This window comes from Micromonospora sp. BL4 (genome assembly GCF_003667505.1).
GTDB lineage: Bacteria > Actinomycetota > Actinomycetes > Mycobacteriales > Micromonosporaceae > Micromonospora.
In genome coordinates this window covers 1-48,583 of sequence record NZ_RCVJ01000115.1, presented here as the reverse complement: position 1 = coordinate 48,583, position 48,583 = coordinate 1, and the positions used below count along the sequence as shown (strand labels likewise).

Genomic DNA, 48,583 nt, shown 5'->3' with positions numbered 1-48,583 from the left:
GGCGAGTGGCGTCGGGGCGGGCATCGTCGGGTGCGCTGGAGAGGACATCCCGAGGCGGTGCGGATCGGCAATGATCACGACCACCGCGGCGGCGCCGAGGATCAGCACGACGGCCGTGGCGGCCAGCAACATCCGAGTGCCGATGGACCAGCTCCGACGTGGGGTGGCATCACCCGTCGGTACTGACTCCGGCTCCGGCTCCGGCTCCGGCTGGTGATCCGTGCCCTGCCCCACTGCGGCCATGCCCTTGTCCCTCCGCCGGTCCCCTCCCGTGGGTACGTACCCGCCCACCATTCGGATCACTCAGCGCTGACGCTCCGCTGCCGTGCGTCGCCAATCGTGGACATGCCGTTGGCCGGCACCCCGGGTTCGGGTGCCGGCCAGCGGTCGATCGGTGTTCTGCTGTCGTGCTCCTGCTGTCGTGCGGTGGGTCAGCTGTTCCAGTACTGGGCGACCAGGTCAGCAGCCTGCTGCTCCCACTGGGCGTAGGCATCCGGGTACGCCGAGACCTGCACGGTCTGCGCGGCGTCGGTCAACGCCATGTCCTGCCAACCGTCAACCTGCTTGAGGCCCTTGAGGAACGCGGTCGTCGAGTACTCCGGATCGGTGATCTGCTCCGGCGTACCCCAACCCGAGCTCGGGCGCTGCTGGAACAGGCCCAGCGAGTCATGGTCGTTCATGTCGCCGAGGTGGCCCAGGTTCTCCAGCTTCGACTCCTGCAGACTCGTGGCGATCGAGATCACCGCGGCCCGCTCCGGCAGACCGGCCTTCTTCGTCGCGGCGATGATCGCCTTGACGTTCGCGGTCTGCTCGTCGTTGAGGTCGATGTGCGACTGCGCGCCCTGCACACCATGCGGGATCAGCTTGCCCATATCCGGCTTGTCCGCCTGCACCGCCACCGCAACCGGCTTCGCATCCACCGCCGGAGCACCAGCGTGAGCGATCGGACCGGCGAACACACCACCGGCGAACGCCAGACCAGCAACGGACAGCACGCTCTTACGAATAATCGTGTTCATCGGGGGCTCCTTCGGGGGTAGACACCTCACACGCGCCCTTGTTCGGAACGGCACGCAGGGTGCAAGCACCTCGTCCGGCGCTCTCATACATGGGGGGAAAGTCTTAGGTCGGCGGCCGACAAGCCGGGGGGCTCGTGGCGCCGGGGTCCAGCGGCCTGCGGGCGGAGGGCCTCGTGGCGCCGGGTCCATGTGTAACGACCGCCGGGCCGGGGTCATTCCGGGGTCGGCCCATCCATCGGCACCCCGTGCAAGCGGCTGCTGGTGCGGTCGGTCGGTCGGGGGTCTGCAATGACCGCGCACCCGCGGGCATTCCAACCCGGCCTCGCTGTCATCCCAGCCCCGAGGGGTGGAGGTGACCTGGCGGTGTTGCTGCGATCGTCAGGGTGTGTAACGACCCCGGGCCCGCCACGATTCCAGCCCACGGGCGCACCCGGCCACCGTCAAACCATCCCATACCGGACAGGCTGGATCGGACTCGCCGGACGGTGCAGCGCCGAAGAGCCCGGCATGCGGGTTGATCGACTCGGTATCGCCGATATCGGGGCATCCGCAAGCCCCGGACACCGCAACATCCCCGATATCGAGTCGATCACCCCGAAGAGGCAATCCTCGGACGATCCCGGGCGAGGTGGTCAACGAGCGCGATACCTCAGAGGCATATTTATGACTCACAGGTATACCGCTCACCACAGCCACCGCCCCGAGGCCGGCCGAGGCCGCATTTCCCCAAGACCGGAACAGGCCGCCACTTGCCGGACCGCGCGGCACCGGGGATCGGGCAAGCCGACAATCAGGCGGACCGGCAATCGGGCGGACCGGCGATCGGGCGGACCGGCGATCGGGCGGACCGGCGATCGGGCGGACCGGCGATCGGGCGGACCGGCAATCGGCTGGCCGGGATCGCGCACGCCGCCAACCGTGGGGCCGGTGATCGGGGCGCCGGTGATCGGGGCGCCGGTGATCGGGGCGCCGGTGATCGGGGGGCGGCAAGCGAGGGCCGATGATCGCGCGGACCCGGCGAGCCGGCTTGCTGACCCCTGGCAGGGATCGGCGGACGGCAACCACCGACGGGGTGGGACCCGCCGTGCCCGGCGCAGGGATCAGCCTGACCGCCCGGAACCGGGCGCGGCGGGCCCCACCCCGTCCCACGCAACGCGGCAGCGCAGGTCAAGGGGGCAAACCAGGCAGAACCCCGTTCAGCCAACGAGACGGGAGCGAACCTTCGCGGCGCAGGAGTCCAACACTGACCGGGCATCCAGCCCCAGGCTCTCGATCGCCACCAGCGCCGTGAAGGCGACGTCAGCCAACTCCGCTGCCACGTCCTCGCGGGTGTGCGTGACGCCCTTGCGCGGGTTCTGCCCGAGCAGACCGATCCAGGCCGCCGACGCCTCCCCCGCCTCCTCGGTCAGCTTGAGGATGCGACAGGTCAGTTCCGTCTGCCCGGTGCCGTTCGCCGCGTCCAACCAGCCGCGCGACGCCCGGGCCGCCTCCCAGATCGACTCGTCCACGGCCACCAGTCAACCCGACCCGCCCACCGCGCCGCGCAACCGGGGGCGGGCGTGGGGTGGAGGCGTCGGCGCGAGGACTGGCCGATGAGCGGTGAACCGGACGAGGGCGGTGGGCCGTACTCCGGGGCGGCCGGTGGGTCGCGCCGGCACGGTGGCGGCAACGATGCCGCCGATACGGAAGGGACGTGCCGGTCATGCCGGAGACCGTCGAGACGGTGTTCGCCAGTGTGGTTGCCCGCAATCCGGGCGAGCCGGAGTTCCACCAGGCCGTGCGGGAGGTGCTGGAGAGCATTGGTCCGGCGCTGGCCCGGCACCCCGAGTACGCCGAGGCGCGGATCATCGAGCGGATCTGCGAACCGGAACGACAGGTTATCTTCCGGGTGCCGTGGGAGGACGACCGTGGGCGGGTACGGGTCAACCGCGGCTTCCGGGTGGAGTTCAACAGCGCGCTCGGCCCGTTCAAGGGCGGGCTGCGCTTTCATCCGTCGGTCTACCTGGGCATCGTGAAGTTCCTCGGCTTCGAGCAGATCTTCAAGAACGCGTTGACCGGCCTGCCGATCGGCGGCGGAAAGGGCGGCGCGGACTTCGACCCGAAAGGACGCTCGGACCGTGAGGTGATGCGCTTCTGTCAGAGCTTCATGACCGAGCTGCACCGGCACATCGGCGCGCAGACCGACGTGCCGGCCGGGGACATCGGGGTGGGCAGCCGGGAGATCGGCTACCTGTTCGGCCAGTACAAGCGGATCACCAACCGCTACGAGTCCGGTGTGCTCACCGGCAAGGGACTGGCCTACGGGGGTGCGCAGACGCGCCGGGAGGCGACCGGCTACGGGGCGGTGTTCTTCGCCGAGGAGATGTTGCGGCAGAGCGGCGACAGCCTGGAGGGCAAGCGGGTCGTCGTCTCCGGCTCGGGCAACGTGGCGATCTACGCGATCGAGAAGGCGCACCAGCTCGGCGGGACCGTGGTGGCGTGCTCGGATTCCGACGGGTACCTACTCGACGAGAAGGGCATCGACCTGGAGTTGCTGCGGGAGCTGAAGGAGGAGCGGCGGGGCCGGCTCGACGACTACCTACGGCACGTGCCGCACGCGGTGGCCGTGCCCGACCGTACCGTCTGGGAGGTGCCCTGCGACCTGGCCCTGCCGTGCGCGACGCAGAACGAGATCGGCGGCGCGGAGGCCGCGGCGCTGGTGGCCGGCGGCTGCGTGGCGGTGGTCGAGGGGGCGAACATGCCGACGACGCCGGAGGCGGTGCGGATCCTGGGCCGGGCCGGCGTGCGATTCGCCCCGGGCAAGGCGGCCAACGCCGGCGGGGTGGCGGTGAGCGCGCTGGAGATGCAGCAGAACGCGAGCCGGGACTCGTGGACGTTCGCCCAGTCGGAGCAGCGGCTGCGGGAGACCATGCGGGACATCCATGCTCGCTGCTGGAGCACCGCCGAGGAGTACGGGCTGCCCGGCGACTACGTGGCCGGGGCGAACATCAACGGGTTCCGCCGGGTGGCCGAGGCGATGCTGGCGCACGGTCTGGTCTGACCGGCCGGACAGTCGGGCCTGACCGACCGGTCAGCGCAGCCATTGACTCTGGTCGACGGCGGTCCTAGGTTCAGGACGCTACCGGCCGGTAGGCAACCGTCCCGCCTGGTCGCCCACGGGCGACATCCGTCCGATGGGGAGCATCGATGCTGTCCTCACCCGTTCGCACCCTCCGCCGCCTGCTCGCCGCCACCGCGACCCTGACCCTGGCGGTCGGGCTGGCTGGCGCAGCGCCAGCCAGCGCCACCGCCGACCGCGACCCGGGTGGCGGCCAGCCGCTGCCCGGGTACACCATCGAGAATCCGCCGCTGGCGCCGCTGGTCGTGGCCGGCAAGCCGACGACGGTACGTCAGGGCGTGCACCGCCACGCCGGGTACATCATCGAGGTCCCCGCCCGGTGGAACGGTGACCTGGTGCTGTGGGCGCACGGCTACCGCGGCCAGGGCACGGTGCTCTCCCCGGAGCAGCCCGGCTTCGGGCTGCGCCAGCGGCTGCTGGAGCAGGGGTACGCCTGGGCGTCGTCCTCGTACGACCGCAACGGCTTCCACATCCGCTCCGGAGTGCTGGGCACCAAGGAACTGGCCGACCACTTCGGACGGACGGTCCGCCGGCCGCACCACACCTACCTGGCGGGGGTGTCGATGGGCGGGTACGTCATCGGCCGCTCGCTGGAGCAGTACCCCGGCTACTACGACGGCGCGCTGCCCATGTGCGGGGTGCTCGGCGACCAGACGCTGCTCGACTTCTACCTCGACTACAACCTGGTCGCGCAGGCGCTCTCCGGGGTGCCGGCCTACCCCACGCCCGCCGACTACCTGACCAACGCCGTACCCCGGATCCAGGTGGCGCTCGGCCTCGCCGGGCTCACCCCCACCGGGCCGGACACCACCACCGACCGGGGTAAGCAGCTGCGGACGATCACGGTGAACCGTTCGGGCGGGCCGAGGCCCGGCGCGGACGCCGCGTTCGCCGTGTGGAAGGACTTCCTCTTCTCGATCAGCGTGACCAGCGGCGGCGACTCCCCCGCCGAGCGGCCCGGTCAACTCTCCACCAACCTGCTCACCCGCTACACCCCGAACAGCCCGGTCAACGTCAACGCCGCCGTGCGGCGGGTCGCCCCGGAGAACGTCTGGCAGCGGATCCTGCCGACGCTGACCGAGGTGCCGCGGATCGCCGGCCGTCCGACCGCGCCGGTGCTCAGCCTGCACGGCCTCGGTGACCTGTTCGTGCCGTTCAGCATGGAGCAGGCGTACGCCACCGAGGTGGCGCGCAACGGTCGCGGCCGGCTGGTGGTGCAGCGGGCCATCCGGGCCACGCAGCACTGCGAGTTCACCCCGGCCGAGGCCGGCGCCGCCTGGGACGACCTGGTGTCCTGGGTACGCACCGGCGCCCGCCCCGCCGGCGACACGGTGACCGACCCGGCGGTGGTCGCGCGTCCCGACTACGGCTGCCGGTTCAGTGACCGGGCCGCGTACGCCGCCGGGGTCGGCACCCGGCGCCTCTACCCGGCCTGCTGAGGTACCCGGAACACGACGACGCCGGCCGGCCCCCTGTTCGGGAGCCGGCCGGCGTCGTGTGTGCGGGTGTCACCAGAGCTGCTGGACGATGTCCGCCGCCTGCTCCTCCCACTGCGCGTACGCGTACGGGAAGGCGGAGACCTGGACGGTCTGCGCCGCGGTGGTCAGCGGCAGGTCCTGCCAACCGCCCACGTTCTTCAGCGCGCTGAAGAACGCCGTGGCGGAGTACTCCGGGTCGGTGATCTGGTCGGGCGTACCCCAACCGGACGACGGGCGCTGCTGGAACAGGCCCTGCGAGTCGTGGTCGTTGTACGCGCCGAGGTGGCCGAGGTTGTACAGCTTCGACTCCTGCAACGAGGTGGCGACGCCGATCACCGCGCCACGGTCGCCGACGCCGGTCTTCTTGGCCGCGTCGACGATGGCCCGGGCGTTGGCCAGCTGCGCGTCGTCGAGCGGGATGCGCGACTGGGCGCCCTCGATGCCGTGCGGAATGAGCTTCTCGCGGCTCGGCTTGCCGGCCGGGGGCTTGCCGGTGGCGGAGCCGGTGGTCAGCCCGGATTCGACGGGCTGGTCCTCCTGGCGTGCAGTGGTGGCAGCCTTGCCGGTGGCGAGGTCGATGGCGGCAACGGCGCCCTGGTGCGGCCCGGAGGTGACCGGGGCGGCGGCCGCTGTCGGCGCGAGTGCCAGGCCACCGAGGGCGGCCACACCCACAACGCTCAGCGCGGTCTTGCGGTACGAGTCCTTAGCGATGGCGGGGAGCCATCGAGTGAAGTCGACCTTCACGATGGTTGCCCTTTCGATCGTGCGGAGCGCTCCGGGGTGAACACTCCTCGGGAGATGACCGCGGAAAGGGTTTGGGCTCCGGCGGTACGGGGGACACAACCAGGTTCACCTGTCGGGCATTCCGGAAATGCCGGAGGGCTGGCTCGTTGCGGTCCCGGTCACGGCGCAGGTCGGACATGGGGGCACTGCCGACATCAGGCCGGACAGCCGTGACGGATGGTGTTTTCGGGAACCCGGCGGCAACGTCCGAACGCCAGCCTTTGCTCTGCTTACTTATACGCACCGGCCACGTTCCGTGACCAGGGTGAGAGACCTCCGTGGCTGGCGGAAACGGCGCATTCGCAGCTCACGGGACGTGGCGCGTAGAGGTAAGCAGAGCAAAGGGGCCATGCACGGTGATGGGGAGGCAGGCAGCTAGCGGTTTGTCGCTACCGTTAGTGAGCGTCTAAGCCAGCACGGTTGGTGAGGTTGCCGTCCGGCTCGCCCTGGCGGACGAGAACGCGCCAGGGCTGTGTGAGGCGCTGGAGTGTCTCGGCGGCCGGCCCCCCGTTCCGCCCGCTGCCCGACTCAGTTGTCGCCGTCACCTTCGGACTCCGCATCCCCCGTCCCGACACCCTCGTCCGGAGTGAGCAGTTCCTGGAAGATGGTGATCTGGAGGTCGGCGGGGGCGTCAAGGCGGGAGTTGAGCGACTGCCACGGCGTACGCGTCGGCGGCGCGATCTCGCTCGCACCGGCAGCCACCAGTCGGGCGGTGGTCGCCTCCGTGTCGTCCACCTCGAAGGCCACCCGGATGCGCGGCGCGACCTGCCGGCCCACCTCGACCTCGTCGATCATGCGCTTCTGGGCCGGGTTGGCGATCTCCAGGGTGGCGCGGCCGGCGTCCAGGATCACCACCCGGGCGTCCCCGTCGCCGCTGAACGCGGCCTCCTCGCGGAGGCCGAGCGCGTCGCGGAAGAACGCGACGGCGGCCTCGTGGTCGGCGGCCTCCACCACCAGGCGCAGCTGACGGACGACGGGTACGGGGTGTTCGGCGGCCATGAGCAGGATTTTAGTGCCGACGTGATCCGGTTAGATTGGACCGTCCGGAAGGGAGCCACCATGGCCGGTGCCCAACGCGAAGATGCGTACCTGTTGCGGCCGGTCGGGCGGGTCGTCTCGCCACTGACCGACGCGGCGAGTGCGCCGAAGCAGGGCGACGAGGGCGCGCCGGATGCCTGGCTGGTGTTCGACGCGCAGGTCGAGCGGGCCGTGCGCGACGTACCGGTCGGCGCGGAACTGCTGGTGCTGACCTGGTTGGACCGGGCCCGGCGGGACGTGCTGGCGGTGCACCCGCGCGGCGACGAGACGCGACGGGAGACCGGCGTGTTCAGCACCCGCTCCCCGCACCGGCCCAACCCGATCGGGCTGCACCGGGTGCGGGTGCTGGCGGTGGACGGGCTGCGCGTGCGGGTCGCCGACCTGGAGGCGCTGGACGGCACCCCGGTGCTCGACGTCAAGCCGGTGCTGGGCGCGGCCGACGAGCGCTGACGCGCCAGCCGGCCCCGGCGGGGCCAGAGCCGCGCCAGCGGGCCGACGAGCCGGCGGCCACGCAGCCGCAGACCCCAGCGCACACCGCGGTCATGCCGACAGGCCGCGGTCATGCCGACAGGCCGCGGTCGCGTTGACAGGCCGCGGTCGCGCCGACAGGCCGCGGTCGCGCCGACAGGCCGTCGCGCCGGCGGGCCGCGGCCGGATCAGTGGCCCCGGGCCAGCCACTCCTGAACGTGGGGCGCCTCCGCGGCGATCGTGGTGTCGTCGCCGTGTCCGGTGTGCACGACCGTCTCCGGCGGCAGGGTGAGCAGCCGGGTGCGGATCGACCGGACGATGGTGTCGAAATCGCTGTACGAGCGGCCGGTGGCGCCCGGGCCCCCGGCGAAGAGCGTGTCGCCGGTGAACACCACGCCCAGCTCCGGCGCGTGGAAGCTGCACGCGCCGGGGCTGTGGCCGGGGGTGTGCAGGACCCGCAGCGTGGTGCCGGCCACGTCGATGCTCTGCCCGTCGTGCAACTCGCCGTTGGGCGGCAGCTTGGGGTGGACCATGTCCCAGAGCACCCGGTCGGCGGTGTGCAGCAGCACCGGCGCGCCGGTGGCCTGGGCCAGCTCGGGCGCCACGCGGACGTGGTCGTCGTGCGCGTGGGTGGCCAGGATCGCCCGGACCCGCCGGTCACCCACCACGGCGAGGATCGCGGCCACGTCGTGCGGCGCGTCGAAGACGACGCACTCGGTGTCGTCGCCCAGCACCCAGACGTTGTTGTCCACGTCGAAGGTCTGCCCGTCGAGCGAAAACGTGCCGGCGGTGACCGCGTGCTCGACCCGGGCGCTCACGGGAACACCACCACCGACCGGAGCACGTCGCCGTTGTGCATCCGGTCGAACGCGTTCTCGACCTGGTCCAGCGCGATCTCCTCGGTGACGAACGCGTCCAGGTCGAGCCGGCCCTGGAGATACAGCTCGGTGAGCATCGGGAAGTCCCGACTGGGCAGGCAGTCCCCGTACCAGCTGGACTTGAGGGCGCCACCGCGGCCGAAGACGTCCAGCAGCGGCAGCTCGATCGTCATCTGCGGGGTCGGCACGCCCACCAGCACCACGGTGCCGGCCAGGTCCCGAGCGTAGAACGCCTGCTTCCACGTCTCGGGTCGACCCACGGCGTCGATCACCACGTCGGCGCCGAAGCCTCCGGTGGCGGCGCGGATCGCCTCGACCGGGTCGGTCTCGGAGGCGTTCACGGTGTGCGTGGCGCCGAACTTGCGCGCCCAGTCCAGCTTCCGGGAGTCGGTGTCCACGGCGACGATCGTCGTGGCGCCGGCGAGGGCCGCCCCGGCGACCGCCGCGTCGCCGACGCCGCCGCAGCCGATCACCGCGACCGAGTCGCCGCGGGTGACGTTGCCGGTGTTCATGGCCGCGCCCAGACCCGCCATCACCCCGCAGCCGAGCAGTCCCACGGCGGCCGGTCGGGCGGCCGGGTCCACCTTGGTGCACTGTCCGGCGTGCACGAGGGTCTTCTCGGCGAACGCGCCGATGCCCAGGGCCGGTGCGAGTTCGGTGCCGTCGGTGAGGGTCATCCGCTGACGGGCGTTGTGGGTGTTGAAGCAGTACCAGGGGCGGCCACGACGACAGGCCCGGCACACCCCGCAGACCGCCCGCCAGTTGAGCACCACGAAGTCACCCGGGGCGACGTCGGTGACGCCCTCCCCCACCTGCTCGACGATGCCCGCCGCCTCGTGGCCGAGCAGGAACGGGTAGTCGTCGTTGATGCCACCCTCGCGGTAGTGCAGGTCGGTGTGGCAGACCCCGCAGGACTGGATCCGGACGATCGCCTCACCGGGACCGGGATCGGGCACCACGATGGTGGTGACCTCGACCGGCGCGCCCTTGCTGCGGGAGATGACTCCCCGGACTTCCTGGCTCACTTCGCCTCCTGCTGGTGATCTGCGGCGGGGCCGGGTGCCGGGCCGGCGGGGTGACCGGGGCCCGGCGGTGAGCCCCTCGCGAACCTACCGCGATCACCACGGCCGGCCCAGTCGGCCCAACGGGTTATCGCCGGCTGCGGCGGGTACGCGGGCCGCATTCGGACCACCGGCCACCAGGAGTGATCATGAAACTGGCGCATCTGCCACTGCGGGTCAGCATCGGCGCGTTCATCCTCAACTCTGGTCTGAGCAAGCGCAATCTGGAAGGCGGCGCAGCGGAGGGCATGCACGGGATGGCGGTCGCGGCCATGCCGCAACTCGGCCAGCTGGAGCCGGCGCGCTTCGCCAAGCTGCTGTCGTACTCCGAGATCGCCCTGGGGGCCGCGCTGCTCGCGCCGTTCGTCCCGGCCTCCCTGGCCGGGCTCGGTCTGACCGCCTTCGGCGCGGGCCTGATGCAGCTCTACCTGAAGACGCCGGGGATGCGGGAGCCGGGCAGCGTGCGTCCGACCCAGCAGGGCACGGGGTTCGCCAAGGACATCTGGCTGCTCGGCGCCGGCTTGACCCTGGTGCTGGAGGGGCTGACCCACGGCCGCCGGCACCACTGACCCGACCCGCGGGACGCCGCGCGCCGGGTGGTGCAGGCCGGTTGACCGCCCGCGCCGCAGATCACGCCTGGAACGGGTGCCCGGCTCGCTATCGTGTGGGCGACCCGAGGAGCTGCGTTGACCCGTTCCCCTTCCGTGCGGCCGTTCTACCGGCCGATGCGGCCCCGTCTCCGGGACGAGCCGCACCGCTCGGCCACCCCGCTGGAGCTGTTCTTCGACCTGTGTTTCGTGGTGGCCGTGGCGCAGGCCGCCGGCAATCTGCACCACGACGTCTCCGAGGGTCACCTCGGCCACGCGGTGATCAGTTACCTGATGGTGTTCTTCGCGATCTGGTGGTCGTGGATGAACTTCACCTGGTTCGCTTCGGCCTACGACACGGACGACGACGTCTACCGGATCACCACTCTGGTGCAGATCGCCGGGGCGCTGATCATCGCGGCCGGCGTGCCACGCGCGTTCACCGACGGCGACTTCACCGTCATCACCTACGGGTACGTGGTGATGCGGCTGGCCGCCGTCGTGCACTGGACCCGGGCGGCCGCCGGCGACCCCGAGCACCGTTCCGCGGCCCGCCGCTACGCCATCGGCGTGACCGTCGTGCAGATCGGCTGGTTGCTGCGGCTGACCCTGCCCGACGAGTGGGGCATCGCGTCGTTCGTGCTGCTGGCGCTGGCCGACCTGCTGGTGCCGGCGGTGGCCGAGCGGCCCGGGATGACACCGTGGCACCCCCGGCACATCACCGAGCGGTACGGACTGTTCACCCTGATCGTGCTCGGCGAGGCAGTGCTGTCCATCTCGCTGGCGATCCAGACCGGGCTGGACGCCGGCGCCCACGGCCTCTGGTCTCTCGCGGCGGCCGGTGCGGTCATCGTGTTCGCGATCTGGTGGCTCTACTTCGACCGGCCGGTGGAGGCGCCCGACCGGCTGCCCTACTCGCTGGTCTGGGGCTACGGCCACTATCTGATCTTCGCCGCGGTCGCCGCGGTCGGCGCCGGCCTGGTCGTGGTGGCGGACCACGAGCGGCACATCGCCCACATCTCCGAGGTCACCGCCGGGTACGCGGTGGCCGTCCCGGTCGCCGTCTACCTGCTCACCGTCTGGGTGTTGCACGTGCGCCTGCAGCAGCGCGGCGCGGTGGTCGTGGCGTTCCCGGTCGTCGCACTGCTGGCGCTGCTCGCGCCGCTGGGCCCGGCCCCGGTGGCCCTGCTCGCGCTGCTGCTCTTCGCCCTGGTGACACTGACGGTGCTGCTGCGCCGGCGTGACGTCCTGCCGACCTCGGCCCCGGAGGCCGACCCGGCCTGAGTCCCGAGCCGCGACGTCCGGCCGGTGCCGGTGCCGCCCCGCCCGGGAGCGGACGCGACCTGCCGGCCCGCTGTTGGGCGCGACGGCCCGGGAGTGGGCAGAATTGAGGCATGCTTCGCCGCCGATGGTTGCTGGCCGACCAGCTCGGGCCACACTTCCTCGACGACCCCGACCAGCCGGTGCTGCTGGTGGAGATCCGGGAGTTGTTCCGCCGCCGGCCGATGCACCGGCAGAAGGCGCATCTGATCCTCTCCGCGCTGCGGCACCGGGCGGCGGAGTTGGGCGACCGGGCGCTGCTGTTGCGCGCCGACACGTTCCGCGAGGCGCTGGCGCAGGTCGCCGAGCCGCTGGAGGTGTGCCATCCGCACTCCCGGGCAGCACTGGACTTCGCCCGGTCCGTGCCGGGGTTGGCGGTGCTGCCGCCGCGTGGCTTCATCACCAGCCAGGCCGACTTCGCCGACTGGGCGGACCGTTCCCGGCGCGGCCCGCTGCGGATGACCGACTTCTACCGGCACGCCCGCCGGTGGCACGCCGTGCTGACCGGCCCGGCCGGCGGCGCCGGAACGACGCGGCGACCACGCGCCGAGGGCGGCGCCACGCCGGCGACCCCGCCACCACCGCCGCCGATCGTCGAGGACGACATCGACGCGGAGGTCCGTCGCGAGCTGGACCGGTGGGCGGCCGACGGGGTGCGGTTCGTCGGCCGGGACGGCCCCCGGCGGTTCCCGGCCACCCACGGCGAGGCGCGGGCCCGGCTGGAGCACTTCGTGACCCACCGGCTGGTCGGGTACGGCCGGTACGCCGACGTGATGAGCGCCGACGACCCGCTGTTCGCGCACTCGGCGCTCTCGTCCTCGTTCAACCTCGGGTTGCTCGACCCGGAGTCGGCCGTGCGCGCCGCCGAGCAGGCGTGGCGGGCCGGCATCGCCCCGCGTACGGCGGTGGAGCCGTTCATCCGGGGGCTGCTCGGCTGGCGGGAGTTCCTCTGGCAGCTGTACTGGTACTTCGAACCGCGGTTCCGGGGAGCGGACTGGCTGGCCGCGACCGAGCCGGTGCCGGACTGGTTCGTCGAGTTGGACGCCGACGCGGTGGAGGCCCGCTGCCTGGCCGACGTGCTCGCCTCCGTACGGGACGGGGCGTGGACGCACCACGCCCCCCGGCTGCTGGTGCTCGGCAACTACGCGCTGCAGCGCGGTTGGCGCCCGACCGAGGTGGTGGACTGGTTCCAGCGCTGCTTCGTCGACGGCGCCGACTGGGTGATGAACGCGACGGTGATCGGCATGAGCCAGTACGCCGATCTGGCCCGGGTGGACACCCGCCCGTACGCGGTGGACGGCACCGACATCGACGAGATCAGCGACTACTGCGCGGGCTGTCGTTACGTGCCCGAGCGGGCGCTCGGCGACCTGGCCTGCCCGTACACCGGGGGTTTCGAAAGCTTTCTGCACCGCAACCGGGAGCGGCTGGTGGCCGACCCGCGACTCGCCGCCGAACTGGCCCGGCGTGCCGAGCCGGAGCACCGTGAGGCGGTGCTGGCCCAGGAGGAGAAGCGGGGCAGCACACCGCCCTGACCGTCAGCCGCGGCCGGTGTCGGCGGCCGGCACCGCACCGGCGGACGGCGTCGGGCGGACGACGCCCCGGTTCAAACCGGTGACCAGCAGCCGGTTGTACGAGGCCGGCAGCAGTCGGGCCAGCAGGTCCGGCACCTTCGCCGACCAGCCGATCAGCACCCGGCCCCGGCGTCGCTCGACGCCCCGCAGGATCACCTCGGCGGCCCGTTCCGGCGCGATGGTGAGCAGTTTCTCGAACTGCGCCCGGCCGGCCGTGTACTCCTCGACGGAGACGCCGCTGCCGACGCGGGCGTTCTCGGTGATCCGGGTGCGGATCCCGCCGGGGTGCACCGAGGTCACTCCGATGCCGTCGTCGACCAGTTCGTGGCGCAGCGCCTCGGTGAGGCCGCGCACCGCGAACTTGCTCGCCGAGTAGGCGGCCTGCCCGGCGGGGGCGATCAGCCCGAACAGGCTGGAGACGTTGACCAGGTGCGCGCCGGGCTCCGCCTTGAGGGTGGGCAGCAGCGCGTGGGTCAGCTGCGCCACGGCCCGGAAGTTGATGTCGATCACCCAGCTGAACTCGTCGAACGTCACCTGGTCGAACCGGCCGCCGAGGCCGACTCCGGCGTTGTTCACCAGCAGCCGTACCCGTGGGTGCCGTTGACCGATCTCGACGGCCACCCGCGCGGTGGCGGCCGCGTCCGCGAGGTCCACCAGGTAGGTGTGCAGCTGGCGGTCCGGGTGGTCGGCGCGGATGGCGGCGGCGACCGCGTCGAGCCGCCCTGCGTCGCGGTCCAGCAGGACCAGGTCGCTGCCCCGTCGGGCGAGCGCGTGTGCCAGCGCGGCACCGATGCCGCTGGCCGCGCCGGTGACCACGGCCGTCGCGCCGGCGAAGTCGAACCTCTGCACGATCGGTGCTCCTTTCCTGGCGGGCCCCGGGCGACCTGGCCTGGGGTGGATCGGTACGCGTCCGGACCGTCCGGTCAGCGGACCGGGCTGCCGGTCGGTGGCGCGGCCGGCGCGGCGGGCTCGTCGGGCGCGGTCACGCCGCGGGCGCGGGAGAACCGCACGCCCTCGTCGGTGAGCCGGCCGTGCCGCATCAGCAGCACGTCGCGGGCGTAGTTCTGGTACAGCCGCCACGGCGCGGCGGCGCCCTGCTTGGGCAGCGCGTCGACGCTGCGCAGCACGTACCCGGAGCGCAGGTCGATGAGCGGCACCCGCTCGCCGTCGGGCGGCGGGAGCGGGGTGACGACGTGCTGGCCGGTGCGGTCCAGGTGGCGCAGCAGCCGGCAGACGTAGCCGGCGACCAGGTCGGCCTTGAGCGTCCACGAGGCGTTGGTGTAGCCGATGGTGAGTGCGAAGTTGGGTACGCCGGAGAGCATCATGCCCTTGTAGGCGACGGTGCCGGCCAGGTCGACCTCGACGCCGTCCACGCGGAGCGTCAGGCCGCCGAGGGCGAGCACGTTGAGGCCGGTGGCGGTGACCACGATGTCGGCGGGCAACTCGTCGCCGGAGGCCAACCGGACGCCGTGCGTGGTGAAGGTGTCGATGGTGTCGGTGACCACCGACGCCGTGCCCTGCTGCAGGGCGGTGAACAGGTCGCCGTCCGGCACCACGCAGAGCCGCTGGTCCCACGGGTCGTAGCGGGGCGAGAAGTGCCGGTCGATGTCGTAGCCGACCGGCAGCCGGCCCTTCGCGGCCCGGCGCAGCAGCCGCTTCACCAGCCCGGGGGCTCGCCGGCTGAGCTGGAAGTTGACGGTGGACAGCAGCACGTTCTTCCAGCGCACCACCGGATACGCGGCCTTCGCCGGCAGCCAGCGGCGCAGCGCGTCGGCCAGGACGTCGCGCGAGGGCAGCGCCATGACGTACGTGGGTGAGCGCTGGAGCATGGTCACGTGGGCGGCGCGCTCGGCCAGCGCGGGCACCAGGGTGACCGCCGTGGCGCCGCTGCCGATGACCACCACCCGCCTGCCGGTGTGGTCGAGGTCGTCCGGCCAGTGCTGCGGATGCACCAGGCGCCCGGCGTACGCGTCGACGCCGGGCAGCGGCGGGGTGTATCCCTCGTCGTAGCGGTAGTAGCCGGTGCAGGCGAAGAGGAACGAGCAGGTCAGGACGATGGTCTCGGCGGTGTCGGCGCGCTGGGCGTGCACCGTCCAGCGGGCGGTGCCGCTGTCCCACTCGGCGCGTACGACCCGGTGCCCGAAGCGGATGTGCCGCTGCACGTCGTACTCCCGGGCGGTTTCGCGGACGTACTCGCGGATGGCCTCGCCGTCGGCGATGGCCTTCGGGTCGGTCCATGGCTTGAAGGAGTAGCCGAGGGTGAACATGTCCGAGTCAGACCGGACGCCCGGGTAGCGGAACAGGTCCCAGGTGCCGCCGATGGCGTCGCGCGCCTCGAACACCGCGTACGTCTTGTCGGGGCAGTCGCGGCGCAGGTGGCACGCGGCGCCGATGCCGGACAGGCCGGCTCCGACGATGAGCACGTCGACATGGTCGGAGGTCATGGCATTCCTCCATCCGGGGCAGTGGACGGACACTATCCACCGCCGTCGACAGCAGTCAACACCCTGTCGAGTGTCATCGACAGGGTGTTGATTTCGGGTAGCATCACCGGACATGACGACCGCCCGCACCGGCGCCGGGCGAGCGAGCCCGCGCGGTCGCCGCGCCGCCCGTTCCACCGGCGACGACCGGGAGACGGCGATCCTGGCCACCGCCGAGCGGCTGCTGGAGCAGAGGGCCTTCGGCGACATCTCGATCGACGACCTGGCCCGGGGCGCGGGCATCTCCCGGCCGACGTTCTACTTCTACTTCCCGTCCAAGGACGCCGTGCTGCTGACCCTGCTGGACCGGGTCACCGAGGAGGCCGACGCGGCCGCCGGAGACGTGCTCGTCCGGCTCGCGGAGGACCCGCGGGCGCGGTGGCGCGAGCTGATCCAGCGGTTCCACGAGACGTTCGGCGCGCACCGCGCGCTGGTGCTCGCCTGCGCGCAGGTCCGCGGCACCAACGCCGAGGTACGCCGGCTCTGGGCGGCGGTGCTGGAACGCTGGGTGCAGGCCATCGAGGCCGCCATCGAGGCGGAACGGCGACGCGGCGCGGCCCCGGACGGGCTGCCCGCCCGGGACCTCGCCATCGCGCTCAACTCGATGAACGAGCGCGTCTGGTACGCCACGTTCGCCGGCGACGGCCCGGCGGTCGACGAGCGGGACGTGGTGGACGTGCTGCTCGACCTCTGGATGGCCGGCATCTACCGCGACACCGCCACCCCGCCGTCGACCTGAGCTACTACGCCGCCTTGGTGAAGGTCATGATCCAGTTGGTTTCCCAGGTGCGCTCGCCGTCGGTGGAGAACGCCTGTTCCCAGCGGGCGGTGGTCGCGGTGATCTCCGACCAGATGAACCGGCACCGCACCGGGCGCCCCTCATGCTGGTCGTCGGCGTAGAAGCGGCCGACGCCGTCGACGAAGCGGCCCACCATCGGCGGCTGCTCCAGCTCGCCGCGGTCGCTGCTCATCCAGTAGATCGACCATTCCTGGTGGGCGGGGTCGAAGATCCGCACCGTGGCGCCGGCCGAGCCCCTGGTCGGGAAGGTGATCTCGTCGAAGTGGCCGCCGCCGCCGAAGAAGCCGTGGGCGACCGACAGCCCCGGGAACTCCTCCCACTCGTCGGAGCCCACCAGCCGCTTGCGCAGCCGCTGGTTGACCACGTTCCAGGTGCCCACAAAGAAGTCGAAGTCGCCCATCAGCGGCCCACCGGCCCTTCCGCTCGTGTGTCGTTCAGGTAACCGGTCAGGTCAGGACTCTCCGGCGCCAGCATGTGCCGGACCCAGGCGGCGCGCTCGTGCTCCAGCACCGCCAACTCCCAGACGCAGCCCACCGCAGGGCGGCGAAGCTCGACGAAGTGTGCCGGATCATCGTCCGGGCAGTCCAGCGCCGGCTGCCCGGCCGCCGCGGTGCGCACCTCCACCGCGTTGTCCCACACCCAGGTGTACGCCAGGAGGTAGGCGCCGGTGTCCGCGCCCCGGTGCAGCACCACCCACCCGGCGGCCGGGGTGCCGTCGTCGGCGACGTCCGCCAGCAGGGCCGGCAGCAGGTCGTACGCGGCCTTCTCCACCTCCGGCTCGATGGGCCGTTCCGGCTGGTCGATGTGGTAGCGCTTGAGCTGCCGGCCGTCCACCATGACCGGTCCCGGCGTTCGTAGATCCTTGTCGCGAAAAGCCATGCCGGGACGGTAGAACGACTCCCCTGACAACTAGTGTCAGTGAAGTGCGGGCCAGTCGACTTCTCTCCCTCCTGCTGCTGCTCCAGTCGCACGGCCGGCTCACCGCCGCGCAGCTCGCCGAGCGGTTGGCCGTCTCACCGCGGACGATCTACCGGGACGTGGAGTCGCTGCACGCCGCCGGCATCCCGCTCTACGGCGAGGCCGGGCACGCCGGCGGCTACCAACTCGTCGACGGCTGGCGGACCCGGCTGACCGGGCTGACCGCCGAGGAGGCCGACCGGCTCTTCCTCGCCGGGCTGCCCGGGCCCGCCGACGAGCTGGGCTACGGCGACGTGGTGGCCGCGCTGCAACTCAAGCTGCACGCCGCGCTGCCCACCCCGCTGCGCGACCGGGCCACCCAGCTCCAGCAACGCTTCCACCTGGACACGCCCGGCTGGTACGCCGACGGCGACGCCTCCCCCGAGCTGGCCCGCACGGCCGAGGCGGTCTGGCGGCAGCACCGCATCGAGGTGCGCTACCGCAGCTGGGACGGCGAGGTGACCCGGGTGCTGGAGCCGTACGGCCTGGTGCTCAAGGGCGGCCGGTGGTACGTGGTGGCCGACCGGCCCGGCCGTGGCGCCCCGGCGACCTACCGGGTCAACCAGATCCTCGCGCTGACCCCCCTCGGCCAGGAGTTCGACCGGCCGGACGACTTCGACCTGCCGGCCTGGTGGCGCGCGCACGTCGTGCAGTTCCGGGCCCGGCTGCACCAGGACGAGGCCACCGTGCGGCTCTCCCCGGGCGGCCGGGAACGGCTGCGGGAGATCGGCAGCGATCCGGTGGTGGCCGCGGTGGACGCCAGCGCCGGGCCACCGGACGCCCGGGGCTGGGTGACCGCGACGCTGCCGATCGAATCGCTCACCCACGCGCACGGCGACCTGCTGCGCCTCGGAGCCGACGTGGAGGTGCTGACGCCGGTCGCGCTGCGCGAGCGGCTCGCCGCCACGGCTGCCGGACTGGCCGCCCTCTACGCCCCCAGCGGACAGCCGGCACGGTAGCGGCCCGCGGCATCTTCTCCACAATGGAAGATCTGCGGGGCATCGACTGTCGGCACGGTGTGCCACCCTGGGACGGTCACCAGCGGTCACCGGAGGTGAGGGTCACGCTACGGCTACACGCACTGGTCGCCGTCCCCGGCACCGGGCCGGTGACCCTCGACGTACCGGCCGGCACGACGGCCGCCCTGGTGGCCCCGCCCCGGATCGGCACGGCCGTGGCCCGGGTCCTGGCCGGCCTCGCCGCCCCGGTCACCGGCCGGGTCGTGGTCGGCGACCGGGACGTCACCGCCCAACCGCCGCCACGCCGGCAGATCGGCTACGTGCCCGCCGGCGGCGCGCTGCTGCCCCAGCTCACCGTGCGCCGCAACATCGAGTACGGCCAGCGCAAACGCGAACGGGTGCACGAGGTGGCCGACGACTGGACGGCCACCGTGGTCGACCGGCTGGAGCTGGCCCCGACGCTCGCGCTGCTGCCGCACCTGCTCTCCGACGCCCAACGGTTCCGGGTGGCCCTCGCCCGGGCCGCCGTCTGCCTGCCCGAGGTGCTCGTCGTCGACCTGCCCACCGAGCCGGCCGGCGGCAGCCGCCTCGGCGATCTGCTGCCCCGACTGTCCCCACCGGACGCGCCCGGAGTCGCCGTGCTCGTGTGCACCGCCGATCCGGCCACCCTGGCCGAGATCCCGCGGCGGCACGACCTGGTCACCGAGGCCGAGGGGGTGGCCGGATGACGCCGGCCGGCCGGGTGACCCGGCGTACCCTGCTGCGGGCCGCCGCGGCCGGCGCCACGGCCGCCACGGCCGGCTGCGCGGGCGGCACCCGCTCGGTGCAGGTGGCGGTGGTGTGGAGCAGCGACGAGCTGGACCGGTTCCGCGAGGTGGTCGCCGGCTACCCGGGCACCGTGCACGTGGTCAGCGCCGGCAACGACATCGACGCGTTCCTGCGCGCCCGGCACCTCGCCGGCACCAGCCCCGACGTCGCCATCCTGCCGCGTCCCGGCCTGGTCACCGAGTACGCCGAGCGAGGCTGGTTGAGCCCGGTGCGCCCGTCGAACGAGTACGCGGTCCCCCCCGGGCTGAGCGACCTGCTGATGACCCGCGGGCGGCGCTACGGCGTCTGGGTGAAGGCGGCGCACAAGTCGCTGATCTGGCATCTGCCGTCGGTGCTGCCCGAGACGCCGGGCACCTGGGACGAGCTGGTCACGCTGACGCGCACCCTCGGCGCGCTCGCCCGGCGCGGGTCCGGCCCGGCGCCGCTGGCGATCGGCGCGGCGGACGGCTGGGTGCTCACCGACTGGTTCGAGAACGTCCTGGCCGACCTGACGCCCGACGCGTACGACGCGCTCGCCGGGTCGGACGCCGACTGGCAGGGCCGACCGGTGCGCGACGCCCTGGACCGGCTCGCCGAACTGTGGAGCATCGACGGCGCCTTCCCCGGCGGCGGCCGCCGCGCCCTGCTCACCCAGTACGAGGAGTCGGTGATCCAGGTCGTGCGCTCCCGGCGGGCGGTGATGGTCTTCGAGGCCGACTTCACCGCCGAGGTGATCGGCACGTTCCGACGCGGTCCGGAGGAGCCGGAGACCTTCCCGTTCCCGAGCGCCCGGCCGGGCGCGCGCGGCCCCCTGATCGTCGGCGGTGACGCGGCGGTGGCGTTCGCCGACGCCCGCGGCGGCGTGGAGCTGGTCGAGTGGCTCACCAGAGCCGAGTCGTTCCAGCCCTGGTTGCGCGTCGGCGGTTACCTCTCCCCGAACACCACCATCCCACTGGGCGATTACGTCGACCCGGTCCGCCGCCGGCTCGCGGAGGAGATGCGCGCCCCCGGCACCCTGCGCTTCGACCTCTCCGACCAGCTGCCCGGCCCGTTCACCGGCTCCGACGGGCTGGGGATCTGGCGGATCATGCAGGACTTCTTCGCCGACGTCACCGACGGCGTACCGGCCGCCGAGGCGGTCCGTCGCGCCACCGGGCAGCTCGCCGCGGCGGCCCGCAGCGCGGACGGCGGCCGATGAGCCAGGTGAAGGTGCTCGGCGAGCTGGCCGTCCTCGACGACGTCGGGCCGGCCCGGCGTGGCCGGGCCTACCCGGCGGCCGGGGCCACCTCCGCGCTGCTGCTGCCCGCCATGGTGCTGCTCGGCGGGCTGGTGGTGTGGCCGGTGCTGCGGACCTTGCACGCCAGTGTCACCACCGGCGGGCACTGGGTCGGCGCCGCCCACTTCCGCACCGCGCTCGCCGCGCCGGACACCGGAGCGGTGGTCGGCCGCACGGTCCTCTGGGCGGTGCTGGTGCCGGCGGTGGTGACGGCGCTGGGCTACCTGCTCGCCGCCGCGTCCCGCCGATCGCAGGAGGGTGGCCTGGTCCGCCTCATCCTGCTGGTGCCGGTGGCGTTGCCGCTGGTCGTCACCGGGGTGACGTTCCGGCTGATGTACGACCCCGACCCCACCCGGGGTCTGGCCACGCTGGTCGCCGCGCGGTTGACCGGCCGGTCCGCCGAGGACGCCCCGCAGCTGCTCGGGCCGGGCCTGGTCACGGTGGCGCTGATGTCCGCGTTCGTCTGGGCCTGGGTGGGCCTGGCGGTGCTGGTCTTCCGGGCGGCGCTGGACGCGGTGCCGCCGAGCCTGGCGGACGCGGTCCGCGCCTACGGCGGTGGTCGCCGGCACGTGCTGTGGGACGCGCAGTGGCGGCCGCTGCTGCTGCGGACGGTCGCGGTGGTCTTCGCGCTGGTGGCGGTGGGCACCAGCCGCACCTTCGACCTGATCCTGGTGATGACTCCCGGCTCGGTCCGCGACGAGGCCGCCGTGCTCGCGCTGCGGGTCTGGCAGACCTCCGGCGGCACCACCACCGGTGAGGGGGCCGCGCTCGGCGTGGTGTGGCTGGCGGCGGTCGTCGGCGGGATCCTGGTGGCGGCGTTGTTCGTCCGGCAGGCGTGGCCCCCGCCGCGGGCCGAGACGCCGCCGGGCCCGGACCGGGTGGCGCCGCCCCGGCGGGTGTTCCGGCTGCTCGCGGCGGGCGCCGCGGTGGCCTGGCTGGTGCCGCTGGTGGTGCTGGTCGCCACCTCCTTGCACGGGCGGGTGGATTCCGCCGCGCGCGGCTGGTGGTCGGCGCCGCCGGGGCTCGGCTCGTATCGCCAGATGGTCACCGGCACCGAGCTGTGGCGGACGCTGGCCTTCACGCTGCTGCTGGCCACCGTGGTGACCGCCACGGTGCTGGTGGTGGCGCTGCTGGCCGCGTACCCGCTGGCCTGGTTGACCGGGCCGGCCGCGCAGGCCACCGGGCTGCTGCTGCTGGCGGCCAGCGTCGTGCCCGTCCAGGTCATCGCCGGGCCGGTCAACGAGGTGCTGGGCCTGGTGCTCTCCTCCGGCACGGCTCGGGGTCTGGCCCTGGTGCACGTGGCGCTGGGCGTCCCGTTCGCGGTGCTGGTGCTGCGCAACGCGTTCGCCGACCTGCCGGCCGAGCAGGTCCGCGGCGCCCGGCTGGGCGGGCGGCGCTGGTGGGGCACCCTGCGCCGGCTGGCCCGGCACAACCTGCCGGCGGTGGTGGCGGTCTCCGTGCTGGAGTTCGTCCAGGTCTGGAACGACCTGGTGGTGGGCCTGCTGTTCAGCGGCCCGGAGGCGGCACCGCTGGGGCACTTCCTGGCCGGGCAGACCCGGGGCTTCGTCAGCAACAGCGGTCTGCTGGCCGCCAGCTCGGTGCTCGCCTCGGTGCTGCCGGTGGTGCTGGTGGTGCTCGCCCGGCGGCAGCTCGTGGCCGGCCTGGTCTCCGGCGGCGTCCGGTGACCAGCCCCACCGGCACCGGCCGGGGGCCACGCTGGCCGGTGCTGATCGCCGTCGGCACGCTGGTCAGCGGGGTGCTCGGCAACCTGGCCAGCAACCTGCTCTCCGAGCTGGCGGCCAGCGTGCTCGGGCCCGCCAGCATCGTGCTGGTGGTCACCGGCGGGATCGGCTTCGTGGTGTTCGAGATGCGCCGACGCCGGGCCGGTCGGGAGGTGAGCCCCGAGCCCACCGAGGTCGTCGCCGCACCCGCCGCCGGTGCGCCGACGCTGCCCTACCCGGCCGGCTTCACCGGCCGCGACGAGCACGTCGAGGCGGTGCTCGCGCTACTCGCCCGGGAGCATGCGGTGGCCGTGCTGGGCCGGCGCGCCGTGGGCACCTCCGCCTGCGCGGTGCAGGCGGCGAACCTGTGCCGGGAGGACTTCCCGGACGGGCAGTACTACCTCGACCTGCGCCGCGGCGGTCGCCCCCGGTCCGCCCGGCAGGTCCTCACCGCGCTGGCCGGGGTGCTGGGCACCGCTGGGCCGATCTCCGGCCGGCCGGACGCCCTCGCGGTCGCCGCCGACGCGCTGCGTGGCCAGCTCGACGGCCGCAAGATCCTGCTGGTGCTGGACAACGTCGACCGACCCGAGCAGGTCCGGCCGCTGCTTCCGCCCACCGCGCGGACCTGCCGGCTGCTGCTCGCCGGCGGCCCGGCGCTGAGCGGGCTGGAGGGGGTGGTCACGCACTGGATCGCCGAGCCCGGCCCGGCCGAGGCGGTCGAGTTGTTCGCCGCCGCGGGCGGGGCGGCGCCGGCCGCGCGGGTCCGCCGCGCCGACCCGCGCACCGACCCCGCGGTCGGCGAGATCGTCGAGGTGTGCGGACGGCAGCCGCGCACCGTCCGGGCGCTCGGCTACCGCACCGCCCAGCACGGCTGGCGGCACGCCGACGTCCTGGACGCGCTGCGCCGCGCGGTGCAGACGCCGCCGCACCAGCGGGTCGCCGTCTCCCCGGCGGCCCGGCTGGTCACCGAACGGGACACCGCGTACCGGGCGTTGACCCGCGAGGCCCGCCGGCTGTACCGGCTGATGTCGCTGGCGCCCGCCCCGGTGGACCGGCCCGCCATCGCCGCGCTGGCCGGTCGGCACCGCGAACGGGTCACCGCGCTGCTCGACGAGTTGGCCGCCGCGGCGTTCGTCGTCGGCGCGCCCGGCGACCGGTACGAGATCCGCCCGCTGCTCGCCGGCAACGCGCGGCTGCACCTGCGGGACGCCGACCCGGCCCGGGCAAGGGTCGCCGCGCAGGCCCGCCTGACCCGGCACCTGGCCCGGCGGGCCGAACGGCACGCGGCCAACCTGGCGGTGCTGGGCTCCCCACCGGACCGGGAGTGGTCCCTGCCGCTGGACGACGACCCGTACGGCTGGTTCGACCTGCACCAGGAACTGCTGCTGGCGGTGGTCCGGGTGCCGGCCGGCGCGGCCGAGACGCTGCCCCGCCGGGTGCGCCGGTGGTGGTTCCGGCTGGCGGTGGCCCTGTGCGGGTGGCTGGCGCACGTCGAGCGGCTGGACGAGTGGGAGCAGGTCTGCCGCACCGTGCTGGCCACCCCGACCGCCGACGACCGACCGGAGATCGCCGGCTGGGCGCACAACGAGCTCGGGGTGCTGCGCCGGCGCCGGCACGATCCGCAGGGCGCTGCCGCCGCGCTCACCCTCGCGGTGGCCGAGCGGGGCCGGCGGGGCACCGCCCAGGCCCGGATGAACCTCGGCCTGGCCCTGCTGGACCTGGGGCAGCTCGACGACGCGGTGGAGCATCTGGAGCTGTCCCGCCGGCACCGCTCGGGGGCGGACCGGGCCGGGCTGGCGCTCACCGATCTGGGCCTGGGCGCGGCGCAGCTGGCCCGGGGCGAGCTGGACACCGCGCACCACCACCTGGTGCGGGCGGCGAACACGTTCCGGTCGGTGGGTGACGCCCGCGGCTACGCGGCGGCCCTGACCAACCTGGTGCTGGTGCACGCCGCCCTCGGCGAGCACCTGGACGCCGCGCAGGCGTGGCGGGCCGCGCTGCGGGAGTACGAGTCGGTGAGCGACCCGACGAGCCGGGCGGCGGCGCTGCTCAATGCCGGGGCGACGCTGCTGACCGCCGCGCCGGGGCAGGCGCGGGCGGCGTACGAGCTGCTGGCCGAGGGCCGGCGGCTGCGCGAGGAGAGCCGGCCCACCCCGGGGCTGGCACGCACCCTGCTCTACCTGGGTGACGCCGCCGCGGCTCTGGGCGACCGCGTCGAGGCACGGCGGCACTGGGCGGACGCGGCGGCGGTGGCCGAGGAGGTCGGCGACGCCGACGGGCAGGCCGCCGCGGACAGCCGGCTGGAGGACGACAGCGACCTGCCGGTGACCGGGCCATGATCCGCGCTGAGCCCGGGGCGCCCGCGTGATGTGGGTCGCTCGGGTTGGTCGGTTGCGGGGGTCTGGGAGAGTGTGTGCTCGTGGATGCGCTCTCGGTGCGGGGACTTGGCCGCAACTTCGGCAACCTGGTCGTGCTCGACGACGTGAGCTTCACGCTCCAGGCGGGCCGGATCGCGGTGGTGCTGGGCCCCAACGGCAGCGGCAAGACCACCCTGCTGCGCTGCGTGGTCGGCGCCGACCGGCCGGACGCGGGCGAGGTGCTGGTGCAGGGTCGCCGAGCCGACGAGACCGATCCCCAGGTACGGGCGCTGGTGGCGGCCGCCCTTGACGACATCGACTTCTTCCCCGACCTGTCCGTGGTCGAGCACCTGGAGCTGGTCGCGTACGCGCACGGCGGCAACGCCGAGCCGGTCGAGGAGGTGCTCGCCGAGCTGGGCCTGGAACCGGCCCGCGACCAGCTGCCGGTGACCCTGTCCAGTGGGCAGCGCCGCCGGTTGGCGCTGGCGTCCTGCTTCGTACGCCCGCGCCGGGTGCTGATCCTGGACGAGCCGGAGCAGCGGCTGGACGTACGCGGCCGGCAGTGGTTGGCCGACCGGCTGCGCCGGGAACGGGACGCGGGCACCGCCGTGCTGCTGGCCTCGCACGACCCGGAGCTGATCGACGCGGTGGTCGACGAGCGCATCGAGATCGGCCGGTGACCGCCCCGCCGGCAACCCTCGCCGACGCGCCGGCCGGCGTGCCCACCGCCCGGCAGGTGCGTACGCACCTGCGCCGGGCCCGCCGCCGGCACCACGACCACTCCCTGAGCGACGTGCTGGGCGACGCGTACGTCGTGGTCCTCTTCGTGGGCATGTACGGCTGGTTCGCGGTCAGCGCCAGCCGCGACATGCTGGAGTCGCCCACCGTCGGCCGGGCCGATCCGGGGGTGCGCTGGTGGCTGGCGGTCGCCGCGCTGCTGGCCGGTGCCGGGCTCGCCTGGCGCGGCCTGCGGGCCCTCGGTCCGCTGCTGGTGACCCCGGCGACGCAGAGCTGGGTGACCAGCGCGCCGATCGACCGGCGGGCCTGGCTGGCGCCGCGCCTCGCCGTTCTGCTGACGGCCGCGACGGCCGGCACGGCGCTGGTCGGGGTGGGCGTGGCGGCGCTCGGTGGCGTCACCGACCTGGCCGCCCTGAGCTGGGCCGCGGCGGCCGGCGCGGGCTGGGGTGCGACCGCGCTGGCCTCCAGCGTCGTCGCCCAGGGCAGCCGTGCGGGCCGGCGGTGGCCGACGCTGGCCGGGGTGGTGCCGGTGGTGGCGGCCGCCGTCGTCACGGCGCTGGTGGTGGTCGTCGGCCGCCTCGGTGACGGGCTGCCCCGGCCGGCGGCGTCGCCGGCCGCCGCGCTGGTCGCCGTCGGGGTGCCCCTCGCGGTCGCCGCCACCGTCCTGGCGGTACGCGCGCTGCCCCGGGTGGACCGGGCCACGCTGACGACCGGCGCGCAGTTCGCCAACGCCGCCGCCACGGCCACGATCCTGCTCGACCCGAGCATGCTCGCCGGTCTGGTGGAGAGCCGGCGCTGGCGGCAGATCGGCCGGGTGCGGAGCCGCCGGTTCCTTCCCGGCCCCGGCTGGTGGGCGATGCTCCAGGCCGACGTGCGCCGGTTGCGCCGGCACCCCAGCGCCCTGCTGATCTGGACGGCGCTGATCCTCGTCCAGTACGCCGCCGCGCTCGCCCTGCCCGGCCTGGCCGGCGCCGCGCAGGTGGTGTTCGGTTACCTCGCCACCGACCGGCTGACCGGTGGCCTGCGGTCGATCAGCCGGTCGCCGGGGTTGCGCCGGGCGCTCGGCGGGAGCGACGCGGCGCTACGGGGGATCCACGTGGTGGTGCCGGCGATCGGCGCGGGGCTGTGGTGGCTGCTGACCGTGCCGACGGTCGACGGTGGGCCGTCCTGGCTGGGGCCGGTGCTGGCGCTCGGGGTGGTGGCCGCCGCGTGGCGCAGCGGCACCCGACCACCGATCAACTATGGCGGCGCGACGGTGAACACGCCGTTCGGGATGATCCCGGTCGACCTGCTGCGCCAGGGCGGGCGCGGGCCGGCGCTGCTCGCCGTACTGGTCCTGGTCCGCCTGTTCCTGGGCTGACCGCGCGGGGTTCGCCCGGGGCGGCTCAGCCGTCCAGCCGGCGGACCATGTTCATGATCGTCTCGACCTCTGCGCCGCCTCGGGGGTGCCGACGGAGGCGTCGAGCTGGCGGAGCGCGCCGGCGATCGTCGCGACGCCCTCCTCGATGTCCGATGCGGTGTTCGCCGCGTAGCCGAGCACCAGACCTGACCGGTGCGGCCGCTGGCAGTGCCAGGACAGCGGTTGCACCTTCACGCCGCGGGCCAACGTCGCCGCGGCCAGCTCGGTGTCGGCCAGCTCGGCGTCCAGTGTGATCATCAGGTGCAGCCCGGCGGCCGCGCCGTGCACGGTCGCAGCGGGCAGGTGCCGGGTCAGCGCGGCGATCATCGCGTCGCGGCGACGGATGTGTCGGCGTCGCAGCAGCCGTAGTTGTCGCTCCAGCGCGCCGGAGGTCATCAGCTCCGCCAGCACCAGTTGCGGCAGCACGGCGTTGCCCAGGTCGGCGTTGCGCTTGGCGGCGACCACCGCCTCCCGGAGGCGGGCCGGCACGAGCAGCCAGCCGACCCGCAGCGCCGGGGCGAGCAGTTTGGACACGCTGCCGGCGTAGCAGACCTGCTCGGGCAGCAGGCCGCGCAGCGCCGGCACCGGCGGTCGGTCGTAGCGGTGCTCGGCGTCGTAGTCATCCTCGATGATCAGACCGCCGGTCCGGGCCCAGTCGACGAGTTGGCGGCGGCGGTCGCCGTCGAGCACCACGCCGGTCGGGAACTGGTGCGCGGGAGTGAGCATCACCGCGGGCGCGCCGCTGGCGGCCAGCTCGGTTACGCGCAGGCCGGCGCCGTCCACCGCGACCGGCGGGGTGGGGATCCCCCAGTTGTTCAGGTGCTGCCGTACGCCCAACGAGCCCGGGTCCTCGACCGCGATCCGGTCCACGCCGGCCGGGCCGAGCGCCTGGGCGAGCAGCCCGAGCGCCTGGGACACGCCCGCCACGATGATCACCTCGGCGGGGTCGACGGCGACGCCCCGGCTGCGGGCCAGCCAGGCGGCCACGGCCCGGCGCAGCGCGGGCGTGCCGCACGGGTCGCCGTAGCCCAGGTCGGCCGCGACGAGGTGGCGCAGCACGGTCCGTTCGGCGCGCAGCCAGTCCGCGCGCGGAAAGGCGGCCAGGTCGGGTACGCCGGGCGTCAGGTCGATGGTCGCGCTCGCCGCGCGTACGGCGTCGAAGATGTCGCTGCCCGGAGCGGATGGGAAGAGCGCGGCCGGCACGGGCACGGCCGCCGGGGCGGACGCCGGCGTGGCGGGCGCGGCCGGGGCGGCGACGACCACCGTCCCGGCGCGGCCCCGACCGGTGACATGTCCCTCTTCGGTCAGCCGCTGGTACGCCTCGGTGACCACGCCCCGGGAGACGCCGAGGTCGGCGGCGAGCACCCGGGTGGCGGGCAGCCGCCCACCGACCGGCACCCGCCCGTCGGCGATGGCCTGGCGCAGCCGCCCGGCCAGCCAGTCGGCCCGCCCGCCCGGCGGGGCGTCGGTGATGGTCAGGTGCAGGAAGTCCGAGCCGGCCGTTATGGACCTCTCGGACACCCTCGGTTTGGCCCTGCTCACCGGACCATCTTGGCAGCAGAGTGGAGATCAGGCAGCACCACCGAGGCATCGGAGGACGACCGTGACAATCCCGTTCCTGGTCACCACGCTGATCGTGGTGATCACTCCGGGCACCGGGGTGTTCTTCACCCTCTCCGCCGGGCTGTCCCGGGGCGCCCGAGCCGGCGTGCTGGCCGCGTTCGCCTGCACGCTGGGGGTGGTGCCGCACCTGCTGGCGGCGTTGACCGGGCTGGCCGCGCTGTTGCAGGCCAGCGCGGCGGCGTTCGAGGTGGTGCGGTACCTCGGCGTCGCGTACCTGCTCTACCTGGGCTGGTCGACCGCGCGGGACCGCAGCGCCTTCGCGACGTCCACCGCCGCGCCACCGCGCTCGGCGGCCCGGGTGATCGTCTCCGGGGTGCTGGTCAATCTGCTCAACCCGAAGCCGACGCTGTTCTTCGTCGCGTTCCTGCCGCAGTTCGTGGACACCACCGCACCGGGCTCGACCCGCTCGATGCTCGCCTGCGGCGCGGTGTTCATGCTGCTCACCTTCGTGGTGTTCAGCGGCTACGGCGTCTTCGCGGCCCGGCTCCGCGAGCGGGTGCTGACCCGGCCGCGGGTCACCGACTGGCTGCGCCGGTCCGTCGCCGGCACGTTCGTCGCGCTCGGCGTGACCCTCGCCCTCACCGAACGATAGGAAGAACCGTGCAGTTCGAGCATTCCGCGCAGCTCCGCGCCGCGTACCCCGATCTGGTCGCCGGCGTGGTGCGGGCCACCGGGATCACCGCCACGGCCGACGTGGCGCAGCGGACGGCCAGTCATCTCGCCGTCGCCCGGGAACGGTTGGCCGGCGGCGCCGAGAGCGGGTTCCCGGAGATCCAGGCGTGGCGGCGGGCGTACGCGGCCATGGGGCTGCGCCCCACCCGGTACCGGTGCGCGGCCGAGGCGCTGCTGCGCCGGTTGCGGCTGGACGGCGACCTGCCCCGGCTGCACCCCCTGGTCGACCTCTGCAACGCCGTCTCGGCCGCGTACGCGATCCCGGTGGCGGCGCTCGACCTGGACCGGGTCGACGGCGACCTGGTGGTGCGGCCGGCCCACGGCGACGAGGAGTACCTGAGCTTCGCCGGCGACACCGAGCACCCCGACCCGGGTGAGGTGACCTTCGTAGACGCCACCGGCCGTGCCCACGCCCGGCGCTGGACGAACCGGCAGAGCGGCTGGTCGGCTGTGCGGGAGGGCACCTCGTCGGTGCTGATCGTGGCCGAGGCGCTGCACCCGGGCGCCGAGGCGGACGTGACTCGGCTGGTCGCGACGCTGGTGGCGGAGCTGGCCGGCGGGTGGTCCACGGCGGCCCGGGCCGCCGTGCTCACCGCCGCGACGCCCCGGTTCGACCTGACGGCCATGGACGGCGCGGACGGTCAGGCGGTGTCGCCGGGGACGAGGTGGCGGTAGCCGGGAATCGTCTCGGCGAACCAGCCGGCCACGCTGGCCAGGCCGCGCTCGTTGAGCTGCGCGTCGTGGATCGGGTACGCCCGGTCGGCGCCCACCTCGCGGGCGAACCGGATCGCCTCGTCGAGGCGCAGCCAGGACCCCTGCGCCGGCACCAGAAGGGTGTGCACCGGCTCGTCCGGCACGTGCAGCGCGTCGCCCGGGTGGTAGAGCCCGTCGCCGATCAGGTAGCCCAGGTTGGGACAGTCGGGCTGGCCCTCGTGGATGGCGGCGTGCCGGCCGCCGTGGGCGGTGACGGTGATGCCGGCCGCGGTGAAGTGCTGCCCGGCGTGGACCCGGGTCACCGGCAGCGGGGCGAGGTCGGGCAGCCGGGCGCCCTCCGGGGCGTACACCGGGACGCCCAGGCCGGCCAGGCGCAGCACGTCGACGTGGTCGGTGTGCTCGTGGGTGACCAGGACGGCGTCCGCGCCGGCCAGGGCGCGGGGTTCGCTCCACGTGCCGGGGTCGACGACCAGCACGCCGCCGTCGTGCTCGACGCGAACGCAGGAGTGGGTGAACCGGGTGATCCGCATCCGACGACGGTACGTCGCCGGCCGGACCGCCGTGGTCCCCGAGGATCCGGGCGGCGCGGCACCACCGACGGGCATGATCGGGGCATGCAGCGCTCGACGCAACGGGGGCACCGGAGCGTGCCGCACACCGCCGACGTACGGGTCGAGGCGTGGGCGCCGGACCGGGAGGCGTGCCTGGCCGAGGCGGTCGCCGCGCTGGTCGAGACGTTCGCGGACATCAGCGGCGCCCGGGCGGAGGCGGACACCGAATTCGAGCTGCCGCCCGGCGACGACGAGGACCTGCTGGTCGGCCTGCTGGACGAGGTGATCTTCCGGCTGGACGCCGAGGGCGCCCTGCCGCTGGACTGCGACGTGCGGTCGACCGGGGACGGTGGCCTGCGGGCGCGCTGGCGGTCGACCAGCACCGAAGCGGTGGAGCTGGTCGGCGCGGTGCCGAAGGCGGTGTCGCTGCACGAGCTGCGCGTCGGCCCGGACGCCGCCGGGTGGTCGTGCGCGGTCACCCTGGACGTCTGAGCGCCGCTGCGTGCGCGCCAGGCTGATCGGTCAGCCCTTGGCCACGCCGAGCGGCGTGAGCCGGGCGACCAGTCGGCACAGCCCCGCGCCCCGGGCCGCCTCCACCACCGCCGACACGTCCTTGTACGCCTCCGGCATCTCCTCGGCCAGCCCCTTGCGGGACGCGCCGCGCACGGCCACGCCCCGCGCCGCCAGGTCACGCCGCACGTCCTGGCCCCGCGCGGCGCGGGTGGCCTCGCCCCGGCTGCGGGTACGGCCGGCGCCGTGACAGGTGGACGCGAACGCCGGATTGCCGGCGACGCCGGTGAGCACGTACGACGAGGTGCCCATCGAGCCGGGAATCAGCACCGGCTGCCCGACGTCGCGCAGGTCGGCGGGGAGGTCCGGGTGACCGGGTGGCAGCGCGCGGGTGGCGCCCTTGCGGTGCACGCAGAGCCGCCGGGCGCCGCCGTCCCACTCGTGATCCTCGATCTTGGCGAGGTTGTGCGACACGTCGTAGACCAGGTCCAGGTCGGTCCCGGCGACCCGGGTTAAGACCCGGCGGGCCGCCTCGGTGAGCAGCTGCCGGTTGGCCCGCGCGTAGTTCGCCGCGGCGGCCATCGCGCCCAGATAGGCGCGCCCCTCCGGGGAATCCACCGGTGCGCAGGCCAGCTGCCGGTCCGGCACCTCGATGCCGTGCCGGGGCATCACCCGTTCCATGATCCGTACGTGGTCGGTGCAGATTTGGTGACCCAACCCTCGAGAGCCACAGTGGATCATCACGCAGACCTGCCCCTGACGCAGCCCGAACGCCGCGGCGACCGGCTCGTCGTACACCTCCTCGACCGCCTGCACCTCCAGGAAGTGGTTGCCGGAGCCGAGGCTGCCGACCTGGCCCTGCCCCCGCTGCACCGCCCGCTCGCTGACCTGCGCCGGATCGGCGTCGGCCACCGCGCCGCCGTCCTCGCAGCGGGCCAGGTCCCGGGGCACCCCGTGCCCCTGCTCGACGGCGTACCGGGAGCCGCCGCGCAGCACCGCGTCCAGCTCGGCGCGGTCCGCGAGGTGCCAGACCGCGCCCCGACCCATGCCGCGCGGAATGGCCGGGTCCAGACCGTCCATCAGCGCGTCGATGACCCGGGGAAGCTCCGCCCGGTCCAGCTCGGCGGTGAGCAGCCGGACCCCGCAGGAGATGTCGAAGCCCACCCCGCCGGGCGAGACCACACCGCCCGCGGCGACGTCGGTGGCCGCGACGCCACCGATCGGGAAACCGTAACCCCAGTGCACATCGGGCATGGCGTACGACGCCTCGACGATGCCGGGCAGCGTGGCCACGTTCGTCACCTGGTCCAGCGACCGGTCGGCGCCGACGTCGGGCAGCAGCTCCGGCACGGCGAACACGACACCGGGCACCCGCATCGGCGCCTCCCGGTCGATCCGGAACCGGTACGGCGACTCCTGGACCAGCTCCATGCCGGGCGGCTACCCGCCGCGCCCACCGGTACACCCGATTGGCGCCCTCGCGGTGCGGGTAGTGCGGAAGCATGCCCCAGCGATACGGCAACTACCCGAGGATCGCGGTCGTCACCGGCGCGGACTCCGGCATCGGCAAGGCCTGCGCGGTCGCCCTGGCCGAGGCCGGCTTCGACATCGGCATCACCTGGTACGGCGACCCGGACGGCGCGGACCGGACCGCCACCGAGGTCCGCGCCACCGGGCGGCGCTGCGAGGTCGCCGAGGTCGACCTGACCCGGCTGCCGGAGGCGGCGGCGGTGGTGGATCAGCTCGCCGACCGGCTGGGCGGCATCGGGGTTCTGGTGAACAACGCGGGCACCGGCGCCTCGACCCCGTTCGTCGACACCGCGTGGGAAAAGTGGCGGGAGGTGCTCTCCGTCGACCTGGAGGCGCCGTTCCTGTGCGGGCAGCTCGCCGCGCGGCGGATGCGGGCCGCCGGGGTCGGCGGGCGGATCATCAACATCACCAGCGTGCACGAGCACGCGCCCCGGGTCGGCTCGGCCGCGTACTGCGCGGCGAAGGGTGGGCTGGGGCTGCTCACCAAGGTGATGGCACAGGAGCTGGCCGCCGACGGAATCACCGTCAACGCGGTCGCCCCGGGCGAGATCGCCACGCCGATGACCGGTCAGGAGGACGTCGACCCGTTCACCCAGGAGCGGCCCGGCGTGCCGGTGGGGCGGCCGGGCGACGCCCGGGAGGTCGCCGCCGTGGTCGCGCTGCTCGCCTCCCCCGCCGCCAGCTACGTCACCGGGGCGTCCTGGCCGGTCGACGGCGGCATGCTGCTGATGGGCCCGCAGGCCAACAGCCTGACGTCGAACGACTGGCGCTCGGTCTGACCGCAGCGGGAAAACGCGAGCGGTCGTGAACGGGACAGCGAGCGGCAAACCGGGCACGTATCCTTCCCCATTCCGGTGATCAGCGGCGGCGGTGCGGCCGGCCGACGACGGAGGGGGACCGGATGCCCGAGTGGGCTGGTCGGGGCGGGCGGCAACGACGCGCCTTCGTCGTCGGTGGGACGCTGCTCGGCATCGCGGCCCTGATGCTGCTGGCGGCCTGGCGCAGCACCGGCTTCCTGAGCGACCTGCTGCTCAACCTCGGTGCCAGCGTCGTGCTCGCGGCCATCTCGTACGTCATCTTCGACCCCCTGTTCGAGGAGGCCCGCAAGGCGCGGGTGCAGGAGCACCTGAGCTTCGACCAGCAGGCGTTCGTGGCGCGGCTGCACCGCGCCGGCCGGCGCGTGCGGATCCTCGACACCTGGACGATCCTGCTGGAGCAGCGACACCGCGAGGAGACGCTGGGGGCGGTACGCGCGGCGCTGGCCAACGGCTCCCAGGTGCAGTTGCTCCTGCTCGACCCGGACTGCACCGCCGCCCAGCAGCGCTCCGAGGAGCTGGAACGGCAGCGGGTGAACGTTCCTCGGCAGATCCGCACCAACCTGCGCCACCTGGCCGCCTTCTCCGACACCCTCGACCCCCGGCTGCGGCACCGGTTGCAGGTGCGGCTCTACGACGCCTCCCCGTCGATCCAGCTCTACCAGTGGGACGGTCGGGCGCTGATCTCGTTCTTCCCGATCGGGAAGCTGTCGTTCAACGTGCCCCAGCTCGAGGTGGACATGGACAGCCCGTGGGGCGGGTTCGTGCACGCCCGGTTCGAGGAGCTGTGGGAGCACGAGCAGGCGACCTTGGACCTGGAACGGTACTGGTCGGTGACGGTCACGCTGCGCCACGACGACTCGGACGTGGTCGAGGTGCAGGTGCCGTACGTAACGGTGGACGGGCAGCACTACGTCGACTGCCACGCGTTCCGGCTGGCCCGGCCGCTGACCGTGCGGACCGCGCTGCCACCACGGGCACCCGGGGCGGCGCCGGGCGTGTTCACCCTGGCCGAGGTGGTGGACGGCGACCGTACGCCGGCAGCCACCGTGGTCCGGCACTTCGACCAGAAGTACGGGCCCGGCAACGGGGACCGGGCGATCCGCCGGTTGGCGCCGCAGCAGCCGGGGCGCCCCGGCACCCCGCTCCGCGACGGGCAGTGACCCGCACGGACGGTAACCCCGACCTGCCGGGTCCGGGCGGTACGCGGGACAATGGTGATTGCCGTGACCGATCACAGGAGGACGTCCGCGTGTCACCCAGCCCCGCCTCCCCGCCCGGGCCGACGCAGCTGCGCGCCGACTGCGGACGCTGCTTCGGGCTGTGCTGCGTGGTGCCGGCCTTCGCCGCGTCGGCGGACTTCGCCGTCGACAAGCCGGCCGGTCAACCCTGCGCCAACCTGCGTGCCGACCACCGCTGCGGCATCCACACCGAGCTGCGGGAGCGGGGGTTTCCGGGCTGCACGGTGTTCGACTGCTTCGGCGCCGGTCAGCAGGTCGCCCAGGTGACCTTCGGCGGGCGGGACTGGCGGGACGCGCCGGAGACGCTGCCGGAGATGGCCGCGGCGTTCACCGTGCTGCGTCCGCTGCACGAGCTGCTCTGGTACCTCACCGAGGCGGTGGCGCTGCGTCCGCCGGCCGAGCTGCGCGTCGAGCTGGAGCGCGCCCGCGCCGAGACGGCGGCGCTCACCGGAGGTGACCCGGCGCGGCTGCGCGCGGTGGACGTGGCCGCGCACCGGGACCGGGTCAACCCGCTGCTGTCGCGGGCCGGGGACGCGGCCCGCTCCCGGGGCGGCGCCGCCGGCCCCGACCGCCGGGGCGCACAGCTGCTGGGGGCGGATCTGCGCGGGACGGACCTGCGCCGCGCCAACCTGCGCGGGGCGCTGCTGATCGGCGCCGACCTGCGCGGTGTCGACCTGGGCCTGGCCGACGTCACCGGCGCGGACCTGCGGGGCGCCGACCTGCGCGGCGCGGACGTGCGGACCACCCTCTTCCTGCACCAGGCCCAACTGGACGCCGCACGCGGTGACGCGCGCACCGGGCTGCCGGCGACCCTCACCCGGCCCGCGCACTGGACGGCTCTGCCCCTGACCCCGGTCCGCCGGCCGCGACGGGCGGGCGCCGCGGCGCCCGCCCGTCGCGGCCGGCGTCGATAGGCGGCGCCACCCCGATCGGGTACGCGTGGCGGTCAGTTCCCGGTCACCTCGCGGTAGCCCGCGTGGACCGGGCATTGCGGGCAGCGGGCGCGATCGCAGAGGCGGCAGAGGTGGGCCAGGCTGCGGTCGTCCGTCACCTCGTCCTGCAGCAGGGTGCGGGCGATGTCTTCCAGCTGGCGGCGCTGCTCGCTGGTCAGCGGGGCGAGCAGCGCGGTCAGCGCCTCCTGCCGGGAGTGCAGAATCCCGGCGGCGGCCGCCGTGCCCTCGGTGGTGAGGTGCAGCGCACGGCTGCGCGCGTCCGCACCCGGTCGCCTCTCCACCCAGCCCTGCTCCCGCAGCCGCCGGACCAGGTGCGCCACACCGGGTTGGGTCAGCCCCAGCACCTGGCCCAGCCACTCGGCGGTCACGCCCGGCTGGTCCTTGAGGACGACGAGCGCCTCAGCGAGCGCACCCCCGGCCCCGACGGACGCGCTGACCGACGAGCGCATCCGCGAGCCGACGAGCAGGGCGAGCGCACCGAGGAGGTTCGGCGAAGCATCCGCGGGTAGATTCATAAGTCATGAATGTACCTCGGCGGGCGCTGCTGCTCATCGTGTTGATGACCGTGGCACAGCTACCAGTCGCGTTGCGTCAACTGCTCGTCGTGCTGCTCGGTCACCAGAACACCGGCAGCTTCGCCACCGCCGGTGTGGCCAGCGCCGGCTGCGGCATCGGGCTGGCGCTCACCGCGCCGCTGGCCGGTCGACTCCTCGGCCGGCTCGGTGCCCGGCCGGTGCTGCTCGCCACCGGCCTCGCCCACCTGCTCGCCCTGCTCGGGCTGGCGGTGACCACCGAGCCGGTGGCGTTCGTGGCGCTGGCCACCGCGGCCGGGCTCAGCACGCCACCGGCGGTCGGCAGTGGACGCTCCCACCTGGCCCGGATCGTGCCCACCCCCGTGCTCTCCCGCGCGTACGCGGTCAACGCCGTCGGGCAGGAGGTGCTCTACGTCGGAGGCCCCCTGGCCGTGACGCTGAGCCTGCTGATCAGTGGTCCCACGGCGGCGCTGGTCGCCTTCGCCGTCATCGGCACCGCCGGGCTCGTCGGCATGGCCGCCGTCCTGCCGCCACGTGAGGTCGACCGGCGGCCCGCCGAGAAACGGTCCGCGCTGCCCGGCAGGGCCACCCGTCGCACCATCGTCGGCACCCACCTCGGCTACATGACCGGCATCGGCGCGATGTGGGTGCTGGTGCCCGCCTTCGCCACCACCGTCGGGCACCCCGACCAGGCCGGACTGCTGGTCACCATCTGGTCGGTGGGCAGCCTGGCGGGTGGCCTGCTGCTGGCCCGCCGGGGCCGGCCCGGCACCCCAGGTGGGGCGTACCTGACGCTGGTCGGCATGCTGGCCGCCACCTCGCTGGCGCTGCTGCTGCCCCGGAGCGTGCCGCAGATGGCCGTGGCGCTCGCGCTCTTCGGTCTCGCGCTGGCACCCTTCCTCGCCGTCACCGACGAGATCCTGGCCCGGTCCACCCCAGCGCCCCACCTCGCCGAGACGTACGGCTGGTTGCAGACCGCCGGGCAGCTCGGCATCGCCGTCGGCTCGGCGACCAGCGGAGTGGTCAACGACCACCTCGGCAACACCCCGGCGTTCCTGGTGGTGTCCGCCGCGCTGGCCCTGGCCCTGGTCGTCGCGCTCAGCCGCCGAGGGACACTGCGGCTGCCGTCCCCACCGCCGCCGGCCGAGACGGTCGCACCGGCGGTCAGCGCCGGCGGGCGAGGTTTCGTCAACGGTGACGCCGGGTAGCCACCGCCGACGCGGAACGGCACCGACGGGGGGCACGGCGTGGGTTTCCGAAAGCGCGACGGTGAGCAGCCGAGCGACCCGCAGCACAGCGAGGACGAGGCCGGCCAGGCCCGGTTGGTGCAGGTCGAGGCGGACACCGAGGTGCCGCCGCCGGACGGCACCGACGTCCGGCCGGACATCGTGACCGAGGACGACAACTCGGGTGTCGCCGGGGGCTCCTCCGGCAGCAGCGGCGGCGGATCCACCATGCCCGGGCATCCGGACGCCACCCGCTGACGCGGGCTCAGCCCGAGGTCAGCGGCTGGCCAGCGCCGCGGCCCGCGCCTCGGTCATGCCCTTGTTGGCCAGCCCGTCGGCCCGCTCGTTCTCCGGGTGCCCGTTGTGCCCCTTGACCCAGAGCCAGGTGACCTGGTGCCGCTCGCAGGCCGCCTCCAGGCGCTGCCACAGGTCGGCGTTCTTCACCGGCTGCTTCGCGGCGGTGAGCCAGCCGTTGCGCTTCCAGGACGCCAGCCAGCTGGTGATGCCGTTGCGCACGTACGTGCTGTCGGTGTGCAGCTCCACGACGACCGGCCGGTTCAGGCTCTCCAGCGCCTGGATGGCCGCCATCAGCTCCATCCGGTTGTTGGTGGTGGGCGTGGCCTCACCGCCGCACAGCTCCCGCTCGTGGTCGCCGTAGCGCAGCAGCGCGCCCCAACCGCCCGGCCCGGGGTTGCCGCTGCACGCCCCGTCGGTCCAGATCTGCACACCTCTGCCGGCCGCCGCGTCCACCATGCCCGGCAACCTACCGGGCGGCGACGCCGCGCCCCGCGCTCGGGGGCCGCCACGCCGGACCGGGTGACCGCCCAGCGCTGACCGGCCCGGTCAGCGGGGCGGCGTGCCGGGCTCCGACGCGGCGACGTCCGGCAGGGCGCCGCCCGAGGGCGGGACGCCCACCACGGCCGGCGGGACGGCCGGGGCGGTTCGGGGTGGGCGCAGCCGGTCGCGGACCCGGTCCGCCGCGTCGCCGGCGGTGGCCGCGATCATCGTCAGCAGCCGGGTGGAGTTCATCACCGCGACCTCCTCGGCGGGGGTCGTGAGGCCGTCGAGGAAGCGCAGCACCCGCTCGGCCGGGTTGCGGTCGAAGAGCCGGTCGAAGAAGTCCGGGCCGCCGACGCCGCCCCGGTCCAACGCGCGCAGCGCGACCGCGTCCATCCAGCGGTGCCGGCGCGGGTACGCCGGCGCGGGCACCGGTGGCCGGCCGGCGGCGAGGGCGCGGGCCACCTCGTCGGCCTGGCGGTACATGGCGGAGAAGGTGAAGCCGGTGGAGGGGCGGGTCGCGCCGCCGGCCGTGCCGAGACGGACCACCCGGGGCGAGGGCCGGGCCGGGAACGGCGCATCCGTCATCGGGATCACCCCGTTCTCCACCTCGCGCACCCGCAGCCCGGCCGGATCGAGCCCGAGCAGGTCCCGGTAGCCGGCCAGCGCCGCGTCGTACCCGGAATCGGTGAGCAGGGCCGGCGAGAACTCGGTGTACTCGACCAGGGCGTAGCGGTCGCTCACCGGGAGCACGTACCCGAACGAGACGCCCCGCGCGGGCTGCGGGGTGCGGAAGTCCATCAGCACGGCCCGCGCCGGGTCGAACACCGGGCGGTCGGCTTCGAGCCACCAGCCCCGGAAGTGCTGCAACCAGGTGGTCCGCCCCGCTCGGGCCGGTGGGCGGGGCCGGGAGTCGAGCACCCAGCCGGCCCGCACGGTCGGCCCGCCGCCGGTGCGCACCTCCACGCGCGTGCCGTCGTCGACCACCGTCTCGGCGGGCGCGACGATCCGGGTGGCGTCGAGGCGGCGCTCGGCCTCGGCAGCCCGGTCGTAGACCGGGCCGGAGCGGAGCATGGCGTACCGCAGCGGGGCCAGGTCCAGGATGCGACGCCGCGCCGGCGTCGCCACCTCGACCTGCTGCCAGCTCGCGCTGAGCAGCGGGTCCAGGTCGCTGTCCGGGTGGCCCCAGAACGCCCAGGTGCGGTCCTGGCCCCGCCGGCGCACCGGGTCGACGACCGCGATCCGCAGGTCGCGGACGCCGTGCCGGTCCAGCGCGGCGAGCAGCAGCGACGCGGCGCCGCCACCACCGAGCAACGCGAGGTCGACGTCCAGCGGCGCGGAATCGGTCATCGCCCCACGCTGCCACACCGCCCCACCATCCGCCGCCACCGGCGTCGGGTGGTGCATTACCGCCGTCGCCGGCAATACCTCGCCATCGACCCACCCGTGACAGCCCGGCCGGACGGACATCGATCGGATCAGCGGCGCCGGTCGGGCCGTGTCGGCCTTTCCGCAGCTCTCCCGGCCTTCGGGTGGACACGTGACGGCAACGAGGATTTCTCATTTTCACCGGATCGAGGTCCCAACGCACCTAGTGTTGGGCACACCGGTGCTAGTCACGGAGTTGGCCACCCGAACGACGTCCCACGTAGTCAGCGGACGAAAAGTGAGGGAAGACGCGTATGAAGGTCTCAACAGCACTCTGTTCGGCGGCGCTCGGCGTGGGCCTCGGCACGCTCCTGCTGCCGGGCGCCGCACTGGCCGACACCACCGTGTCACCAGCCACCACACCGGTCGGTGGGACCGTCGTGCTCACCGCGACGACCTGCAACCCGAAGTCGGGCGACGCCATCTTCCGCGTCACCGGCCCCAACCGCGACCAGAACGTCCGGTCCACCACGGCCGCGGCCGGCGGCGGGCTCAGCGCCGAACTCTTCACCGCCGGGTTCACGCTCGGCACGTACACCGTGGCGGCCACCTGTGGCGACGGCAGCTCCGCCGGCAGCGCCACGTTCACCGTCACCCCGATCGGCGGGGCCCCCGCCGGCTCCGGCGGCGGCAACCGCGACAACGGTGCCCTCGCCGCCGGCAGCGCGCTGCTCGGCTCCGCCGCCGTGGGCGCGGTACTCCTGATTCGCCGACGCCGTCCGGTGTCCGCCGTCGCCTGACCGGCGACCCGCTCCATCCCTGAGGACGGGTGCCCGCACCGGTGAAACCGGCGCGGGCACCCCGACGATCCCGTACGGAGGTCGGCACGTGTGGAGACGGCGGACCCTACCGGCCGTGGTCGCCCTGCTCGGCGTGAGCGGGCTGGGGTTGATCACCGTCGGCGTCACCGCCGACCCGGCGCGGCCACCACGGCCGCCGGTCGACGCGCCGACCCGCACCCACCCCGCACCGGACCTGGCGCCGCTGCCCCGCGCCGCGCCCGTCCGGGTGCAGATCCCGGCCATCGGCGTACGCGCCGAGGTCGTCCCGGTCGGCGCGGACGCCGCCGGGGTGCTGGAGGTGCCGCCCCTGGACCGGCCCACCGTCGCCGGTTGGTACCGGCACGGGGTCAGTCCGGGCGAGACCGGCAACGCCGTCGTGGTCGGACACGTCGACTCCCCGGCCGGCCCGGCGGTCTTCTTCGACCTCGGGCGCCTGCGCGCCGGCCAGGAGATCCAGATCACCCGCGCCGACGAGCGGGTCACCACGTTCACCGTGGACGGTGTGCGGTCGTACCCCAAGGAGCACTTCCCCACCACGCTGGTCTACGGGCCGTCGGACATCGCCGGGCTGCGCCTGATCACCTGCGGCGGCCGGTTCGACGCCGGGACCGGCAACTACGTGGACAACATCGTCGTCTTCGCCACCCGCACGGCCTGAGCCGGGCCGCCCGGCTGTCGGGAGCCGGACCCTGCTCGGCAGAATGCGGTGGCACCATCCCCTCCGGGCACCGTGGGGCGGTGCGCCGTCGACGGGGAGGCACGCGGTGGATCAGCAATCGGTACGGGACCGGGCCGGCCGAGGCGTCCGCGCCCTGACCCGTCGGCTGCTCGGTCGGGTCGAAGGTGCGGTGCCCGCTCCGCGCCGGTCCAATCCGGACGCCGTGGTCGACTGCGCCGTCTACGTCAACGGCCGGCGCGAGCCGGGCCGCCCGCACTACGCCGACGCGTACGCCCACGCCCGACGTGGCCGCGACGCCTTCGTCTGGCTGGGACTGCACGACCCCGGGCCGGCGGTGCTCGCCGCGGTGGGCCGGACCTTCGGGCTCGACGAGCTGACCGTCGAGCAGGCCCTCGCCGACGGGCACCGGCCCACCGTGCAGCGCCACGGACCGGTCACCCTGCTGGTGCTGCGCACCGCCGGGTACGTGGAGCACGACGAGCTGACCGACACCTCCGAGGTGATCGACACCGGGGACGTGATGGTGCTGCTGGGCGACCGGTTCGCCATCACCGTGCGGCACGGCGCCGCCGGGGCGCTGCGCAGCGTCCGCGCCGACATCGAACGCCGACCGGCGCTGCTGGCCGCAGGACCATGGGCGGTGGCGTACGCGGTCTGCGCCCGGATGGTCGACTCCTATCTGGAGGTGGCCGGGCACGTGGAGCGGGACCTGGAACGGGTCGAGGAGTCGGTGTTCGCCCGCGACCGTTCCGTCGACATCCAGCACATCTACCAGCTCAAGCGGGAGGTGGTGGAGTTCAAGCGGGCGGTGCTGCCGTTGCAGGCGCCGATGCGGACGCTGCTCGACCCGGGCTCCGACGGGCCGCCGCGCGCCCTGCACCGCTGGTTCGTCGACGTGGACGGCCGGTTGAGTCGGGCGGTGGACCGGGTGGCCGCGTACGACGACCTGCTCACCTCGATCGTCCAGTCCCGGCTGGCGCAGCTCGCCGTGGAACAGAACAACGACATGCGCAAGATCGCGGCGTGGGCGGCCATCGCGGCCACCCAGACCGGCATCGCCGGCGTGTACGGCATGAACTTCTCGCACATGCCGGAGCTGGCCTGGCGCTACGGCTACGCCGGCGCTCTCACCCTGATGGCGGTGGCCGCCCTCGCCCTGTACCGCCTGTTCCGCCGCTCGGGCTGGCTGTGACGCCCACGCGTCCCCCGTCACTGTCGACGACCGCCGGTACGCCGGCCGGCGACGGGGGGCTAACCTCGCGCGGGTGATGTGGCAGCGGTACGTGGCGATCGGCGACAGCACCACCGAGGGGCTCGACGACCCGGACGGCGCCGGTGGTTACCGGGGCTGGGCCGACCGCTTCGCGGTGGCGGTGGCCCGCGCCCAGGGCGGCCTGGAGTACGCGAACCTGGCCATCCGTGGCCGCACCACCGCCCGGATCCGCGCCGAACAGCTCCAGCCCGCCCTCGACCTGGCCCCTGACCTGGCCACCGTGGTCGCCGGCATGAACGACGTGCTGCGCCCCTCCTTCGACGCGGACCAGGTCGCCGAGGACGTGGCGGCGATGCAGCGGGCCCTCGTCGGGCAGGGCGCCACCGTCCTGACCTTCACCATGCCGGACCCGGCGCCCGTGATGCCGCTGGCCCGGCCGCTGCGCGGTCGGATGCTGGCCCTCAACGAGGCGTTGCGGGCGGCGACCGCGCGGACCGGTGCCACCCTGCTCGACCTGGGCGCCCACCCGGTCTCCTCCGATCCCCGGCTGTGGAGCGACGACCGGCTGCACGCCAACAGCGCCGGCCACGAGCGGATCGCGGACGCGCTGGCGTACACGGCGGGTCTGCCCGGGTTCGACGACTCCTGGACCCGGCCGTTGCCGCCGGCGCCCCGGCGTCGCCGGGGCGAGGTGTTCGGCGCCGAGCTGGCCTGGACCCGCCGGCACCTGCTGCCGTGGTTGGCCCGGCACCTGCGCGGCCGGTCGTCCGGCGACGACCGGGTCGCGAAGCGGCCGGTGCCGCTGCCGGTGCGGGTGGACTAGCAGGTGGTACGGCAGGATGGTGTCGTGGGCAGAAGTGGGCGCAAGCGGGCGGACGTGACGACCGGACGGGCCTGCCCGTGCGGCTCCGGACCGGCGTACGCCGACTGCTGCGCGCCGGTACACACCGGGGTGGCTCAGGCGCCGACGGCCGAGGCGTTGATGCGCTCCCGATTCAGCGCCTTCGCCCTCGGCGACACCGGCTACCTGCTGCGCAGCTGGCACTCCTCGGCCCGACCCGCCTCGCTGGACCTTGACCGGGGGCAACGGTGGATCCGACTGGAGATCGTCGAGACCGAGCGGGGCGGCCTGCTCGACACCACCGGCACGGTGACGTTCCACGCCCACTACCGGGACGCGGGCCGGCCCGGCGCGATGACCGAACGCAGCCGGTTCGTTCGCGAGGACGGCCGATGGGTCTACCTCGACGGCGACCAGCCCTGACGGCTGCGCCGGAAGCCGGTTCGGGCATAGGATGACCTCGGCGTGGTCCTGCGCCGCACCTCCCTCCCGGCGCTCACGCCGCCGGCAACGCGGAGGCAAAGGGGGCCTGGAGCCCTCGGGACGTGGTGCCACATGCCCCACTCCGGCGGGGTCGGCGGGAGCGTGAGTCCCGGTGACCGTGCCGTTGACCGGGAGCATGTGATGACCAGTCAGAGATCGTTCAAGACCCGGGTCCGAACCCGGATGGAGAAGACCGGCGAGAGCTACACCACGGCCCGCCGGCACCTGATCAGTCGGGCCGCCGAGCCGGCCTCGGACGCGGCGCCACCTCCGGAGCCCGGCACGGCACCGCCTCCGGGGCCTGTCACGGCACCGCCTCCCCGGCCCGCCGCGGCGCAGACCGAGCGGATCGCCGACGACCTGATCCGCGCCCGGACCGGCCGTGGCTGGGCCGAGTGGTTCGCCCTGCTCGACGCTGCGGCCGCCACCGAGTGGACGCACACCCAGATCGCCCGCCACCTGGTCGCCGAATACGAGGTGCCCGGCTGGTGGGCACAGACCATCACCGTCGGGTACGAGCAGACACGGGGCCTCCGCGCGCCCGGTCAGCAACGCGGCGGCGGCTTCTCCGCCAGCGCCAGCCGGACGGTGGCGGTGCCGGCGCTGCGGCTGTACGAGGCTTTCGCCGACGAGACGGCACGCGCCCGTTGGCTGCCCGACGTCGAGGTACGCGTCCGCACCGCCACCGCGCCCCGCAGCTTCCGGGCCGACTGGGCCGGTGGCCCCACCCGGATCGTCGTCGGCTTCGACGCTGTCGGCGAGTCGAAGGCCCGGGTCACCATCCTGCACGAGAAGCTGACCGGGGCCGAGCAGGCCGCGGAGCTGAAGGCGTACTGGCGGGAGCGGCTCGCCACGTTGAAGGTAGTGCTCGAGTCGAACGGAGACCACCGATGACCATGACGTTCATCAACCTGCCGGTGCGTGACCTGACCACCGCCGCCGAGTTCTACCGGGCGCTCGGCTTCACCAGCGATCAGGCCGACGTGGACGGGGACACCCTGGCGCTCACCATCTCCGACAGCACCCGGCTGATGCTGCACCTCCGCTCGGGCTTCGAGGAGTACACCGGGGTCGCCGCCACGGACACGCAGACCAGCCGGGAGGTCATCATCGGGCTGTCGGTGCAGAGCCGGGAGCAGGTCGACGAGTTGGTCGACCAGGCGGCGGTCGCCGGTGGGGAGTCGCTCGGGCCGGGGACGGCCAACGGGCCCATGTACATGCGTGGCTTCCGGGACCTCGACGGACACCAGTGGTCGTTCCTGCACCTGGCCGGCTGAGCGGGGGGTCGGCGGAGGCCGCGGAGGCCGCCGCCGGCCCCGGTCAGTCCGCGCCGCGCGCGGCCGCCGCGGTGACGTCGGTGGGCACGGCCGCGGGGCGTCCGCGGCGGCGGAGCAGCACCAGAGCCACGATGAGGTACGGCCCGGCCGTCACCGCGAACGCCACCCCGTTGCCGGCCGCCGTGGCGACGAGGCCGTAGCAGGCGTACGTTCCGATGATCAGCACGTCGGTGGCCATCCCCGCCAGCGAGGTCACGGTGGCGCGGCTGGTGCCGGTGATCCGGGCCTGGAGCCGCGCGTCGGCCAGCACGGTGGCCAGTTGCGCGGCCCCGAACGCCACCGCGAGCAGGGCGAACCCGGCCGGATGCCCGGTCAGGGCGCCCCCGGCCAGCGCGACGCCGACCAGGCCCAGCAGAGCGGCGTACCCCCGGTTGCCCAACCGCTCCCCCGCCGGGGCGAGCAGCCCGCCGATGGTCACGCCGGCCCAGAGCAGCAGGAGCAGCAGCGGCACGGCCTGCGCCCCGACGCCGGTGTCCAGGGCCAGCAGCGGGGTGTACTCGTCCAGGGCGCCCCAGTCGGCGGCGACCACGGCGACCAGCAGCACGGCTGCCCGTACCGGCGGTCGCGTCCGGACCTGCGTCACCCCGGCCCGCAGCGTGTCCCACCAGCCCAGGTCGTCATCGTCGTCCAGGTTGGCTTCCGGATTGTCTTTCCCGGGCACGGTGGCAACCAGCGGCCGGATGGCCGCGCCGGGTACGCCGGCCGCGCCGGGTACGCCGGCCGCGTCGGGTACGCCGGCCGGAGCGGGCGGAACGGCCGGTGGGCGGTGCTCGGGGAACCGGGTGGCGACCGCCGCGGCGAGCAGGCAGGCGAGCACGCTGGCCGCGCCGACCGCCGGGTATCCGCCGACGGCGAGCACCGGGCCGGCGAGCACTCCGGCGGCCACCACGCCCAGCACACCCGCCGTCCGCTCACGCCCGAGCACCCGGGCGTACCGGCCGACCGCGTCGAGCCGGTCCAGCTCGGTCCAGACCAGCGCCTCCAGCGCGCCGGAGACCAACGCGCCACCGGCGCCCCAGAGCAGGAAACCGGCGGCGAACGCCGGGTACGAGGGCAGCAGCATCCAGAGCGCGTACCCGGCGGCGGTCACCAGCGGGGCGAGGCACAGCAGCAGCCGGCGGGACACCACGTCGGCCCACGCGCCGGAGGGCACCTCGAACAGGATGCCGGCCGCCGACCAGATGACGAAGAGCGACGAGATCTGCCCCACCGACAGCCCGGTGTCGGCGAAGAACACCACGTACAGCGGGTAGAGCAGGACAAGGTCGGTGAGGAACGCGTACCCGTAGAGGATGGTGGTCAGCCGGCGGAGCGCCGGGTCGGGCACGCGCGAGGCGGTGAAGATCATGGGGCCTTCCCGTGGGAGTGGAGACGGACACCGGACGTGCGGTGCCCGTGGTGGCCCACGGGATCGGCCTACGCCGTTGGATCAATGTCGCCAGGTCATGACCGCGATGCTAGACGCGCATCGCCGCGCCGGCCAGCGCTTTCGGCGCGCCGGACAACGGGCAGCGGGGTGGGCTCCCACAATGAGCCCACCCCGCTGGCGCCACCGCGTGTCAGCGCCGGTTCGGGTCGACCGGCGGGATGACCGTGGTGGTCTCGCTGTCGTCGCTGATGCGCTGGCCGGGCACCGCGCCGTCGCCGGTGCTCACCACCTGGGTGGTGTCGGCATCGCCGCCGCCCCGGCTCACCACCTGGGTCGTGTCGGCATCGCCGCCGCCCCGGCTCACCACCTGGGTCGTGTCGGCGTCGCCGCCGCCCCTCGTGACGAACTGGGTGGCGTCCGGGTCGGCTGGTCCACGCACCACCTGGGTGGCGTCCGCGTCGGCGGACGGCCCCACCTGGGTGGTGTCCGGGTCGACCGGTCGGGTCACCACCTGGGTGGCCTCCGGATCGGTGCCGGCGAAGGACGGCCGGGCCGGCTCGGCCTCCGGGTCGGGCGTGCCGGTCGACGGCCGGGCCAGCTTCGCCTCCGCCTCGCGGCGACCGGCCTGGTAGGCGCGGGCGTGCGAGGCGATCAGCTGCGACTCCTGCTCCGCACGGGTGAGCCACGACTCCCAACGGCTCTGCATCGGACGGATCAGGCCCCCACCGACCCCGACGACGAGGATGCCGCCGATGGTGGCCAGCACGGCGATCAGCACCGGAGTGGTGACCGCGGTGGCCACGCCGATCTGGTTCAGCGCGGCGATGACGCCGAGGCCGAGGATGAACACCGAGGCGATGTTGGCCAGCACGCGACCGTACGACAGGCCGCCGAGCGCGCCGCCGATGATGTCCTTCACGGCGTTGGCGATGGCGGCGGCGACCACGACGATGACGATCGCGACGAAGGCGCGGGGCAACCACGAGATCACCGCGCCGAGCAGGTCGGAGATCGGGTTCGGGCCCCAGATGCCGAAGGCGAGCTGAAGGGTGAACAGCAGCACCGCGTAGTAGACGAGCTTCGCGACGATGTCGCTCGCGTCGTACCGGGAGCGGCTCAACGCCCGGCGGACGCCGCCGCGTTCGACGGCGCGGTCGAAGCCCACCCGTTCCAGGACCTTCTCCACGATCTTCAACACGGCCTTGGCGATCAGCCATCCGGCCACCAGGATCGCCAGGAAGGCGACGGCCTTGGGCAGGAAGAGCATCACCGAGCGGAGGGCGTCGCCCACCGCGTCGCTGACGTTGTCACTCATCTGGTCATTCCTTCACGCGGGGCAGCCGGGACGGTCGGCCCCGACCTACCCCCGTCGACCCGCGCGGAAACGCCGGCCACTCAGCGCCCCGAGGCCCGCGGACGGTCATCGCCCTGCTCGGCGGCGGTGGCCACCTGCTCCGTCACCGGCCCCAGATCGGGCGCGGCGGCCGTCGGCCGGCCCGATCCGGCGGTGTGCGGGGCCAACTGGTCGAAGAAGCGCAGCAACTCGACCGGGAACGGCATGACCAGCGTGCTGTTCTTCTCCGCCGCCACGTCCACCACGGTCTGCAACAGACGCAGCTGGTACGCGCCGGGCGTGGCCTCCATCGCCCGGGACGCGTCGGCGAGACGCCGCGAGGCCTGGAACTCGCCGTCCGCGGCGATCACCCGGGCCCGGCGTTCCCGTTCGGCCTCGGCCTGCCGGGACATCGACCGCTTCATCCCCTCCGGCAGCGAGACGTCCTTGACCTCCACCCGCTCGATGAGCAGGCCCCAGGGCTTCTCGGTGGGGGCGTCGATGACGGACTTCAGCTCGGCGTTGACCCGCTCCCGGTCGCCCAGCACGGTGTCCAGGTCGGCCCGCCCGATCACCGAGCGCAGCGCGGTCTGGGCGACCTGGAGCACCGCCGAGGGATAGTCGTGCACGTTCACCAGCGCCTTCACCGGGTCCACCACCCGGTAGTAGACCACCGCGTCGACGGTGAGCGTGACGTTGTCCCGGGTGATCGCGCCCTGCGGCGGTACGCCGATCACGGTGGTCTGCATGCTGACCCGCACCATCCGGTCGGCGACCGGGACGATCAGTTGCAGGCCCGGCTGGCGGACCCGCTCCAGCACCCGGCCGAACCGGAACACGATGCCGCGCTGGTACTGCTGCACCAGCCGGACGCTGAGGGACAACACCAGCACCACGACCACGACCACGACGACCAGGCCGACGACGGCAGCTCCCATGGCATCCGCGCTCCCCCGGAGGCGCCCGCCTCCCGGAGCGCCGGGTACCCGTTCCGCTCCCCACCATGCCGCCCAAATCGCGCCACCCGGCGAGCGGGATCGTGGGTGAAGTGCTCGCCAACGCGTGGCGCGCGGAGCCCCCGTCTCGCTGACCTGTCGAGCATCTGCTGATCGAGCTCGACGTGGGCCAGGAAGTGTCTCTTATACACATCTGA

At 74.0% G+C, this 48,583-nt stretch carries 48 protein-coding genes; 29 read left to right on the top strand and 19 right to left on the bottom strand.

What is annotated here, in order from left to right; all coding sequences use genetic code 11:
- Positions 1 to 431: 431 nt before the first annotated feature.
- Both EAD89_RS12395 and EAD89_RS12390 read right to left on the bottom strand, forming a co-directional pair.
- On the bottom strand, positions 432 to 1,019 hold the full coding sequence (locus tag EAD89_RS12395; protein ID WP_121654048.1) for a hypothetical protein: 588 nt from the start codon (positions 1,017 to 1,019) through the stop codon (positions 432 to 434).
- Between the two features lie 1,196 nt (positions 1,020 to 2,215).
- Positions 2,216 to 2,527, bottom strand: coding sequence for a MazG-like family protein (locus tag EAD89_RS12390; RefSeq protein WP_121675810.1), 312 nt, complete (start codon positions 2,525 to 2,527; stop codon positions 2,216 to 2,218).
- Positions 2,528 to 2,721: 194 nt separating this feature from the next.
- On the opposite strand from EAD89_RS12390, the gene gdhA reads away from it, so the two are divergent.
- Together gdhA and EAD89_RS12380 are read left to right on the top strand one after the other, a co-directional pair.
- On the top strand, positions 2,722 to 4,059 hold the full coding sequence (gene gdhA / locus EAD89_RS12385; protein WP_121675809.1) for an NADP-specific glutamate dehydrogenase: 1,338 nt from the start codon (positions 2,722 to 2,724) through the stop codon (positions 4,057 to 4,059).
- A 146-nt stretch (positions 4,060 to 4,205) separates the two neighbouring features.
- Positions 4,206 to 5,576 carry a hypothetical protein gene (locus EAD89_RS12380; protein WP_121675805.1) on the top strand — a complete coding sequence of 457 codons (1,371 nt, stop codon included), beginning with the start codon at positions 4,206 to 4,208 and terminating at the stop codon, positions 5,574 to 5,576.
- Positions 5,577 to 5,645: 69 nt separating this feature from the next.
- On the opposite strand, the gene EAD89_RS12375 is transcribed toward EAD89_RS12380, so the two are convergent.
- On the bottom strand, positions 5,646 to 6,359 hold the full coding sequence (locus tag EAD89_RS12375; RefSeq protein WP_121654050.1) for a hypothetical protein: 714 nt from the start codon (positions 6,357 to 6,359) through the stop codon (positions 5,646 to 5,648).
- Between the two features lie 567 nt (positions 6,360 to 6,926).
- Entirely contained in the window at positions 6,927 to 7,397 is a 471-nt protein-coding gene (locus tag EAD89_RS12370) for a VOC family protein (protein ID WP_121675804.1), read from the bottom strand.
- A 60-nt stretch (positions 7,398 to 7,457) separates the two neighbouring features.
- Between EAD89_RS12370 and tsaA the strand changes: the two genes are divergently transcribed.
- The gene (tsaA, locus tag EAD89_RS12365; protein ID WP_121675803.1) at positions 7,458 to 7,886 is read left to right on the top strand and encodes a tRNA (N6-threonylcarbamoyladenosine(37)-N6)-methyltransferase TrmO; all 429 of its coding nucleotides are present in this window, start codon (positions 7,458 to 7,460) and stop codon (positions 7,884 to 7,886) included.
- Between the two features lie 206 nt (positions 7,887 to 8,092).
- On the opposite strand, the gene EAD89_RS12360 is transcribed toward tsaA, so the two are convergent.
- Together EAD89_RS12360 and EAD89_RS12355 are read right to left on the bottom strand one after the other, a co-directional pair.
- Positions 8,093 to 8,722 (bottom strand): MBL fold metallo-hydrolase, encoded by a 630-nt coding sequence (locus EAD89_RS12360; RefSeq protein ID WP_121675802.1) that lies wholly within the window; start codon positions 8,720 to 8,722, stop codon positions 8,093 to 8,095.
- A complete protein-coding gene (locus EAD89_RS12355; RefSeq protein WP_121654054.1) occupies positions 8,719 to 9,807 on the bottom strand; it encodes an S-(hydroxymethyl)mycothiol dehydrogenase in 1,089 nt (362 codons plus the stop codon). The genes EAD89_RS12360 and EAD89_RS12355 overlap by 4 nt, the downstream gene beginning before the upstream one ends.
- Before the next feature lie 185 nt (positions 9,808 to 9,992).
- Here EAD89_RS12355 and EAD89_RS12350 point away from each other — a divergent pair, with 185 nt between their 5' ends.
- From EAD89_RS12350 to EAD89_RS12340, 3 genes are all read left to right on the top strand, one after another.
- On the top strand, positions 9,993 to 10,412 hold the full coding sequence (locus tag EAD89_RS12350) for a hypothetical protein (protein WP_121675801.1): 420 nt from the start codon (positions 9,993 to 9,995) through the stop codon (positions 10,410 to 10,412).
- 117 nt (positions 10,413 to 10,529) lie between these two features.
- Positions 10,530 to 11,714 (top strand): low temperature requirement protein A, encoded by a 1,185-nt coding sequence (locus EAD89_RS12345; protein ID WP_121654056.1) that lies wholly within the window; start codon positions 10,530 to 10,532, stop codon positions 11,712 to 11,714.
- A 110-nt stretch (positions 11,715 to 11,824) separates the two neighbouring features.
- Positions 11,825 to 13,285 (top strand): cryptochrome/photolyase family protein, encoded by a 1,461-nt coding sequence (locus EAD89_RS12340; RefSeq protein WP_121675800.1) that lies wholly within the window; start codon positions 11,825 to 11,827, stop codon positions 13,283 to 13,285.
- 3 nt (positions 13,286 to 13,288) lie between these two features.
- On the opposite strand, the gene EAD89_RS12335 is transcribed toward EAD89_RS12340, so the two are convergent.
- Positions 13,289 to 14,173, bottom strand: a complete 885-nt coding sequence (locus tag EAD89_RS12335; RefSeq protein ID WP_121675799.1) for an SDR family oxidoreductase — start codon at positions 14,171 to 14,173, stop codon at positions 13,289 to 13,291.
- Positions 14,174 to 14,247: 74 nt separating this feature from the next.
- Positions 14,248 to 15,768, bottom strand: a complete 1,521-nt coding sequence (locus tag EAD89_RS12330) for an NAD(P)/FAD-dependent oxidoreductase (protein ID WP_233578559.1) — start codon at positions 15,766 to 15,768, stop codon at positions 14,248 to 14,250.
- A gap of 112 nt (positions 15,769 to 15,880) precedes the next feature.
- On the opposite strand from EAD89_RS12330, the gene EAD89_RS12325 reads away from it, so the two are divergent.
- Positions 15,881 to 16,546 carry a TetR/AcrR family transcriptional regulator gene (locus EAD89_RS12325; RefSeq protein WP_121675798.1) on the top strand — a complete coding sequence of 222 codons (666 nt, stop codon included), beginning with the start codon at positions 15,881 to 15,883 and terminating at the stop codon, positions 16,544 to 16,546.
- A 4-nt stretch (positions 16,547 to 16,550) separates the two neighbouring features.
- Here EAD89_RS12325 and EAD89_RS12320 read toward each other — a convergent pair whose 3' ends face one another.
- Together EAD89_RS12320 and EAD89_RS12315 are read right to left on the bottom strand one after the other, a co-directional pair.
- The gene (locus EAD89_RS12320; RefSeq protein WP_121675797.1) at positions 16,551 to 17,006 is read right to left on the bottom strand and encodes a hypothetical protein; all 456 of its coding nucleotides are present in this window, start codon (positions 17,004 to 17,006) and stop codon (positions 16,551 to 16,553) included.
- Complete coding sequence (locus EAD89_RS12315) at positions 17,006 to 17,485, bottom strand: hypothetical protein (protein WP_121675796.1); 480 nt, start codon at positions 17,483 to 17,485, stop codon at positions 17,006 to 17,008. Before EAD89_RS12315 ends, EAD89_RS12320 begins: the two co-directional genes overlap by 1 nt.
- Before the next feature lie 44 nt (positions 17,486 to 17,529).
- Here EAD89_RS12315 and EAD89_RS12310 point away from each other — a divergent pair, with 44 nt between their 5' ends.
- The 7 genes from EAD89_RS12310 (at position 17,530) to EAD89_RS12280 (ending at position 26,781) form a co-directional block, all read left to right on the top strand.
- Positions 17,530 to 18,522, top strand: a complete 993-nt coding sequence (locus tag EAD89_RS12310) for a YafY family protein (protein WP_121654062.1) — start codon at positions 17,530 to 17,532, stop codon at positions 18,520 to 18,522.
- A gap of 23 nt (positions 18,523 to 18,545) precedes the next feature.
- Positions 18,546 to 19,250: an ATP-binding cassette domain-containing protein gene (locus EAD89_RS12305; protein WP_121675795.1), complete on the top strand. Its 705-nt coding sequence runs from the start codon at positions 18,546 to 18,548 to the stop codon at positions 19,248 to 19,250.
- Positions 19,247 to 20,527, top strand: a complete 1,281-nt coding sequence (locus EAD89_RS12300) for an extracellular solute-binding protein (RefSeq protein ID WP_121675794.1) — start codon at positions 19,247 to 19,249, stop codon at positions 20,525 to 20,527. The genes EAD89_RS12305 and EAD89_RS12300 overlap by 4 nt, the downstream gene beginning before the upstream one ends.
- Positions 20,524 to 22,290, top strand: a complete 1,767-nt coding sequence (locus EAD89_RS12295; RefSeq protein WP_121654065.1) for an ABC transporter permease subunit — start codon at positions 20,524 to 20,526, stop codon at positions 22,288 to 22,290. Before EAD89_RS12300 ends, EAD89_RS12295 begins: the two co-directional genes overlap by 4 nt.
- Positions 22,287 to 24,665, top strand: a complete 2,379-nt coding sequence (locus EAD89_RS12290; protein WP_121675793.1) for a tetratricopeptide repeat protein — start codon at positions 22,287 to 22,289, stop codon at positions 24,663 to 24,665. Before EAD89_RS12295 ends, EAD89_RS12290 begins: the two co-directional genes overlap by 4 nt.
- A gap of 80 nt (positions 24,666 to 24,745) precedes the next feature.
- Positions 24,746 to 25,363 carry an ABC transporter ATP-binding protein gene (locus EAD89_RS12285; RefSeq protein ID WP_233578551.1) on the top strand — a complete coding sequence of 206 codons (618 nt, stop codon included), beginning with the start codon at positions 24,746 to 24,748 and terminating at the stop codon, positions 25,361 to 25,363.
- Positions 25,360 to 26,781 (top strand): DUF6297 family protein, encoded by a 1,422-nt coding sequence (locus EAD89_RS12280; protein WP_121675791.1) that lies wholly within the window; start codon positions 25,360 to 25,362, stop codon positions 26,779 to 26,781. Before EAD89_RS12285 ends, EAD89_RS12280 begins: the two co-directional genes overlap by 4 nt.
- A 51-nt stretch (positions 26,782 to 26,832) precedes the next feature.
- Here the strand turns inward: EAD89_RS12280 and EAD89_RS12275 are convergent, their stop codons facing one another.
- Positions 26,833 to 28,362, bottom strand: coding sequence for a PLP-dependent aminotransferase family protein (locus EAD89_RS12275; RefSeq protein WP_199733493.1), 1,530 nt, complete (start codon positions 28,360 to 28,362; stop codon positions 26,833 to 26,835).
- A gap of 61 nt (positions 28,363 to 28,423) precedes the next feature.
- Here EAD89_RS12275 and EAD89_RS12270 point away from each other — a divergent pair, with 61 nt between their 5' ends.
- Together EAD89_RS12270 and EAD89_RS12265 are read left to right on the top strand one after the other, a co-directional pair.
- On the top strand, positions 28,424 to 29,035 hold the full coding sequence (locus EAD89_RS12270) for a LysE family translocator (protein ID WP_121654302.1): 612 nt from the start codon (positions 28,424 to 28,426) through the stop codon (positions 29,033 to 29,035).
- An 8-nt stretch (positions 29,036 to 29,043) separates the two neighbouring features.
- A complete protein-coding gene (locus EAD89_RS12265) occupies positions 29,044 to 29,790 on the top strand; it encodes a B3/4 domain-containing protein (RefSeq protein ID WP_121675790.1) in 747 nt (248 codons plus the stop codon).
- Here EAD89_RS12265 and EAD89_RS12260 read toward each other — a convergent pair.
- The gene (locus tag EAD89_RS12260) at positions 29,757 to 30,359 is read right to left on the bottom strand and encodes an MBL fold metallo-hydrolase (RefSeq protein WP_121675789.1); all 603 of its coding nucleotides are present in this window, start codon (positions 30,357 to 30,359) and stop codon (positions 29,757 to 29,759) included. The two genes, EAD89_RS12265 and EAD89_RS12260, sit on opposite strands and share 34 nt — an antisense overlap.
- Before the next feature lie 84 nt (positions 30,360 to 30,443).
- On the opposite strand from EAD89_RS12260, the gene EAD89_RS12255 reads away from it, so the two are divergent.
- Entirely contained in the window at positions 30,444 to 30,872 is a 429-nt protein-coding gene (locus EAD89_RS12255; protein ID WP_121675788.1) for an archease, read from the top strand.
- A gap of 30 nt (positions 30,873 to 30,902) precedes the next feature.
- On the opposite strand, the gene EAD89_RS12250 is transcribed toward EAD89_RS12255, so the two are convergent.
- Positions 30,903 to 32,321 (bottom strand): RtcB family protein, encoded by a 1,419-nt coding sequence (locus tag EAD89_RS12250; RefSeq protein ID WP_121675787.1) that lies wholly within the window; start codon positions 32,319 to 32,321, stop codon positions 30,903 to 30,905.
- 71 nt (positions 32,322 to 32,392) lie between these two features.
- On the opposite strand from EAD89_RS12250, the gene EAD89_RS12245 reads away from it, so the two are divergent.
- The 3 genes from EAD89_RS12245 to EAD89_RS12235 all read left to right on the top strand — a co-directional run bounded on the left by EAD89_RS12245 (position 32,393) and on the right by EAD89_RS12235 (position 35,390).
- Positions 32,393 to 33,199, top strand: a complete 807-nt coding sequence (locus EAD89_RS12245; RefSeq protein ID WP_121654297.1) for an SDR family oxidoreductase — start codon at positions 32,393 to 32,395, stop codon at positions 33,197 to 33,199.
- A 122-nt stretch (positions 33,200 to 33,321) separates the two neighbouring features.
- Positions 33,322 to 34,398: a DUF5919 domain-containing protein gene (locus EAD89_RS12240; RefSeq protein WP_121654296.1), complete on the top strand. Its 1,077-nt coding sequence runs from the start codon at positions 33,322 to 33,324 to the stop codon at positions 34,396 to 34,398.
- Between the two features lie 89 nt (positions 34,399 to 34,487).
- Positions 34,488 to 35,390 (top strand): pentapeptide repeat-containing protein, encoded by a 903-nt coding sequence (locus tag EAD89_RS12235; protein WP_121675786.1) that lies wholly within the window; start codon positions 34,488 to 34,490, stop codon positions 35,388 to 35,390.
- 32 nt (positions 35,391 to 35,422) lie between these two features.
- Here EAD89_RS12235 and EAD89_RS12230 read toward each other — a convergent pair whose 3' ends face one another.
- Complete coding sequence (locus tag EAD89_RS12230) at positions 35,423 to 35,944, bottom strand: MarR family winged helix-turn-helix transcriptional regulator (protein ID WP_121675785.1); 522 nt, start codon at positions 35,942 to 35,944, stop codon at positions 35,423 to 35,425.
- A 5-nt stretch (positions 35,945 to 35,949) separates the two neighbouring features.
- Between EAD89_RS12230 and EAD89_RS12225 the strand changes: the two genes are divergently transcribed.
- The gene (locus EAD89_RS12225; RefSeq protein WP_121675784.1) at positions 35,950 to 37,170 is read left to right on the top strand and encodes an MFS transporter; all 1,221 of its coding nucleotides are present in this window, start codon (positions 35,950 to 35,952) and stop codon (positions 37,168 to 37,170) included.
- Between the two features lie 39 nt (positions 37,171 to 37,209).
- Complete coding sequence (locus tag EAD89_RS12220; RefSeq protein ID WP_089021268.1) at positions 37,210 to 37,446, top strand: preprotein translocase YidC; 237 nt, start codon at positions 37,210 to 37,212, stop codon at positions 37,444 to 37,446.
- A gap of 18 nt (positions 37,447 to 37,464) precedes the next feature.
- On the opposite strand, the gene rnhA is transcribed toward EAD89_RS12220, so the two are convergent.
- Positions 37,465 to 37,941, bottom strand: coding sequence for a ribonuclease HI (rnhA, locus tag EAD89_RS12215; protein ID WP_121675783.1), 477 nt, complete (start codon positions 37,939 to 37,941; stop codon positions 37,465 to 37,467).
- Between the two features lie 90 nt (positions 37,942 to 38,031).
- Positions 38,032 to 39,315 (bottom strand): lycopene cyclase family protein, encoded by a 1,284-nt coding sequence (locus EAD89_RS12210; protein ID WP_121675807.1) that lies wholly within the window; start codon positions 39,313 to 39,315, stop codon positions 38,032 to 38,034.
- Between the two features lie 332 nt (positions 39,316 to 39,647).
- Between EAD89_RS12210 and EAD89_RS12205 the strand changes: the two genes are divergently transcribed.
- From EAD89_RS12205 to EAD89_RS12175, 7 genes are all read left to right on the top strand, one after another.
- Positions 39,648 to 40,133 carry a hypothetical protein gene (locus EAD89_RS12205; protein ID WP_121654291.1) on the top strand — a complete coding sequence of 162 codons (486 nt, stop codon included), beginning with the start codon at positions 39,648 to 39,650 and terminating at the stop codon, positions 40,131 to 40,133.
- Positions 40,134 to 40,248: 115 nt separating this feature from the next.
- Positions 40,249 to 40,833, top strand: coding sequence for a class F sortase (locus EAD89_RS12200; protein ID WP_233578549.1), 585 nt, complete (start codon positions 40,249 to 40,251; stop codon positions 40,831 to 40,833).
- Between the two features lie 106 nt (positions 40,834 to 40,939).
- Positions 40,940 to 42,046, top strand: a complete 1,107-nt coding sequence (locus tag EAD89_RS12195; RefSeq protein ID WP_121675781.1) for a magnesium and cobalt transport protein CorA — start codon at positions 40,940 to 40,942, stop codon at positions 42,044 to 42,046.
- A 76-nt stretch (positions 42,047 to 42,122) separates the two neighbouring features.
- Positions 42,123 to 42,890 (top strand): SGNH/GDSL hydrolase family protein, encoded by a 768-nt coding sequence (locus EAD89_RS12190; protein WP_121675780.1) that lies wholly within the window; start codon positions 42,123 to 42,125, stop codon positions 42,888 to 42,890.
- Positions 42,891 to 42,914: 24 nt separating this feature from the next.
- A complete protein-coding gene (locus EAD89_RS12185; RefSeq protein ID WP_121675806.1) occupies positions 42,915 to 43,331 on the top strand; it encodes a YchJ family protein in 417 nt (138 codons plus the stop codon).
- A gap of 201 nt (positions 43,332 to 43,532) precedes the next feature.
- Positions 43,533 to 44,285: a hypothetical protein gene (locus EAD89_RS12180; protein ID WP_233578547.1), complete on the top strand. Its 753-nt coding sequence runs from the start codon at positions 43,533 to 43,535 to the stop codon at positions 44,283 to 44,285.
- Positions 44,282 to 44,668: a VOC family protein gene (locus EAD89_RS12175; protein ID WP_121675778.1), complete on the top strand. Its 387-nt coding sequence runs from the start codon at positions 44,282 to 44,284 to the stop codon at positions 44,666 to 44,668. Before EAD89_RS12180 ends, EAD89_RS12175 begins: the two co-directional genes overlap by 4 nt.
- A 43-nt stretch (positions 44,669 to 44,711) precedes the next feature.
- Here EAD89_RS12175 and EAD89_RS12170 read toward each other — a convergent pair whose 3' ends face one another.
- The 3 genes from EAD89_RS12170 to EAD89_RS12160 form a co-directional block, all read right to left on the bottom strand.
- On the bottom strand, positions 44,712 to 46,076 hold the full coding sequence (locus EAD89_RS12170; protein WP_121675777.1) for an MFS transporter: 1,365 nt from the start codon (positions 46,074 to 46,076) through the stop codon (positions 44,712 to 44,714).
- 211 nt (positions 46,077 to 46,287) lie between these two features.
- On the bottom strand, positions 46,288 to 47,412 hold the full coding sequence (locus EAD89_RS12165; protein ID WP_121675776.1) for a hypothetical protein: 1,125 nt from the start codon (positions 47,410 to 47,412) through the stop codon (positions 46,288 to 46,290).
- Positions 47,413 to 47,492: 80 nt separating this feature from the next.
- Entirely contained in the window at positions 47,493 to 48,368 is an 876-nt protein-coding gene (locus tag EAD89_RS12160) for an SPFH domain-containing protein (protein ID WP_121675775.1), read from the bottom strand.
- Positions 48,369 to 48,583 lie beyond the last annotated feature (215 nt).

Coding starts and splice junctions, on each gene's coding strand:
- EAD89_RS12395 (WP_121654048.1), bottom strand. CDS start 1,019: ATGAACACGATTATTCGTAAGAGCGTGCTGTCCGTTGCTGGTCTGGCG.
- gdhA (WP_121675809.1), top strand. CDS start 2,722: ATGCCGGAGACCGTCGAGACGGTGTTCGCCAGTGTGGTTGCCCGCAAT.
- EAD89_RS12380 (WP_121675805.1), top strand. CDS start 4,206: ATGCTGTCCTCACCCGTTCGCACCCTCCGCCGCCTGCTCGCCGCCACC.
- EAD89_RS12370 (WP_121675804.1), bottom strand. CDS start 7,397: ATGGCCGCCGAACACCCCGTACCCGTCGTCCGTCAGCTGCGCCTGGTG.
- tsaA (WP_121675803.1), top strand. CDS start 7,458: ATGGCCGGTGCCCAACGCGAAGATGCGTACCTGTTGCGGCCGGTCGGG.
- EAD89_RS12350 (WP_121675801.1), top strand. CDS start 9,993: ATGAAACTGGCGCATCTGCCACTGCGGGTCAGCATCGGCGCGTTCATC.
- EAD89_RS12340 (WP_121675800.1), top strand. CDS start 11,825: ATGCTTCGCCGCCGATGGTTGCTGGCCGACCAGCTCGGGCCACACTTC.
- EAD89_RS12330 (WP_233578559.1), bottom strand. CDS start 15,768: ATGACCTCCGACCATGTCGACGTGCTCATCGTCGGAGCCGGCCTGTCC.
- EAD89_RS12325 (WP_121675798.1), top strand. CDS start 15,881: ATGACGACCGCCCGCACCGGCGCCGGGCGAGCGAGCCCGCGCGGTCGC.
- EAD89_RS12320 (WP_121675797.1), bottom strand. CDS start 17,006: ATGGGCGACTTCGACTTCTTTGTGGGCACCTGGAACGTGGTCAACCAG.
- EAD89_RS12315 (WP_121675796.1), bottom strand. CDS start 17,485: ATGGCTTTTCGCGACAAGGATCTACGAACGCCGGGACCGGTCATGGTG.
- EAD89_RS12305 (WP_121675795.1), top strand. CDS start 18,546: ATGGAAGATCTGCGGGGCATCGACTGTCGGCACGGTGTGCCACCCTGG.
- EAD89_RS12300 (WP_121675794.1), top strand. CDS start 19,247: ATGACGCCGGCCGGCCGGGTGACCCGGCGTACCCTGCTGCGGGCCGCC.
- EAD89_RS12295 (WP_121654065.1), top strand. CDS start 20,524: ATGAGCCAGGTGAAGGTGCTCGGCGAGCTGGCCGTCCTCGACGACGTC.
- EAD89_RS12260 (WP_121675789.1), bottom strand. CDS start 30,359: ATGCGGATCACCCGGTTCACCCACTCCTGCGTTCGCGTCGAGCACGAC.
- EAD89_RS12255 (WP_121675788.1), top strand. CDS start 30,444: ATGCAGCGCTCGACGCAACGGGGGCACCGGAGCGTGCCGCACACCGCC.
- EAD89_RS12250 (WP_121675787.1), bottom strand. CDS start 32,321: ATGGAGCTGGTCCAGGAGTCGCCGTACCGGTTCCGGATCGACCGGGAG.
- EAD89_RS12245 (WP_121654297.1), top strand. CDS start 32,393: ATGCCCCAGCGATACGGCAACTACCCGAGGATCGCGGTCGTCACCGGC.
- EAD89_RS12240 (WP_121654296.1), top strand. CDS start 33,322: ATGCCCGAGTGGGCTGGTCGGGGCGGGCGGCAACGACGCGCCTTCGTC.
- EAD89_RS12230 (WP_121675785.1), bottom strand. CDS start 35,944: ATGAATCTACCCGCGGATGCTTCGCCGAACCTCCTCGGTGCGCTCGCC.
- EAD89_RS12225 (WP_121675784.1), top strand. CDS start 35,950: ATGAATGTACCTCGGCGGGCGCTGCTGCTCATCGTGTTGATGACCGTG.
- rnhA (WP_121675783.1), bottom strand. CDS start 37,941: ATGGTGGACGCGGCGGCCGGCAGAGGTGTGCAGATCTGGACCGACGGG.
- EAD89_RS12210 (WP_121675807.1), bottom strand. CDS start 39,315: ATGACCGATTCCGCGCCGCTGGACGTCGACCTCGCGTTGCTCGGTGGT.
- EAD89_RS12205 (WP_121654291.1), top strand. CDS start 39,648: ATGAAGGTCTCAACAGCACTCTGTTCGGCGGCGCTCGGCGTGGGCCTC.
- EAD89_RS12190 (WP_121675780.1), top strand. CDS start 42,123: ATGTGGCAGCGGTACGTGGCGATCGGCGACAGCACCACCGAGGGGCTC.
- EAD89_RS12180 (WP_233578547.1), top strand. CDS start 43,533: ATGACCAGTCAGAGATCGTTCAAGACCCGGGTCCGAACCCGGATGGAG.
- EAD89_RS12175 (WP_121675778.1), top strand. CDS start 44,282: ATGACCATGACGTTCATCAACCTGCCGGTGCGTGACCTGACCACCGCC.
- EAD89_RS12170 (WP_121675777.1), bottom strand. CDS start 46,076: ATGATCTTCACCGCCTCGCGCGTGCCCGACCCGGCGCTCCGCCGGCTG.
- EAD89_RS12165 (WP_121675776.1), bottom strand. CDS start 47,412: ATGAGTGACAACGTCAGCGACGCGGTGGGCGACGCCCTCCGCTCGGTG.
- EAD89_RS12160 (WP_121675775.1), bottom strand. CDS start 48,368: ATGGGAGCTGCCGTCGTCGGCCTGGTCGTCGTGGTCGTGGTCGTGGTG.